This window comes from Sphingomonas hominis (genome assembly GCF_013328205.1).
Classification (GTDB): domain Bacteria; phylum Pseudomonadota; class Alphaproteobacteria; order Sphingomonadales; family Sphingomonadaceae; genus Sphingomonas; species Sphingomonas hominis.
Map to the genome: position 1 here is coordinate 1 of NZ_JABULH010000009.1, position 54,698 is coordinate 54,698.

Genomic DNA, 54,698 nt, shown 5'->3' on the forward strand with positions numbered 1-54,698 from the left:
ATACCCGTCACACCGCTCGACAAACGGGGTCCCTTTTGGACGCCGATAGGGGGTCCTTTTTGGACGCCGATTGACAGACGCGTGGATCCCGACGACGCTCCCCGGCGTCGAGGGGGCGCGTGATTGGGCGCGCGACACGCTAGGCATGGGCCAGGGAACAAGCCACGTTTACGAGCTGCCGCGGGGAGAGCGGGCAACGCTGCCGATCTCCGGACGGTTGAGCTCGAACATGGGGGGGCGCATCGACCCGGTAACCGGGCAGCCGGGGCATCATCACCGCGGCGTCGATATCGCGGCAGCGCTGGGCACTGAAATCCGTGCGCCAGCGTCCGGCCGAGTGGTGAAGAATGACTTTCAAGGAGGCGGTGCTGGGAACTACCTAGTTCTGCAGCATGGCGACGGGTCGCAAAGCAAATACTTCCACATGCAGGACCGGTCGGCATTTCCGGTAGGTAGTAACGTTGAGGCGGGCTCAGTTCTTGGTCGGGTGGGAAGCACGGGCAAGTCGACCGGCCCGCACCTTCATTACGAGCTTTGGAAGGATGGCAGGCCGGTCGACCCCAAGCGGTTCCAGCTTAGGAATGCCCAGGAATAAGGAATAGGCCGATAAACATGACGATCAGCACGGCAGCAACGATCCAACGTGCGTGCGGCGACACTTCGTTTTCCACATCAGCGGTGCTGGATGGGTAAACCTCGTCCAGTAGCTCTCTGCCACGAGGGGTAGAGGGGTCGAAAAGATTGTCTGGATTCACCGAGAAGGACGAGGCGGGGAATGCTGGCCCTTGAGCGCGGCCGGCATCCCAGTCCATCTGACCAGTATCATGGTTCAACATGGCCGCTTCTCCTGCACCAATCGGCTTAACCAGGCGCGATTTACGCTTGCAAAGCGTAGCAGACCGTATTGAACTAAGCGAGCGGTTTTCCGTATTTGTTCTTTCCGACGTTGCAGGACGCGCGATGACGGCGAAGGAGGCAGTAGAGGATCCTCGCATCGCTGCTCGGTACGAGGAGCTGTTGGCAGCGCATCTCGGTTTCTACGAGGCGCTGCGACTGCGCGAGCGGCGACCCAGGAGCGCTGCGCAGCGCCAATTTCAGGACGTGGCTTGGGGACGGGCCGAGCCGGCAAGCGAACACGAGAAGGCCTATGTCTGGCACCTTCGACGGCACCGGATCGCACCGTTTAATTCAGGAGCGCCATCGCAGCACATCGATGACGCGATGACCGAATTTGAGCCTGGATCTCGACCTGTCAGTAGCGAGGTTGGAGTGAAGTGGGACAATGCGTGGCGTGAAATACGCGGCGGTCGAGAGTTCTGGTAAACGATCTGGCAAGCGCAAACGCGCAAGATCGATAACATAGATTATGTTAAATTCGCGTGTTGTGCGGTGTGAGAGGGAGGATCCGGCGAGGAAATCCGCTGGTCGTCGGCTGAACCTCAGCCGCGTTGACGGACGCACAGACCAGTTCCTGCACGAGATTTAAGAGACGCGACAGCGCAGCACTTATGAGCGCCTCCTCGTCGCGGCACACCCGTCGGCTGCGTAAGGCGGGAACCACGTTGAAACGGAACGGTTTCCTTTTGTTGCGCTTCTCCTCTATCCCGCAGGTGCGACAATGCGGCCTGATCAAGAGAATGTCAGAGAACATGAACCGGCACAATCCGGCACTCGCCGGGCGAGTGTTCCGGGAACTCTTCTCGAAAGCTATGGCCTCTGCTCGCGCGGAGAATGCCGGCAGGGAGCGAAGCAGGCGATTTGATTGAGACCTGAGCGCGGAACGAAGCTCGGGGCTACAAGCGGGGCCACAGAGCAGATCGAATGGAAGAGGATCGTCGTGGATAAAGAGGCAGCGGAGCGAACGGCGGCCGTTCTTGCTCGGAGAGCGCTGAGCTTGTTGGACGGCGTTGACGCCGGCGGCAGCCTCTTTGCTTGTCGTCTCTCCGAGGCGCTGGATGTCGCCGTACCGAATGCGACCGACATGGCACCGCGGTCCTCAATGATGGAGCTGGTCTCTCCCGGCCCGCACGCGGCTACGCCGCTCGCCACCTTTGGCTTGGCTGATGGCCAAGTCGTTGCGATCAATCCCGCTACCGTGTCGCACCTGTGCAGCGACGATTTCGCGACGACAATTCGCTTCCTTGATGGCTCGCAGGTGCAGCTCAAGGTTCCGTACGAAAAGGTCGTGATGGGGCTCGGTCTGCCCTCCAAAAGTCAGCCGCCAGCAAATGGCTTCATGCCAGTCAATGGCGCTCGCCATGTTCTTCGAAACCTGCTCACCATCGTCTCAGCGACGACCAATCAGGTGTTGGACGGCGACGAGCCTCTTCTTGAGAAGGGCCGAGAGCTGTCAGCCCGGGTGGCGATGCTCAGCAGGATCAGCGACTTGATCGTGCAACCCGAGGCCCACGTCACCGATCTTCAGACACTGGTCGAGCTGGCGCTTGCCGAAGGGGGTCGTAGTCGCGTTCGCATCGTCGGCTCACCTGTTCCGGTAGGACCGAGCACGGCGGCGGCCCTTGCGCTCGCTGTTCACGAGCTGGAGGTGCATTCGCTGCGCTACGGCGCCTTAAGTGAAAAAGACGGATACGTGTCATTACGTTGGGAGGTCAACGTCACGGACCAGCCGCACATCTGGCTTCAATGGGCAGAACGTGACGGTCCGCAAGTAAGGACGCCGCTTTGCACATGGAGTGAACGCTTGCTCGAGGTCGCCACCCCAAAGCGGCTAGGCGGTGTTGGAGGCGTCGATGACCTCCCAACCGGGCTGATCTGGTCGCTTCATGCACCCGTCGCTGCGCTTCAGGCCTGAACTGCTTTAGTGACGGTCGCCCGGTTCGCTGAGGTTCTGTTCGACAAGCGCCTCGACCGCAGCACTGCTGATCCGCTCGGCCGTACGCAACGCTGCTTTTGGCGTCATCACGACGTCGACGGCATCCGGGCCTTTAACTGCGACCAGGCCGTGGTTCGCCTCCGCTTCCGAAGGGGCGTCGTGTACCTCTTTCATAGTTCTGCTCCTCTCAAGTGGGAACGCAAGAGCTCTTGCCAAGGTTTCCACGATCACGTTGGCGACGATTGCTCAGGTGGGCGCGCGGTTCCTAACTCATTCCGACGCCGGTGCCTTCCCCAGGCGATCATCCGCGATCGACAAAGGGTATAGTCCATACTCCCGCCTCGTGTTCCGACGGAACTTCAATCGCCTTCAAGGTTAATGAACAAGCCGCTCTTCGTTCGAGCCGGCCGCAGGATGAGGATGAGGCTCCATGGAAAAAGACAATCTGCAGAAGCTCGTAGTTCAGGGACTGGCTGCGATGAAGGCCGGCAGTGATGTGGCTGCAAAGGCAACCGACGAGGTCAATAATGATGCCCGCCACCCGGCCCTGAAAGCGGCGCTCGAGGAAGGAAACCGGGCATCCCGGCAGTGGGCCGATAAGATCGAGCGTGCTGTCCAGCAGACGGGGTCGGGTGAGCAGCAGGACAACCCCGTGCTCGAAGCCCATTACGAAGTAAGTCGCAGGATCCGCCAACAGGCTGCGGACGACACCTCACGGGACCTCGGCATTATTGCAAGCGGACAGTTGGCGCTGCACTACTGGGTCGCATCCTTCGGCACGATGGCGAGCTATTGCGGACACCTTGGGATGGAGGACGTGGCGCGTGACATGAAGGCGTGCGCGGACGAGGCAAAAGAGGCGGACGCCAAGCACACCGAACTCGCCGAACAGCTGCTAAGCGGGAACTGAGCGACAAGCGTTTCGAACGGCCTCAGAACTCGTCCGGGATCGAACGGTTTCAGCAAGGCGAAGGAGCAGTGGGTGATTGTGCCCCTGCCCTTTCGCCTGGAACGCAATGATCATGGATACGGCTGGTAAGCGCCTCGAAGCCAGGACTGCGCGCTAGGTTGTACCACACGAACTGCACAGGCCGAGGGCGCGCCGCCAGTCGGCCGGCTCGTGTGGCATGTCGGTATCAGGACGGCCGAGTCCCGGTCGGAACAAGAAGTGAGCGGCGCCGCTGAGTTCGCCACAATCGCTGATTTGCACAATGGGAAGCGGGCCCAGACTTGGCACACTCGCCCGAAGACGAGAGGATCAACAATGACGGTAAAACAACGAACGCTGGGCGGTGAGTTGCGCGTGTCGGGGCTGGGACTGGGATGCATGGGTATGTCCGAGTTCTACGGACAGGCCGACGACGCCGAGGCGGTAGCAACGATTCACCGGGCAATCGAACTCGGCGTGACCTTTCTCGACACGGCCGATATGTATGGCGTCGGCCGTAACGAGGAGCTGGTCGGGCGCGCGATCCGCGATCGTCGTGACAAGGTCGTGCTTGCGACCAAGTTCGGCAATGTCCGGGACGAGGACGGGAGCTTCAGGGGCGTGTGCGGGCGACCCGATTATGTCCGAGCGGCCTGCGAAGCGAGCCTGCGCCGGCTAGGAATAGAGGTGATCGATCTCTTTTATCAGCACCGTGTGGACCCCGACACGCCGATAGAGGACACGGTGGGTGCGATGGCCGATCTGGTCCGCGAGGGCAAGGTGCGCCACCTCGGCCTTTCGGAAGCGGCGCCCGCAACAATCAGGCGCGCGCACGCCGTTCATCCGATCGCGGCGCTCCAGACCGAATATTCGCTTTGGAGCCGTGACCCGGAGGGCGAGATCCTGGAAACCATTCGGGAGCTGGGGATCGGCTTCGTGCCGTACAGCCCGCTTGGCCGAGGCTTCCTGACGGGCGCAATCCGGCGGGTGGAGGACCTCGCACCCGATGATTATCGCCGGCACAGTCCGCGATTCCAGGGCGACAATCTCCAGCGTAACCTGGAGCTTGTCGCCGCGGTCGAGGCGCTTGCGCGGGAAAAGGGCTGTACGCCGTCCCAGCTCGCGCTCGCCTGGGTGCTGGCACAAGGCGAGGACATTGTTCCGATCCCGGGCACCAAGCGCCGCCGCTATCTGGAGGAGAATGTCGCCGCGCTCGACGTCATGCTGAGCCGGGAAGAACTGGAACGTCTTGATTACGCGGCGCCAAGGGGGGCTGCCGCGGGCGAGCGTTACGCGGCACCTCAGATGCAGGCGCTAAACAGGTGAGCGCGCCCGAGGAGCACGGGCTCGCCGGCCAAGTCGCGATCGTCACGGGCGGCGGTCGCGGGCTGGGCCGCGCCATGACGCTGGGGCTAGCGCAGGCCGGCGTGCGGGTGATCGCCACCGCTGCACGCGAGCTTGCCGAAGTCGAGGCGGTCGCAAAGGAGGCAGAGCGTGAATGCGGCGACGATCGGGTGCGGCCGCTGCTCGCCGACGTGACCCGGGCGGCGGATTGTGCCGCGGCGGTGCGCGAAGCGGTCGCGCGGTTCGGCCGGCTCGACATCCTCGTCAACAACGCCGGGCGCGGCATGAAGTATGTAAGCGATACCTTCCTGACCGAACCGACCCGATTCTGGGAGGTCGCCCCCGACACCTGGCGCCTGGTGATCGACACCAACGTCAACGGACCGTTCCTGATGGCGCGCGCGGCTGTCCCGGCGATGCTGGAGAGAGGCAGCGGGAGGATCGTCAACGTCTCGATGAACCGCGAGACGATGCGGCGCAGAGGCTTCTCGCCCTATGGCCCGTCCAAAGCGGCGCTGGATTCAGAAACCGCGATCTGGGCGCAGGACCTTGCTGATAGCGGCATCACGGTGAACGCGCTGCTGCCAGGGGGCGCAACGCTGACCGGCATGATCCCCGAAGGGCTGCCGGACAGTGCCCGCGCCGGGCTGCTGTCGCCCGAGATCGTGGTCCCGCCGCTGCTCTGGCTCTGCTCCGACGCTGCCGCGACGGTGACGGGCAAACGGCTGGATGCCTGGCGGTGGACGGGGGCGCAGTCGGCGGGCGAGCCGGGGCATGACGCGATCGAGGATGCCGCCTGGCAGGACAGCCACGGGGCAGAACTCGCCTGACCAGCCGAGACCGCGTCCTTTCACGATCGCAGCGTCGTCCAGACGCGTAGTGCCCAGCGTGGCAGCGCCGAACGATCCGCAATCGTCCGATCGCCCCACCTTCCCCAAGCGACGCCCAGACGCGAACCAGCGCGTTCAGCTGCTGCTCCCGGACAGTGATGGCGTTGAGCTCGACCGCGAAGAGGTTTCTGTGGGCATCAAGCTCGTCGAGGTACGAGGCATAACTCCGCGGTAACGATCGCGAGCGAGATTCGACGGTCGCTGCAGGATCGACCGTCGAACCGAAACGTGGACGATCTGTTCCCGTAGCACCTGCTCGCTTGTAACCAGGGCGCAACGATCAGAGGTGAATGCTAACGAAAATACATGATCCAGGGAAAATCGCCTGTTTGGCAGCGATTAACGGGCAAACTCGCGAGACGACTCCATCGCGCCATCATTAACTCGTGGCGCCACGGGGGCTCATCGCGGGTCTGAAACGGAAGGGACACAAACGGGATCTGGTGGATCCTAAGAAAGTCATCCGACGGCGCAGCGAGCGGCCGCACGCTCCGCGCGCCACCTTCGCAGCAGTTCGATCTGCTTTGAGTGTTCATCATCAACGCGCGACGGCTCATACCGAGGGGACGAATCGACCGACAGGATCCGGGATGCTGTCCCCTTGGCTGGCACGACGTTCGCTTGATCCAGGAGTGCGCGCAGCATCTGCCGCCCTCTCACCACGCGGCTCTTGATCGTACCGACAGGAACCTGTTCGATCGTGGCTGTCTCTTCGTAGCTCAAACCCTCGATCCCGACAAATTGGATGCACCGCTGCTGCTCGGGTGTCAGGCGCGGCCACAGGCGGCGAACATCGCCCAATGTCACGACCGATTCTTGATTTGACGCCACCGGAACATCAATGAGTTCGGCGGTCTCGCCTGCCTGTCCCGCACCTTTACGACGAACCTGCGACAAAAAGGAGTTGCGAAGGATACGGAAGGTCCAAGCTTTCAAATTCGTGCCGGCCTCGAAGGACGCACGGCTGCGCCAGGCTTTCAGCACGGTATCCTGAACGAGATCCTGTGCAGCATCGGGATTTCTTGTTAGCGATCGCGCATAGCTCGCCAGCCTGGGCATCAAGTCGCTCAGTGCAGCACCGAAGTCAGACAACTCCTCAGCCGGTACATGCGCTTCGTGATCCGGTTGTTCCGACACGCAAAAGCCCTCGCTCGATCGAACCAGGGTGCGGTTTATACACCGCCTGGTTTACTTGTTCGGAAACGCCCCCTCTCGTGGGTTGTTCCACTTCTCAGCGAGGAGCCGGATACCCGAACAAGCGCGCGAAAGGGTAAGGGTGGAGAGTCGGGTGTGGGAAGGTCGGGCAGCAGGAAGTCAGCGCCTCTGCCTGCTCGAAAACCAAGCCCAGCCTGCAGGCAGCACCGCAGACGCCATCAACATCGCGCCGACAACATCATGGTCGCGCTGAAGGATCGCGCCCGCGACAAGCAGTCCGGTGGACAGAATGTTGGGATCGGCGCGCCGGGGCGATGCCGGAGTTGGGAAAACCGCGCCTCCCTGCAATTCGATCGGCAGCGCACCCGACCGCGCAACCCGCTCGGCGAAGGCCACCAGCTCGGGCGAGGCGGCGGCCAGACGGCCCAGGCTCGTCGCCAGCCGGCGTCCGCCACGCTTTAGGCCGGCTGGGCCGATCCGCTCCCGCAGCAGTTCGCGCGCGATCGGTGCCGCGCGCGCGGCAATGTCAAAGCCGGGATCAAGCCGTCGCACGAATCCTTCGGCGATCAACAGGGTGCGCAGCAGCAGGGCGAGGTCGGGTGGCAGCGCCAGGCGGTAGGTGCGCAGCAGCGCGAACACGCGGCCGAAGATGTCGGCGAGCTCGATCTGCTGGAGTACCGCCCCGCGGAACTGGTCGATCAGCGCGTCGAGGTCGCGGGTCAGTGCCGGGCGATCGACGTCGGTCTCGCCCGACCATTGCAACAGTACGTCCGTCACCGATCGTGTGTCCTCACCCGCGATGGCAAGGACGAGCGTGACAACCTCGTTCCGCCGGGCGGGACTGAGCACGCCGACCGCCCCGAAGTCGATGAACGCCAACGACCCGTCGGCCAGAACAAACACGTTGCCGGGATGGGGGTCCGCGTGGAACCGGCCGTTGAAGATGATCATCCGCAGCACCGCATCGGCATATCTGCCGGCGACGTCGGCAGCGCCCTGACCCGCCCCGTCCTCACCCGCTCGGTCGAGGATCGCGCGGACCGGCACGCCGTCGAGCCGTTCCTGCACGTTGATCCGGCGACCAACCTGATCCCAGTAGAAGCCGGGCGTGCGAACGCCGAGCGGCTGCAGGAACACGCCGATGCTCTCGCAGGCTGCCGCTTCGGCGCTGAGGTCCATTTCCTGCGACAGGCTCTCAGCGAAGAACCGGAGCAGTTCGTCAGGCTTGAGGCGACGGATCTCCGGTGAGTGTCTCGCGGCGAGCCGCGCAATGCGGCGAAGCAGCCTCAGGTCGGCATCGACGCGTTCCGCGATCCCCGGTCGGCGTACCTTTACCACGACCTCGGTTCCGTCGCGCAGGATGGCGCCATGAACCTGCGCGATCGAGGCCGCGGCGATCGGTTCGCGGTCGAAGCTCGCGAACACGTCCGCGATCGGGGAGCCAAGCGCGGTCAGGATCGTCGGCTCCAGCGCCTCGAACGGCAGCGGGGTCACCCGGTCCTGCAGCGTCGACAACGCGCGCACCCATTCCGGCCCGAGCAGGTCTTCACGGGTCGCGAGCACCTGCCCCAGCTTGACCGCGACGGGTCCAAGGTCTCGCAGCAGCGCGACGACCCGCTCGGGGGTACCGACGTCCACCGGCTGCTCCGAACGACCGGGCAGCAGGCCCAGGCGCGAGGCGAGCCCGTTGAAGCCATGGCGCCCCATGATCTGGAGGAGCTCGGCCAGGCGCGCGCGCTCACCGATCTGAGGTTCGTCGTCGGTGGTGGGCATCAGGCGCTGCAACCATCCGCCTCGCGCGGACGGCAGCCATCGAGGAACAGGTCGATACCGCGAGAGATACGATCACGTGCGGCATCGTCGTACGCGGGAGGAGACAGCCCGAGCGCTGCGCGGCGCATGGGTGCGACCACTACGAGGGTGACGAACTGCTCGGCGGCAAACACCGGGTCTGCCAGCGATAGCTCACCCTTTGCATCGGCATGGGCGAGGATCGAGGCCACCCACTGCACGGCCCGCTGGTAGCCGAAGTCGTGGATGTTTGCCGCAAGCGCTGGAAAGCGCACGGCCTGCGCGATGACGACGCGTTCCATGGAGGTGATCCGCGGCGTCAGCAGCCACTCAAGCAGACGATCGGCGATTACGCGAAGCCGCGATCGGATGTCGGGTTCGTCGCTGCCGGAAGGTTCGAGCGCGCGCAGCTGCGTATCGATCTCGTCGAGGATCACCGCCTCGAACACGCGGGCCTTGCTGCCGAAGCGCGCGTACAGGGTTCGCTTGGAGATACGCGCCTGTTCGGCGATCATGTCGGCACTGGCGCCGTCAAACCCGTGTGCGAAGAACATCTCGCGGGCGCTCTTGAGGATATGCGAGGTCAGGCGAAGCGCATCCTCGGTCGTGGGTCTGCCCATCTTCCTGGGCCGACCTTTCTTTTCGTTGTCGCTCAATCTCGTTCTCCTGGATCGACGGTAGCCTGATCCGGACAGGTTGACGAGAAATCACGCCGAGAGGGTCGCTTGCTCGCCTGCCAGCTCGATCTCAGCCCAAGGCTGTGCTTTTGTATCGCCGTCGCTCAATCCTGTGACGTTGGCTTGTAGACGGGAAGAGACGCAGCACCCACGCCCAGTCCCTCCTGATCGATGCGAACGGCCGTATCCCTGACAGCACCGACCTTGTTCCTTGCTGAACGAATGGTCTCACGCAGTTGAGCCTGTTTGGCAGTCGTGCCGCGGATCGCGGGTCGAACCGCCTCAACGCGCGCCACAAATCGCTCGGCTCCGTCTCGAGCGTTCACCAACGTGCGGTTCGCTCTCGCGAGAACGGTCGCGCTGCGTTCGTCCACTGCCGCTCTCAGCTGTTGGGCGCTGTCGCGGGATCGCTGCAAGGCGTCGCCCACGGCAATCACGCGGCCGCGCGCACCGGTGAGAGCATCGGACGCTGCTCCGGCTTTGTCTGCCCAACCGGCGGAACTTTCCGCAAGCGCCGCCAGTCGATCGCTGGCCCGCTGCTGCTGAGCGGCGTCGAGGTTGCGAGAAACAGAATCCACGGTGCGGCTGATCTTTTCGACCAGTGCGACGGGGTCCCCTCCGCCGCCAAGGAGCCCGCCTTCCTTGGCGGGAATGACGGGAAGCTCGGTGTCGCTCGCCGCAACGATCGGGGGCGCACCAGATGTAGCGCCGTCGAGGCTGATGTTCGCGGTGCCGGCCAGTGCCGATCTTGCGATCGACGCTTTTACGCCTGCGACGATGGGGATCCGCGGGTCAAGGCTGACGGTGACGAGAACCGCTGACGGGTCATCCTTATCGAACCGTATCGATGTGACATGACCGGCCGGTACGCCCGAGAAGGTCACCGGCGACCCCTTCTCCAGGCCGGCAACGCTCCCGGTGAAGCGGATCATATAGGGATTGCCGTCTCCATCGCGTGCATCAAACAGCCACAGGGTGAAGATCAGGAGCGTGCCAAGCAGAAAGCCGGTCACTACGAGCACCAGGAATTTGTTCGACCGCGTTTCCATGCGAGACCATAACCATTAAGAAGCAGGACCATATATGTAAACCGTACCGTTTCCCAGGTGGCTGGAGCAAAGGCGGCCTTTTAAGCTGGCAAGGCCTGATCAGGACGAGGATGGAATCGTGGCTGGAGACTGGAGCCTGCAACCAGGCGACATACCGTGGGGCAACAGGCTTGGCCTGGAGCTGGTTTCGATCGGCGATGGCCTCAGCTCGCTACGTGTCGGTTGGCGTGAGGAGCTGGCGGACGACGACGAGACTTTAGCAACGGGCGTGTTGACGAGCCTTATCGATCAGGCCTGCGGCGTTGCTGTAATGTCCCGACTGGGAAGGCGATTGGCAATCTCGACTCTCAACCTGAAGGTGGACCATGTGCGGTCCCCCGAGGCGAGATGCTCCGCGACAGCGTGGGCGCATTGTTACGACGCCACCGAGCACCGTGCGTTCGTACGGACCGAAGTCTGGGATACCGATCCTTCTCACCTGATCGCGACTGCCCAAGGCGTCTTTTCGATCAATCGGGCTGTCGGGTCATGAGCGGCTTCGCGCAGCTGCTAGGCTCCACGATTTCGGAGAGCGGTGACGCCTTTGTTTTGACGCCAGTGGAATACATGATCGGCAACCCCCTCCTTCCCGCCTTGCATGGCGGAGCTGTGGCATCCTTTCTCGAAGTGGCAGCGAAGCGTGCCCTTGCACGCCAACTTCCGCATGGGCACGTCCCGAAGCTCATCAGCGTGAACCTCCAGTTCCTTGCCTCTGCTCGGCCCGATGCCCTTGTCACGACGCCTAAGGTCAGGCGTGTCGGGCGTCGGATCGCAGTCGTTCACGCCGAAGCATTCCGCCGCGGAGATCCCGCGGCTGTATGCTTCGCGCAGCTTGAGTTTGCTGTGCACGAGCCCATCAGAGTGGGTGGCAATGCCGACCGACACACACTATGATACGGCTTAGTTTACATACGATAGGGTTGCTGGGTGGCTGACGAGCAGGCTGAAGATCGAGGCGGCGACGCGCCGCATGACCACTCGGACGCAAATTCCCAGCAAAAAGCCGGGTCAGAGGACGGTTCCGAGGAGAAGAATGGCGAAAAGAAGCCCTCGCTTCTCGAGCGCTTTCCGATCATCCGCTACGTCCTCATCGCCGCGCTCGTTGCGGGCATCCTCGCGGCGGTCGTCTGGTACCTGAACTACCGCGCGAGCGGCCAATACCTGCAGTCGACCAACAACGCCTATGTGCGCGCGGACTTCGTGACCGTTTCACCGAAGGTGGGCGGCTATGTCGAGCGAGTGCTCGTCGCCGACAACCAGCCTGTCGGCCGCGGCCAGCTGCTTGCCGTCCTCGATCCTCGTGACTACCGCGCCAATGTCGAACAGGCGCAAGCTCAGATCGCCGCCGCCGGCGCCAACATTACGACTGCGCGCCGGACGCTTGACGAACAACAGGCCACTGTCGCTCAGGCCGCCGCCCAGGTTGCGAGCGCCGAGGCTGCCGCCGCAGCGGCAGAGAACGAGGTAAGACGCTACGAACCCCTTACTCGGACAGGAGCGGAATCGCGTGAGCGTCTGGCAAACCTTGTCCTTCAGCGTGATCGAACCGCCGCAGAGCTGCGCGCGCAGCGAGCCGCCTACCTCGCCGCCCGTCGTAGTGTCGCGACGCAAGCGGCTCGCATCGGCCAGGCGGAGGCGCAGCGTGGCACCGCGCAGGCGCAGCTTGCGCGCGCCTCGACGGACCTCGGTGCGGTCGAGATCCGCAGCAGCATCGACGGCATTGTCGCCGACAAGGCGGTCCGGGCCGGGCAATATGTCCAGCCGGCGACCCGGCTGATGTCGGTGGTGCCAGTCGATCAACTCTACATCGAAGCCAATTTCAAGGAGACCCAGGTCGCACTGATGCGCGTCGGGCAACCCGTGACCATCAAGGTGGATGCACTGGACGGCGCCGAACTGCGCGGCCGGGTTGCGAGCTTCTCGCCAGGCACGGGCGCGCAGTTCTCGCTCATCCCGCCCGAGAATGCGACCGGGAACTTTACCAAGATCGTTCAGCGAGTGCCCGTGCGGATCAGCATTGAAGCCGGGCCGGAGGCGCGCCGGGTGCTGCGTCCCGGCCTGTCGGTCGAGGTCACGGTCGACACGATCAGCGCAAAGGGAAGTCGTGACCGGATCGAGCAGGAAACCGAGCGGCTGAAGCGCGACGAGACGCAGGGCTCGCGCTGATGGCGTCCGAACGCGCCGGCCTGCGCGACTGGCTCGCCGTTGCGGCGGGCACGATCGGGTCGTTCATGGCGCTGCTCGACATCTCGATCGTCAATGCGGCCTTGCCCACCATTCAGGGCGAGATCGGCGCGAGCGGCACCGAGGGCACCTGGGTCGCGACCTCCTATCTCGTGGCAGAGATCGTCATGATACCGCTCAGCCCCTTTCTCGTGCGCCTGTTCGGCCTGCGCAACTTCCTTCTGGGGGCAGCGGTCAGCTTCACTGGCTTTTCCATCGTGTGCGGGATCTCGACGACGCTGCCGATGATGATCGCTGGCCGCGTGGGCCAAGGCTTCACCGGCGGTGCACTGATCCCGACCGCCATGACCATCATCGCGACACGGCTGCCGCCGTCGCAGCAGCCGATCGGCACCGCCGCGTTCGGCGGCACCGCAATCCTTGGTCCGGTGCTCGGGCCGATCATCGGCGGTTGGCTCACCGACAATTACAGCTGGCATTACGCCTTCTTTCTAAATGTGCCGGTCTGTGCAGGGCTTGTCCTCCTCCTGCTGTTCGGGCTCAAGCACGAGCATCTGCGGCTCGACCAGCTACGCCATGCCGACTGGTTCGGGATCGCGGGACTCGCGATCGGCCTGGGTGCGCTCACCGTCATGCTCGAGGAGGGGCAGCGCGAGATGTGGTTCGAGTCCGCCATGATCGTGAAACTCGCGATCGCCACGGTCTTCGGCTTCGCGCTCATCACGATCGGACAGGTCCGCTCCGCGCATCCCGTGCTCAAGTTGTCGCTGATCTTCAGCCGCTCCTTCGGTAGCGTATTCGTCCTCAGCCTCATCATCGGCGTCGTGCTCTACGGCGTGACCTTTCTCATCCCCCAGTTCCTCTCGTCGATGGCGGATTATAGCGCGCTGCAATCGGGCAAGGTGGTCTTCGTCTCCGGTATCCCCGCCCTGATGCTGATGCCGTTCCTGCCGCTAGCGTTCAAATATCTTGACGTTCGCCTGGCGGTTTTCGTCGGCATGACGCTGATCGGCGTCAGCTGCGCCATGGACTGGCACCTCACCGCGCAGTCGGCTGGGGGCGACCTGACGGGTTCACAGCTCGTCCGGGGCTTCGGGCAGATCTTCGCCATGATGTTCCTCAACCAGGCAGCGATCAGCGCTGTAGCACCCGAGGATGCTGGTGATGCGTCCGCGCTGTTCAATGCGGGGCGCAATCTCGGCGGATCGATCGGCCTTGCCATGATGGCGACCCTCCAGGACCGGCAGACCTTTCTCCACTTCAATCGGCTGGGCGAAACGGTGTCGGCCAATGCAGCGACCACGCAGGAATGGTTCGCGAAGGCTATGGCCATGCCGTCCGGCGAAGCCGGCGCCTATCGGCAGCTTGCGGGTCAACTCCTGGAGCAGTCCACCGTTATGGCCTATAATGACCTGTTCTTCGCGCTCGGCGTTGCGATCGCGGTCACGACGCCGCTGGCACTGTTCCTCCGCCCGATCTCCTCCGACACGCAGATGGCGATGCACTGATGAAGCGACTCAGCTGGGCCATTCTGCCCGCCCTCCTGACCGGATGCGTCGTCGGGCCCAACTATGGAGGGCCGCCGGGCGTCGCGAGTGGGGAGCGCTCCGGATCGACATTTCGCCGCGCAGATCAGGCAGTCACGTCACCGCAGCTCCCTATCGCACGCTGGTGGGAAGGCATGGGCGACCCGCAGCTCACGACCCTGGTCAACCGCGCGCTTGCCTCCAATCCGGACGTGGCGATCGCCGAGGCGCGCATCCGCAAGGCGCGCGCCAGCTTGCGCGAACAGCGCGCGAACCAGCTTCCCACCGTGTCGGCGTCAGGCACTGCGATCGTCGCCGATCTTCCCGCAGGCTCGCTCGCGCTGCCGACGCAAGGCGAGCAATCCGATCGTATCAGGGCCGAGTTCTATAATGCCGGCCTGGACGCATCGTGGGAGATCGATCTGTTCGGCGCGCGACGCCGCGCTGCCGAAGGTGCCGAGGCCCAGGCTCAGGCGGCCGAAGCCAATAAAGCTGATGCGCAGGTTCGTCTGTCGGCGGAGGTTGCCCAGAATTATGTGACTCTGCGCGAACTTCAGCAGCGCCTGATCCTGGCTCGCCGCTCCGCGCAGCTTCAACAGCGATCACTCGCCCTGCTTCAACAGCGCGAACAACGCGGTGCATCGTCGCGCGACGAGGTGGTTCGGCTGAAGACCGAGCTGACCCGCACGGAGGCCGGGCTGTTGCCGCTCGAGGGACAGATCGCGACCACGCTCGACCAGCTTGCCCTGCTCACCGGCGACGAGCCCGGAACACACGATGCCTTGCTGTCCACTCCTGCCCCGATCCCGATGATCCCAGGAACTGTCGCGATCGGCGACCCGGCCGCGATGCTGCGACGCCGGCCTGACATTCGCGCAGCCGAGCGGCAGCTGGCGGCATCGAACGCGCAGATCGGGGTCAACGTCGCCCGGCAGTTCCCATCGGTCAGCATTATGGGGATCATCGGGCTCGGTGGTCCCAATATCGCCGATGTGGTTGATCCTGACAGCGTCGCGGGCCTGCTCCTGCCGCGGATCAGCTGGAGCTTTCTCGACTTCGGCCGTAATCGTGCCCGGGTCGAGCAGGCGCGGGCTGACCGAGACGAGGCGGAAGCACAATACCGCAAGGCGGTTCTCGGCGCGCTGTCTGATGCTGAAACCAGCCTGACCCGCTTCGGCAATCAGCGCCGTAACCTGTTTTCGTCTGTCGCGAGCCGTAACGGTGCCAGACAGTCAGCGACCTATGCCGGGCAGCGATATGCACAGGGAGCGATACCGCTGACCACGTCCATCGATGCCGAACGCGCGGCGCTGGCTGCCGACCAGTCAGTGCTGGAAGCGACCGGCGAACTTGATCGTGCCTTTATCGCCCTCCAAAAGGCGATGGGACTTGGATGGAGCCAGCAGTGACAGTCTTGCAGCGATGCGAGGGGAGGGCACCGACCGCGTGACGGCTCCGCTTCTGCCGCCTCCTGCCCAGTATCTGCGTGATGACGCGATCAGGGGAGGAATGGATCTGATGTTCTTTGCCCACAGATCCCATCTGGCGCATGCCGACGCCGAGCTGGCAACGCGTACCCTCGGACGGGCGCATCACCGCGCCCTGTACTTCCTCGGCAGGTACCCGGAAATCTCAGTCAGCGAACTACTGGACGTTCTCTGCGTCACAAAGCAATCGCTCGGCAGGGTAATGCGGGATTTGATAGACCGCGGGCTAGTCTGCGGACGTGTCGGGGAGCGCGATCGACGGCAGAAGCTGCTGTCGCTCACCGACGAGGGACGTGCGCTCGAGCACGCGCTGTTCGAGGAGCTCAGGCGTAACATGGCGAACGCGTATCAGGCGGCAGGAGAGACAGCCGTCACGGGCTACTGGATCGTAATGCAGCATCTCATGCGCGGTGAAGCACGGGACCAGTTCCGCAGGCTGCACTCCCGTCAATAATCGCCATAAACAGGTACCGGACCAGGTCTAAAGGGGGCTTCATCGACCTGGCCCGGTGGGTATCACCTATCCTGCAAGCCCGGAGGGAGTAAGCGACTTGCCGGTGGTGAGCTCGTTTTCCAGCACCGGGACCGCGGTGCCGGCGACCTGCTGCAGCGCCGGGTCGGTCCCGTCCTGCGCGTAACCCTTGTGCACGGCCCAGGCGGCCTGCTGAACCTGCGCGGACTGCGTCAGATACAGATTGTCAAAGGCGCTCTTGGGCGCCTTCTGGAGCAGCTTGAGGAGGGCAGCGCGGTCGGCGGACAGGCTCGAGGACGGCGCCTTGATCGTGCGCTGATCATTCTTCAGCGCCGCCAGCAGCGCCTTGTGGCTGCTCTGCGTTTCCGCCAGCACGCGCTTTGCATAGGCCTTGACGTCGTCTCTCTGCGCACGCGTCGCGGCAAGCTGCGCGGCCTTGATCTGGTAAAGGTTCGCATCGGCCGCAGCGAGCACGTAATTGGGTCCGCTCTGGCTCGCGATCGGCGAGACGCCGACGTCAGCGCTGGTCATTGTTCCCGAAGTGGCGGGCGAAACGGCCTGCGCCAGCACTGGTACCGGCGCCAGGGTGAGCAGCGCAGCGACAATCGCAATCTTCATCGAGGTTCTCCGTTGGTGTTGTCAGGCATTGACCGAAATCAACGGGTCGAACGATAAGGAAACGGAACGGTTCCCTTTCTTGCGACGCACCTCGGCGCTCTGCTGGAGAGGTGGCCGCTCGGACGTCTGGAGGTACGCGGCGATGATGAACATGGCGGCTCTTGAAGCCGTTCCAATGCCGGTTAAGTCGAAATCTGAAGCGGCAGACCGAATTGCGAGGTTTTCCTTGCGCAAAAGCGACGTCTCCCGCGCCTCGATCGTGTTCGCTCTGCTCTGCGTTGCCATCCTCACTGGCTGCGACCGAACTCCTCGCGAGGCGCCTCCGCGAGCGAAGGACACGATCAGCGTACCGCCGCAGACCTCCACCATCGACGTGCCGATCGTCGCGGACCTGGGCAAGCTGGCGGCAACTCTCGAAAAGGCGGTTCCGCGTCGCCTTTGGTCAATCGACAAGCCGGAGCAGACCTGCGTCCCGCCGAAGAAGGTCAAGATCCTCTTTGCGAGAATTAAGACGCCCGCGATCCGGTGCCGCATCACGGGCACCGTAGTCCGAGGGCCGTTGGTGCTGGAGGGCTCGGGCAAAACGATCACCGTCACCATGCCGCTTCACGCCGCGATCAGCGCCCGGGACGTGGGAGGCGTGCTCAGCCGGGAAACAGCCGAGGCGGACGCCCGCGTTCGGGCAGTAGCCAGGCTCGACATCGCCGGCGACTGGTCGCCGCGCGCAACGGTATCGATCGCCTACGACTGGACCGACGAGCCGCACGTCGACTTCCTGGGCCAGCGTATCGAGTTCACCAGCAAGGCCGACGCCAAGCTCGCCGGCGTCGTCGCGCGCCTGGAGCACACTCTGCCGCAGGAGCTCGGCAGATTGCAGCTGCGCGAGCAGATCGCGCAGGTGTGGGGCGCGGCGTTCACCTCCGTCCAGCTGAACCGGGCGAACCCGCCGGTGTGGATGCGGATCACTCCCCGACAGTTGAGCTACGGAGGCTACACTATTTCGCGCAATCGGGTGAACCTGGCGCTGGGGCTGACGGCGGGGACGGAGACCTTTGTCGGCGATCGGCCGCCTGATCCGCAGCGCCAGCCGCTCCCCGCCATGACGCGCATGCAGCCTGGACCCGGCCGCATCCTGTTCGCCATACCCGTCATCGCCGACTATCGTCAGCTGGAGCCGGTGCTCGCAAAGGCATTGGTGAAGCGTTCCCGCCGCCCCTTCGAGGTGCCCGGTGTCGGTGCGGTGCGCGCGCAGTTTTACCAGGTGACCATCTACGGCACGACGGGCGGCAAGATCGCGGTCGGGCTCCGCTTCAGTGCGGCAGCCGAAGGCGGGGAGCCTTCGCGGGGCACGATCTGGCTTACCGCCACGCCGCGCAACGCCGTCAATGATCGCCGTGTCGCGTTTGACGATCTCACCGTCGCAGGTGTGACCGACTCGGTCCGAACAAGCCTGCTTCTGAAGCTCGTCAACGCCCCCGGCATCTCCAGCACCGTGTCCGCCGCGCTGACGCAGAACTTCGAAAAGGATTTCGACGAGCTGCTCGCCAAGATCACCCGTGCGATCGACGAGAAGCGGATCGGCGACCTGATCGTGCGCGCCCACATCACGGACGTGCGCACGGGCCAGCTGAAGGCGGCGGGGCAAGGCGTGTACCTTCCCGTATGGGGGCGCGGCACGGCCACGATCCGCCTTGCTCCACGATAGAGGACGCCCGACCTCACGACGGCAACCGGCACGGACCGGCGCATTGCCCTTGCATCGGCCTGGCGGCATGTCTCCATCCCATGAGAACTCGTATAAAGATTTGCTGCATCGCCTCGCCGGATGAAGCGCGGATCGCGATCGCCGCGGGGGCGGATGCGCTGGGGCTGGTAGCACGCATGCCCTCTGGTCCCGGTCCGATCTCCGACAGGGCGATCGCAGAGGTGACGGCGCTCGTGCCACCGCCGGTGGCCACCTTCCTGCTGACATCCGAGACGACCGCCGACGCCATCTCCGCCCATGTCCGCGCGACCGCTCCGTCGGCGGTCCAGATCGTGTCGCACATCGATCCCGCGGAGTCGGGCAAGCTGGCAGCGCTGGAGCCGCACGTCCGCCGGATACAGGTCATCCACGTCGAAGGGCCGGAAGCGCTACAGCTGATCCCGGCCTATGAGCCTTGCGTTCATGCCTTCCTGCTCGACTCCGGCAGGCCCAACGCCCCGGTCGCTGAGCTGGGCGGAACCGGCCGCGCGCATGACTGGGCGGTCAGCGCCGCTTTCGTCCGTGCGACCGAGAAGCCGGTGTTTCTTGCCGGGGGCCTGACCGCCGCTAACGTGGCGGAAGCGATCGGGCAGGTTCGCCCCTATGGTGTCGACCTGTGCTCCGGCGTCCGGACGGGTGGTCAGCTCGACCCGCAGAAGCTGTTCGCCTTCGTCACCGCGGTCCAGCAGATCGACCGGGAAATGGCGCGGGCGATGTGACGGCACTGGCACCGGCGTGAACGCCTTCCTCCGCCGGAGTCCTGTGCAGTTAAGGTTAGCCCCCCGTCACAGACTTGCCGCCTCCAGTTCGCGAAGCAGGCGATGCGGATCGAACGGCTTGGGCATGAACGCGGTTCGGACCGGCAGATCCTCGCTGTCCAGGGGCACGTTGCCCGACACCACGAACAGGACGGTTGGCGGATAGCGCCCGCGCACGTGATGAGCGAGTGCAAGGCCGTCCATCGACCCAGGCATGTTGACGTCCGTCAGAACAGCGCCGATCTCCCTGTGACGATCGAGCAATTCGATGGCGCTCTCGGCATTCGTGGCCTCGAACACTTTCCAACCTGCATGTTCGAAGAAGTCGACCAGATCGAACCTGAGGATGGCTTCGTCTTCCACGATCAGGATCGTCTTGTTCGCAATCGGCTTACGCTGGCCCACTAATTGTTTCCATCATTGATCGAGACGTCTTCAAGGCGTGCATGGAGGGTGAACGTGAACCCTTCCGCATCGAATGCAGCTTCCGTCTTGCCGCTGGTGTACGCGCTCAACGATCGCTCGATGAGAACTGAGCATCGCCATCGCGCGCCGTGTAGGTCGCGCACGCATCAGAGGAAGCGCGAGCGCGGCCAGCGCCATCCAGCCTGCCAGCACGCCCAATCCGCCCGGCGACGCGCCCCACCGCTCGATAAGGCCCGCCAATGACGCCGCGCCGTAACCCAGCAGCAGGATTAGCACGGCCGCGACAGAGAGCGAGGCCATGCGGCTCGGAGGGTAAGGTGCGGCAATCGCCATCGAAATACGATAGCGTGAACCGGTTGCCTTGAAATCAAAGTTCGGCAGTAATTTCCGCAGGCTCGGGTGTCACAACCGGACGGTTGTGACGCCGTCCCGCTGCCCCAGCCTTTCCAAGGTTTGCAGGTGTCAGAACCCCGTGTCAGATCACCGATCAGGATTATGGCGGCAGTTGGCTACCTACTGTTGTCGGCTGACGCACTTGAAGGCGGTGCTGATCTAGCGCGATGGATCGCCGTCACCCGCTTGACGTGAGCGATGCTGCACCCAGCGAGCTCAGCCGTCTTCGCAATGCTCATACCAGCCTCGCGCAAGCCTACGATGCGGCGGTGATGGGCTAGGTCAGGTTTGCGACCGGTGTACCGCCCTGCCTTCTTCGCGATCTCAATGCCCTCGCGCTGCCGCTCGCGCCGGGTTTCGTAGTCGTCGCGCGCTGTTTGGAGTGCCACGCGCAGCAGCATGTCCTGCACCGCCTCCAGCACGATGCGCGCCACGCCCGCGCTGTCCGCCACCAGATCGGACAGATCGACGATCCCGGGCACTGACAGCCGCGCCCCCCTGCCCCTTATCGCCTCCACGAGCAGTTCGGCTTCCGGCAGCGGCAGGCGGCTGATTCGGTCGATTTTCTCAGCGACCACCACTTCGCCCGGCTGCAGGTCCGCCACCATGCGCAACAGCTCCGGCCGGTCAGGTCGCGCGCCAGACGCCTTCTCCCGGTAGACCGCCGCGACGTAGAAGCCGGCAGCCCGCGCGCCAGCAACGATGCTCTCCTGCCGCGTCAGATCCTGCTCGTCCGTGCTCACCCGCAGGTACACCCGCGCCGCCCGTACCTCGCTGCCTTTCACGTGGTCGTTACTCCTGCCCGGCTTAGTTAGGTACGCCCTTGTGAGCCAGTTATGCAGCGGTCGGCTCAGAAGGGCAACTACCGGTCCTACGTAGCCTAGCTAAGCGGACCGGGTCTAAGTAGCTGCTCCATCACCGATGAACGCGATTTCGGTGATCGGCCGTGCATCGGCCCCTTCCTGCACGCTGGCGTCCGACTTTGCTCTTCGGTATAAGGCCGTTAGACAGGTCAGGGTAGCGGGTTTGGTGCAGATGGAAGCACAGAGGGTCAAGATCGTGGACGGTGGTAAGCTCGTAATCCCGGCGGCAATGCGCCGTGAGCTCGGGATCACCACGGGTGATACCGTTCTCGTCGATGTGGACGATGGCGAGTTGCGGGTACGTTCCGTACCTAAAGCACTTGAGCGTGCTCGCGCGATCCTGCGCAAGTATGTGCCCGAAGGCGTCGGCTTGGCTGACGAGCTGATCGCGGAGCGTCGGCGTGAGGCGGAGCGTGAGTAGCAAAGTCGTACTCGACGCCTCCGCCCTGCTCTGCCTTCTGAACGATGAACCCGGGGCGGATCGGGTAGTCGATGTCCTGACCCGCAGCATCACCGGAACAGCCAGCCTCGCAGAGGTCGTTTCCAAGCTACGGGACCGAGGATTGCCGCTCGACGAGGTGCGTGAGGCGCTCGGCGGGCTGCATCTCGATGTCCGGTCGCTCACTCCTGCCCAGGCACTTATAGTAGGCGATCTCCGGCCAGCGACGAAGGCTCTCGGTCTGTCCCTCGGCGATCGGGCATGCCTTGCCTTGGCGATCGACCTGCAAGCCGAGATGCTCACAACGGACGCGCCACTTGCGAGCGCCGATGTAGGCATCACGATCACCAACGTTCGGCCACACGCAGAGTAGTCGCACATTCGTGCTTTTGGGTACGGTTAGCCGGAACAGAGAGACCGCAGCACCAGACGTCCACTGTTTTAGTTGAACGTCCATCATTTCAGGACGCTCCCACGGAGCGAAAGTCGTCCACCAATTCAGGGAAACCTACAGGCAAAAACGGAAAGAAGTTTCCGAAAACCGGCAACCCGTTTCCGAGGCTCGCACCGACTTTGCAAGACCCGACCGACCCCAAACCGCTGGCACCGTCGCACTCGCTCGTCGTCACGGGACCAACAGATCTTGTCGTTCGCCCGGCGCCGATGCTGCCCGGGATCGTCGATCATGAGACCGAGCGCGCCGACGCCTATGCCCGCGCTGCGCGTGCCGGCAACACCCAGCGCGCCTACATGGCCGATTGGGCGATCTTTACCGCCTGGTGCGAGGCGCGCGGCGAGTGCGCGCTCCCGGCGAACACTGAATGTGTGAGGCGCTTCGTCGCCTACGAAGCCGACCGGGGCATAAAGCCGTCTACCGTCGAACGCCGCCTTGCGGCGATTGGGCACTTTCACCGAGCGGAAAGTTTTGTCGCCCCGCCGGCTCGCCCTGATGCGGGCCGCTTGCGCGAGACGATGGCCGGCATCCGCGCGGAGAAGGGAAAGAAGGTCTCCCGAAAACGCGCAGCCGGCGCCCAGATCCTGAGCGCCATGCTTGATGCCTATCCTGGCGATGGGCTGCGTCCAGTCCGCGATCGCGCAGTGTTAGCGCTAGGTATGGCCGCCGCGATGCGTCGCTCCGAACTGGTCGCGCTCTCTACCGATGATATCACGATTGTGCCTGAGGGAATGAAGGTCTTCATCGCGCGATCGAAGACTGATCAAAAGCGGGAGGGCGTCGAGGTGCCCGTTCTCGAGCGGAACGGGCTTCGGCCGAAGAGTCACTTGCTCACCTGGATGGCGGCGGCTGGCCACGACAAGGGATGGCTTTTCCGCCGTCTAACGCGTCAGGACACGCTTACCGATGAGCCGACGAGCGATCGAGCCGTGGCGCGTCTTGTTCAAACGGCCGCCCGGAAGGCTGGCCTCGACGAGCGACAGTTTGGTGGACACTCTCTTCGAGCGGGGTTCCTCACGGAGAGCGCATCACGAGGCGCTACCGTCTTCAAGATGCAGGAGGTTAGTCGGCACAAAACGGTCCAGATCTTGTCCGAATATGTACGGGATGCCGAGTTATTCAAAGGTCATGCGGGGAGCGGCTTCCTTTAACTAAATACCCACCCACTTGATTGCGTTCGCAGAAAGATTGGCTCTGAGCGCGAGGCAGCCTCAGTCCCGATCGGGAAAGAATAGTCGCGAGTTCTCGCTGTTATACGTCGCACAACGCTCGGCGAGGTAGCGTCCCACGTCAAAGAGTTCGGCCGCCCAATGCTGAAGCAGGACGCTTTGCCCGACCCGGGACGGCGCGACCCTATGTAGCATGGGCAGCACGATCGCCGCAGGACGGTCGGCATCGTCTGCGCGCGGTGGAACAGCCGGCGGGAGATAAAGGTAGTTAGGGTCTAGCGAACGAAGCTGTGCAATCGCGGCTTCAAGCGCCGGATCATGCATGAGGAAGAGAATACGGCTATGCTCACGGAAGAAGAACATGTTCGCTTCATTCAGCGCCTTTGGCGTGACCCATGCTTGCACCGTCAGCTTAGGGCCGGGCGCGTTGATGTCCTTCGGATAGTAGTTCTGTAGACGACACCACAGCGCTAAACGTCTGGCTGCTCCAGAGTTACGAACGATATAGCACCCATCCCAGGTCTGAAAGTCCAGCTTCACGCGCCCAGATTCGTCGATCGCGCCAGACTCCCTTTTGATGGCTCCGCAGAGACGAGCGTACTGTCTCCGGTTCAAAGGTCCGAAGCTTTCCGGTCCCGTCCTGCTTTTGTCGAGCAAGTCCATGGTTTCGGGGAGCCGACCCAAATCAAACACGATCTTACCTTTAGACTGTGCTACGCCACGAATGAGCCGCACCGGCACCTCGGCCTCATAGGCTTCACCGCCTTCGACGAGGGTAGACAAGACGATCACCGCAGGGTGGTCACGAGCATCAGGGCCTGGCACCACGAGGTCTTGAAGTAGCGCGAGCCGCGCCGAGGGGATGTGCTTATCCGGGTGGATCGCCGGGTAATAGTTCGGCTTCAAGGCTAGGCAGCCGGCGATCGCATCTGCCCACTCGCGATCCTCAGTAGCCTCCGGGTTGCCCCTTTTTCCCCACCACATCGCCATTCTCCAGCTCGTGCCCTCACCCGTCCTTCAACGTGTTCGCCCGCAAGATGCCTCCCAATTACAAAGAGGTCACCTCTTCATATTTTCCGGCCCGCCGAAGCTGACGAACAATGCCGTTGAAGGCGGCGGTAACGCCTTGCGACCGCCCGATCTCGTTCGTTTGCTGCGCAGCGTCCCAGAACAACTCGAGCGGCCAACGTTCCGGACAATGCGGGAGCAAGCAGCGCAGCGCGAGACGAACTTCGATGCCGTCCACACGCCTTTCAGAACAATGCGTAAGGCTCGACCGGAGTATCTGTAGCGACAGTGCGATGATAACGCGCTGATGCCGTGGGACCGAGCTCACCTTAATGGAAATCGTGCGACTTGAAGCGCACGACGTCTTCAGGATCCATGCCCTCCGCATGGGGCGGCCAGTAGCAGTTGCGCGGCTCCGGGCTCCAATCTTTGTCGCCGCGGTCGGGCGAGCCGGGGTGCTGTGCGGCATCGCCGCGGCCGGTGCGATGCGGGAATGACATGTCGCCAACGCGGTGCAGAAGGTCGCCGTGGTCAACGATGCGGTCGCAGATGACGTGGATCACCTCGCCCTCCTTCTGCACCCGCCCCTTCAGACCGACCATCGAAGCCGACATCACAGTGCGGCGCTGGGCCTCGAAGCGGTCGGGCCAGAGGATGCCGTTGGCGATGCCGGTCTCGTCCTCGATCGTGATGAACAGCACACCCTTGGCGGATCCGGGCTTCTGACGGACCAGGATGATGCCGGCGACCTCGACGTGGCGGCCGTCGCGGACGCTGGCGAGATCCGCGCAGCGCGTCACGCCGCGGCGCGTCAACTCGTCGCGGACGAACGAAAGCGGATGTGCGCGGAGCGACAGCTGCAGGTTGCGATAATCCTCGATCACCTCACGCCCGTCGGTGAGCGAACGGAGCTGCACCTCGGGCTCGATCCCCTCCGCACTCTGCGTCTCGGCCGCGCGGTCGGCTGCGGCGAACAGCGGTAGCGGTGCCTCGCCGAGCCCCCTCACCTTCCAGAGCCCCTGCCGGCGATCGGCGCCGAAGCTGTGGAAGGCGTCGCCGTCCGCCAGCTTCTCGATCGCGGCGCGCTGCGCGCCGGAGCGGCGCCACACGTCCTCGACGCTCTCGTAGGCCGTCGTGCTGCGCGCGGAGACGATCTTTGCGCCGTCCGCGTTCGACAGCCCGCGGATCTGCCTGAGACCGAGCCGCACCGCCAGGTAGCGCCCGCGCGTCGGCTCGAGCGTGCAGTCCCAACGGCTGGCGTTAACGCAAGGAGGCCGCACCTCGACGCCATGCTCGCGCGCGTCGCGGACGATCTGCGCCGGAGCGTAGAAGCCCATCGGCTGCGCGTTCATCAGCGCGGCGCAGAACACGTCGGGATGGTGATGCTTCATCCAGCTGCTCGCGTAGGAGATCTTTGCGAAGCTGGCGGCGTGGCTCTCTGGGAAGCCGTAGGAGCCGAAGCCCTCGAGCTGGCGGAAGGTGCGCTCGGCGAACTCACGCGGGTAGCCGCGCGCAACCATGCCCTCGACCAGCTTCTCGCTGAAGTGGCTGACCCCTCCGGTGAATTTGAAGGTGGCCATGGCGCGGCGCAGCTGGTCCGCCTCGGCCGGCGTAAATCCGGCGCCGACGATCGCCACCTTCATGGCCTGCTCCTGAAACAGCGGCACGCCGAGCGTCTTCTCGAGCACGGCGCGCAGCTCCGGCCGCGGGTACTCCGGCCGCTCCAGCCCCTCACGCCGGCGCAGATACGGGTGGACCATGTCGCCCTGGATTGGGCCCGGGCGCACGATCGCGACCTGGATGACGAGGTCGTAGAAGCGCCGCGGCTTCATGCGCGGCAGCATGCTCATCTGCGCGCGGCTCTCGATCTGGAAGGTGCCGAGCGTGTCCGCCTTCTGGATCATGGCATAGACGTCGGGATCGTCGTCCTGCAGGTCGGCCAGCCCGACGCGGATGCCCTTGTCCTGCTCGAGCAGGTTGAAGGCGCGGTTCATGCAGCCAAGCATCCCCAAGCCGAGGACGTCGACCTTCATGAATTTGAGCGAGTCGATGTCGTCCTTGTCCCACTCGATGATCTGGCGATCTTCCATCGCCGCGGGCTCGATCGGCACCAGGTCGTCGAGGCGGTCGTGCGTCAGCACGAAGCCGCCCGGATGCTGCGACATGTGGCGCGGCACGCCGATCAGTTTGCGCGCGAGGTCGAGCGTCAACCGCAGCCGGCGATCGGCGATGTCGAGGTTCAGCTCTTCAACTTGCTTCTCGCCAACACCCTCGGCCGACCAGCCCCACACAAGGCCGGCGAGCGAGGAGGTCAGATCCTCAGGAAGCCCGAGCGCCTTGCCAACGTCGCGCACCGCGCCCCGCGCGCGGTATCGCGTCACGACCGCAGTCAGCGCGGCGCGGTCACGCCCGTAGGTCTCGTAGATCCACTGGATGATCTCCTCGCGGCGCTCATGCTCGAAGTCGACGTCGATATCGGGCGGCTCGCGCCGTTCGCCCGACACGAAGCGCTCGAAGAGCAGCTCGTGCTTGATCGGGTCGATCGACGTGACGCCGAGGACGAAGCACACGCAGCTGTTGGCGGCCGAGCCGCGTCCCTGGCAGAGGATCCCGCGCCGGCGTGCCTCGCGCACGATCGCGTAGACGGTGAGGAAGTAGGGAGCATAGCCGAGCTCGCCGATCAGCCGCATCTCGTGCGCGATCTGGGTGGTGTAGGCTTCGGGCACGTTGCCGCCGAACATGCGCTCGACCGCCTCGGTCGCCAGCTTCTGCAAGGCCTCCTGCGCGGTCAGCCCCTCGATCAGACGCTCATGCGGGTATTGGTACGCCAGCTCGCCCAGGTCGAAGGTGCAGAGCTTGGCGATGTCGACGCTCGCCTGCAGCGCGTCGGGATAGGCGCGGAAGCGCCGGACCATCTCGTCCGGCGATTTCAGCGCGCGGTCGGCGTTCACCTCGCGGCGGTAGCCGAGCTCATCGACGGTGCATTTCTCGCGCACCGCCGTGACGACGTCCTGCAGGAGCCGTGCCTCGGGCGCGTGGTAGAGCACGTCGCCAGTGACGACCGCGCGCACGCCGGCGCCGCCCGCCTGCCGTGCCAGCGCGTCGATGCGGACCGCGTCGCCCGGCCGGCGCCGCTGGTAGAGCGCCATGTAGCCGCGGCGCCCGTAGACCGCCTTCAGGTCCTTCAGCGCCGCCAGGTTCTCCTCGTCTGCCTCGTGCGGCAGCAGGATGGCGATGACGCCCTCGGACCATGGCTCGAGGTCGTGCCAGTGGAGCAGACACCCGCCCTTCCCTGCGCGCTTCTTGCCGACGGTCAGCAGCCGCGTGATCCGCGACCAGGCGGGACGATCTATCGGGTAGAGCAGCAGGCGACGGCCGCACGAGAGATCCACGCGCGTGCCCGCGATCGAGCGCACGCCCGTCGCCTTCTGCGCCTCCCATGCGCGCACGACGCCCCCGACCGTGCCGATGTCGCTGACGCCGATCGCAGGATAGCCGAGCAGCGCCGCGGCCGCGAACAGCTCCTCGGGAGACGACGCGCCGCGCAGCAGCGAGAAGTGGGTGAGCACCTGCAGCTCGACATAGTGGGTCACCCGAAGACCCCGTGCATCCACCAGCTAAGGTCGCCGGTATCCTCCTCGAAGCCGTCGCCGCGGCGGAACACCCAATAGCGGCCGCCCGCATCGTCCTCGACGCGGTAATAGTCGCGCACCGCCCACACCTCGGCGTCGCGGCGCCACCACTCGCCATGGACCCGCTCGGGACCATCGCCGGCGACGATCTTGTAGGTCTTGCCGCGCCACTCGAAGCGGCGAGGCGGCTGGTCGGGCATTAGCGCCATCACGCGCGCAAGCGGCTCGGGTCGCGCGAAAAGGCGGATCGGTCGCGGCCACTTTGGCCAGGGGCCAGGCGTTTCGTTTGGGTCGGAGCGGGCGACGGCTCGCTCCGGCACATGGCTCTCGACTGGCGCCACGCGGAAGACGGCGCGCGGACCGATCCTGCCGGCGATGACGTCGACTAGGCGCGCGGAGTCCCGCACCAGCGTCTCGCCGGCGAGCACGGCGCCGAGGTCGACCGCATCAAGCAGCTCGGTATGCGGGGCGACGAGCCAGAACTGCTCGAGCCCCATGCCCGGGTCGATCCGCTCGATCTTGAGCTTCAGCAGCCGCAGCAAGTGCGGCACCTCGCGCGTCGGCCGCGACGTGCCGACGGCGACCACCTGCTCGGTGCCGTCGACGCGCAGGCCGGTGAGCCGCAGCGCGCGCGCGCCGAGCCCGCGCTCCTGCAGCACGCCGGCGAGATCGCGCAGGAGGTCGCCCATGACCTGCTCGATCGCCTCGGCCGTGCCGATCGGCTCTAGCAGCCGGCGCTCGACGAGCGGCACGTCGGCGTCCTCGCGCGGGGTGATCGGCTCCGCGACCGCGCCCAGCGCCTGGTCGAGCCGCGTGATCGCCGGCAGGCCAAGCCGGCGCGCGAGCGGCCCGCGCGCGACCGGCAGGAGATCCGCGACTGTCTCGAAGCCGAAGCGCCGCGCGGCGCTGAGTGCGCTCGGAGCAAGCCGTAGTGCCACGATCGGCAGCGGCGCGAGTGCACTGGCAGTCGCGCCCGGCTCGGCGCGGATGAGGTCGCCGCGGCCGTAGCGCGCGAGCGCGTGCGCCGCGCCGGGCGTGTCGGCGACCGCAACGCGTGCCGTGAAGCCTGCCCGCCTGCAGAAGGCGATCAGACGCCGGCAGAAGCGCTCTTCACCGCCATGCAGGTGCTCACAGCCCGCGAGGTCGATCCAGAGACCATCGCTTGGGCTGACCGCCGCGATCGGCGACCAACGGCGCACTGCCAGCAGGGCAAGGCGGTCGAGCAGCGCTGCGTCGGCCTGCGGCTCGGCCGGGCGGAAATCGAGATCCGAGACGAGCGCGCGCGCGTGGGTCGCCGCCATGCCCGGATGCACGCCGAGCGCACGCGCGCCGTCACAGGCGGCGACCACCTCTTCGCGCCGGCCGACCTTGTCGATCAGCGCCAGCGGCGCGTGCTCGAGCGGCTTGGTGGCGGGCACGCTGATGCGCGGCGCGGGCGTCGCCGCCTTGTAGGGGTGACTGGCAGCTTCGGAGCGCCGGCCGAGCTCGCGCATAGGCGGCTGCGCGTGGGTCGGCAGTGCGGCGATCTGCGCCTCGACGTCGCCGCGCGACGGCATGCCTTCCCGCGCCCACCGCGCACCTGATCGCCATCCTCCGCCCCGCGGCACCGAACAGGCGCCGGGGTCGTCGTCTACCGGCAGCTCGAGGACAGGCCTTTCAGGCTGCCGCGAAGCGGACCGTTCCAGCCGCCTCAGCCGCTCCACGGCCAAGCTCGGCAGGAACAGCGAGACGACCCGTCTCATCGCTGCCCTCCACAATCAGGGAGAAGCCCTCACCTCCACGCTGGCGGACGCACTCGACCGACCATCTCGCTCTTCCCACACCCGCGACACCCAACCGCTCGGACGGCGCGGCACCGATCCGCCAGCGCGTCCACGCGGCGGACGGCTCGGCAAACACGTCCTGGTTGAGGCCGCGCGCGCGGCGCAGCAGCAGCACCGGCATGTCGGCGTCGGCCGCGACGAGCTGCAGCCGGCGCGTGGCTACCATCGAGACCTTGCTCGCCTCTGCCACGATCGCAGCCGGCGTGCCGTCCCGCACCGCATCCTCGACTACGGCCAAGAGCGCGGCATCGTCGCGCGGCTGCGCGTAGATCACGTTGGCGGAGGGAAGCCCGGCCTGCTCGAGGGCGGGAGCGTAGAGGTCAGCCCTGCAGCTGGCCCATAGCACTGGACCGCCGGCCCCCGCCGCCTCGCGTGCGGCGATGCCGGCGAGGAAGAGCGTTGTAGCGGCATCGTCGACCAGCGCGGCGCTCCGCGCAGTCGCCTCGTGCAGCGCGCCGGCTCGCAAGCCCCCTGCCCCGAGCCGGCTGTCGAGCGCGTCCACGCCGAACGGCATGACGCGATAGTCAGCAGCAGGCGTAGCGATCGTCCGCAGATGCGCTATGCTGGTCGGCAGGGAATCAAGGGCGGCGGACATAAGGGACTAGACTCTACTCGTTCCCTCTATGTTCCGTTAAGGGGTTCCATCCGTCAACCCGATTTCCAGCTGTCCCCGCGTCAGCTCGTCGCAGATACCCCGACCATCCTGCTTTCGATCGCGACCGGACCGGCACCGGGCTGCTTCGCTCGCCGGAGTTGCGCCTGGGCGGCTTCCACCAGCTCTTGCGGCGGACGGCTGCGGCTCGCTGCAACGCCGGCAGAGAGCGAGATGCGGCCAAGCGGCTCATCGCTCTCGCGCACCTTCATCTCGCGTGCTCCGATCGCCTCGCATGCCTCGGTGACCATCTCGCCAGCGGCACGCAGGTCCATTCCCTCGATGAGCAGCGCGAAGGTGCCGCCTTCCCAGCGACTGACGAGGTGGCTGCGGCAATGATCGGCGAGCGCGCGCGCCACGACCTTCAAGAGGCGGTCACCGACTGCTGCCGAGTGGCTCTCGTTGATGCCGCGAAGGCCATCGACGTCGACGAGTGCGACGCAGACTGGATTCCGTAAGTCGCCCGCGAGGCGGTCCTCGAAGCCCTTCCTGTTTGTCAGGCCCGTCAGCGGGTCGTGCTGCCCTGCTGCCTGCAGAGCCGCCAGCTCGGCGCGGATCTGGCGCGCGCGGGCCGCAGCCTGCGCGAAACTTGCTTCTGCGCTCTCTGCTCGGCGGAGCATGGTCGCGAGCAGCGGGCCGACCGTCGCTCCTGGTTCATCCAGCAGCGCCGCGGACGCGGTGACCAGCTCGCGGCTGAGATCGGTCGTGATCGTCATCGCGTCTCCGACGACGTCCATGACCCGCAGAGTGATGTGATCGAGCTCGGGCGCTACGTTCGCGGGCGCGGCAGGCCGTAGCTGAAGCACCTGCTCTTCGGTCAGGCGGACACCGCCGTCGATCGCGCCGTCGACGCGTTCGCGCAGCTGCGTGTCCTCGCCGCTCAGGTACTCGTGGGCGAAGGCATAGTGGTCTGGGGTGTGAGCGAGACGGTGACGATCAAGGAAGACGAGGACCTCGGCTCCGCCTTGCGGCCGCTTACGTCGATCTACCATCCTCAGCCTCCGTCGTGGCGCCTGGTTCCTCCCCTGCCTGTGCGGATAAGCTAGCGATTACAGATCGATGTTACGATCCTTCATCGCCTCCGCAGCCAGGTCGCCGATCGGACCGACGCCTCCGACCGTCTCGAAAACGACGGTGACGTCGTGATCGTCGAGCTTCGACAGCATCAGCTTGACGGCGCTGGTGCCCGCCTCATCCAGCACAGTCGTTGTGTCGTCGCTCGCCATCGGTAAGGTCCCCACGCTTTCAAAGGGAGTATGACTAGCATGAACGTTGGTGAGCTGGCCAAGGGCGTCGCGGCTGCAACGGGTACGAGCGAGGCGGACGCGAAGAAGACGATCACCGCGGTGTTCGACCAGATCGCGGCTGCGGCTGCGAAGGGAGAAGAGGTCTCGATCAATGGCTTCGGCAAGTTCACCGTCAAGGACCGGCCGGAGCGCGAGGGCCGCAACCCGTCGACCGGCGAGAGCATGACGATCGCTGCGTCGAAGAAGGTCGCCTTCACGGCCGCCAAGGGCCTGAAGGACAAGCTGTAAGGCATGCGCGCCGGCGGGTTAGCTCGTCGGTGCCAATAGGAGGCGCGGATGTGCAATCGGTATCGGCTCACGGCCAAGCAGGCCGAGGTGATGGCGACGTTCGGCATCCGGCCGCCCTATGAACCGGACGAGACCTTCCCCGCTGGCGACATCTTCCCGACGGGCAAGAAGACGCCCTTCTATGGCGCTGTGATCGTGAAGGATGGCGACGATCGCCGGGTCGAGCGCATGGAGTGGGGCGTGCCGACGCAGGTGCCCAGCAAGCGCGATCCATCGGTCAAGCTGACCAAATACGTGACCAACGTACGCAATCTCAGCTCCAGCTTCTGGCGATCGATGCTGACTACGCCGGCGCGACGCTGCCTGGTGCCAGTGACATCGTTCTCCGAGTACGGGCTCGCTCCCGGGGAGGATGGTAAGAAGCCGTTGCACTGGTTTGACATACCGAGCCGGCCCATCTTCGCATTCGCGGGCATTTGGCGCCCGACCGAGCGCGGCAACGCCTATGGGTTCCTGACAACGGAGCCTAACGCGATCGTGGCTCCTATCCACCCCAAAGCGATGCCCGTGGTAATACACGACGACGATTATGATCGTTGGCTTTCTGCGCCATGGGACGATGTTGCCGATGTTGTGGCGCCGTATCCATCACAGCTTATGACTGTGTCCACATAAAATCCAAGTCTGACATGCTGCTTTAGCTGCCTGATCGCCCATACTTTCGATTACCGTGACCATCATAGAGGGGCTCATCAGGACGTTTCAGAGTTGTAACTATGTTTGTACTAGATATGACGTTTATTGATCCTCCTAAGCTAAGACTCGATTTCGTGCGGGACGTCGTCACCGAACACGTGGGCTACGAAAAGGGATCCAACGAGCGAGAGTTGGGACCGGGCGCTACGGGTATCATCTCTACGATTGGCCCCTTTCTCGTCGACCGGTTCGCAGCGGGCTTGCGGTGCATCGTCACCGGAACAGACCGGAATTTCGTGGAGCAAAAGATCTCCGTTGGCCGCGTTCTCGCGCAACCTTGGAAACGAGACAGAGTGGCGACTGCACTCCAATTGCGAGAGCAAGGGCTCCCGCCTCGCATAGCTGTCACACGAGTACGGCTAGCGGGGCACGACGACTTTTTCCTGGTGGTGGACGGTTGTCACAGAACCTACGCTGCGCGCCGGTGGGGCGACGACCTGATCGAGGCACAAATTCAGGGAACCTCCTTTTGCGATGCAAGGGCATACGGCCTCAAGGGAACCAAGCTTGTCAGGGGCTGGGGCTCGACCGGTATCCACGTCAGTCCGGAGAAGCCGCTTGGGCCGGAGGTCGATGCAGAGGCATCAAGAGTGCCCTATGATATTGCAATAATCCTTAATGCCTTAGGTGCTCATGGGGAGGCAGACTCTCCGACGTTCTCGTTTGGCTGAAGGTTGGATTGATGCCACTGTCCGCTAAAGCCTCTCGCGCGATTGCTCCACGAGGTCGTTACGGGGGTTGAACAAATCGGGACCGCGACCCATCTTTCCCTATAACGACAGCGCTTTGGTGGGGGCACCAGTCCGGCGCAGCAACGGGAGGCTACCATCAGCAGGGCGGACGATTTCAAGACACTGTTTTCGAACATTGCGATCGACAACGAGGCCACAATTTCATCCCGCTACGGCGAAGTTACGAGGGCATGCAACCTTCAATTTCGCGATACAGACAGCCGAACGGATAACAGCCTTCAGGTAGGCTCCTATGGTCGCTGGACCGCCATCCGCGGTATCTCCGACCTGGATATGCTCTACATCATGCCTAGCGGCAAATGGGAACGCTATAAGGACAAGCCATATCAGCTACTACGCGACACAGCTGACGCAATTCAGGCTAGGTATGCCAGCACGACTGTCTACGTGGATACCCTCGTTGTTGTTTGTCAGTATCAGAACTTCAAGATCGAGGTTCAGCCTGTCTTCGAAGATGAGGAGGGATTCTGGTATCCTCACACGAAGGGGCAGGGCTGCTACCGTCTGACTAGGCCACGTCCAGAACTGGCGACTACCCAGCAGGTCAACACCGACAAGAATGGCAACCTTCGTCGTTTAGCCAAAATGACGCGGGCCTGGAAAAATAAGCATGGCGTTGCTATGGGCGGCTTACTCATTGATACTCTAGCGCACAACTTTTTGGTTTCCCGGACTGAATACGACAAGACATCGTTGAACTCCTGCGCTCAGATGATGCGGGACTTTCTATCATTCCTGTTGGAAGAGCCAAAAAAAGATCGCTACGCCGCCCTTGGTAGCGGTCAGCACGTCAAGGTTCGCAAAGCATTTCAGAGCAAGGCGAAGAAGGGATTGGCACTCGCGGATAAGGCCCTTGAGGCCGGCGAGGACAGTAAGGCGAACACCCGGTGGCGAAAGTTATTTGGTCGCGCATATCCCCTGTCCGCCACCACAGAGGTCCGAAAGGCCCAGCTTACTGAGGCGGGCTACACGGCTGACAATACCGAGGAGTTTATCGAGGACCAGTTCCCCGTCGATATCCGGTACTCTCTACGTTTGGAGTGCGAGATAAAACAGAGTGGCTTCCGTACAGTCTTTCTGCGTGCGATGCGTGGCTTCAACGCAAGACGACCAAACGTTTATAAGTCTAAGTCACTTCGCTTCTACATCGACGAGGAAGACATTAAGGGCGTCTATCACGTTTATTGGAAGGTGCTGAACCGAGGTCCAGAAGCGATCCGCAGGAACATCATTCGTGGTCAGATTGTCCCTGATAGCGGCAACAAGACTAAGCGGGAGACATCGGACTTCCGCGGTGAGCATGTCGTTGATTGCTACGCAGTCCAAGACGGGGTTGTCGTTGCTAAGGATCGCATCCACGTTCCCATCGTAGACGAGAGTGAAAAGTGATGGACAGAGATGCGCTTTTGCTGACCATCGCCGAAAAGGGATACGACGTTGCGTTCGGTGCTCGCAAGACATTCGCGACCTATGATTGGATCACCAAGCTACCGGGCTGGGTTGGCTTGGCCTCAAGCGCTATCGGTATAGCTGCGCTGATCTATGAGCCCTTATCAACGAAGTGGCCGTCCGGCGCTCTTCTGGTCATCGGTATAGCGACCCTTTACCTGTCATTTTACCGCGCTGAAGAGTACTACGCATCCGCAAACAAGTTGCTTTCGCTGCTAGACCGGCTGAAGGATCTGTATCGCCTTGTAAAGGGTGGCTCCGATCCAGTCGCAGCGAAAGCCGAATTTGACGCCATCAATACCGAGTACCGCGCCATTTCAATCGGAAAGCAGGTATTCCTAAGTGGATGGTACGCTCATTACAAGCTGTTTGCCGAGACGCAGGTCGGCTGGATGGATGAGCAGCTTCACTTTACGTGGAAAGATAAGTGGCCTCTTTCGGCAAGGTTATTTCTTGCAACGGTCGCCTTAGCTACTCTTATTGGGCTAACGTATTGGGGGTACAGTGCCCATTTCTGTGTTTGATCAATGCAACCTTCTCTGTTTTGGAGCAGTGTATGACACCGCAGGAACGAATTGAACTTGACGGCGCCTTCAAAAAGGTTGCCCGTAGCCAAGAAGCTATCGGCCGCTTGGCCGAAGAGGGAACTCAGAAGACATTCGCAAACGTCGGCCAGAGTACTTGGGATGGGTACTTTCCTCGTCTCAAGGCGGCACGCGCTGCGGCAGATGCGGCTCAGACCGAGCTCGAGGAGGTTTACCGCCGGCTAGTGCCCGGGCAGCCGCTTGATTAGGCCGGCTGCGTTTAGCCGTCCTCCGAGTCACGGTTATGCACTAACCGGAGCGTCGGCTTAAACCGCGCGATCTCCACTAGTTTTCGCATCTGCTCGGGATCCTCAAGGAGGTCCGCGATCGCCTGATTGACCAGGCCCTGGGCGTAGAGAAGCAGGCGTGCCTCGTCGTCGCCTTCCATCTGGAGCGCGATGCACTCCTGCTTCACACCCTCACGCCGGATAAACGTCGCGCCCTCGCCCATGCAGGCTTCTCCCGTTTGCGCTGCATCATGATCGCAGGCGATGTCGCTGTCCACCGGCCGTGATCCGCTCGTGGAGCCAAAGCGCTGCTGCGGACGATGTTTGTGCCTCGACCATGGCACGCGGAGGCGCTCACAAAGCTGCTATGGCAACACGCACGCGATCAGGATCAGCGTGCCGCAGGCGAAGAAGACGATCGCCGGCTCTTTCCAGAAGGCGCCCAACCACCATCCAACTGGTCCACCTACGACCAGGAAAATGGCTCCAGCGAGGAACCTGTCCATGTCTCGGGCTCTTCCGCGGACAACGACCGTCTACAATTCCATCCGTTCAGGTCAGGCGATAAGAGACACCAACATCCCAACGATACCGATCCCGCCGCTGATCATCGCTGGTTCCTGGCGATACATTCCAGCGGACCAACCCCCTAGACTGAAGGCGAGCACTACCAGGGACACGAAAAATATGTTGTCCATCACTTGGCCTCCGCGGGACGAGGTCGATGCAGCTATCGCGGCCTTATAGCATCGAGTGTCGGCCCCATACTGTTTGCCTTGCATACTAATGGCGTTTTTCGCGGCGGCTTGGATTGGCGGCCTCGAGGGAAGCCGGCGCATCGTCCGTCTACTGTCTCGGACCTGATCGTCCGTTAGACCGTTGCCGCTGGAAGCACCGTCGATGATCGGTATAACCGAGCTTCGACGCTGCCGCGGTAGCTCTGCTTAACTGGATTGGACGAGGATCGAATGAGCGATCAGAACAACGTCGTCGAGCTCGCGACCGAGCTGACGATCGCCTGGCTGTCCAACCCGAACACGCGGGCCGACCAGAGCCAGGTGCCTGCGTTCCTCCAGTCGATGCATGAGGCGGTGATCGCGCTCGAGAGCCCGGCCAGCGAGCCGACGGAGCCGGCCGAGGTGTTCACGCCCGCGGTTTCCGTCAGGAAGTCTCTTGCCCGACCCGACGCCATCATCAGCCTGATCGATGGCAAGCCTTATAAGTCGCTGCGCCGGCACCTGTCCGGTCATGGCCTGACCCCGGACCAGTACCGTCAGCGATACGGCCTGAAGGCCGATTACCCGATGGTCGCGCCCGAATACAGCGAGGCGCGCCGCTCGATGGCGAAGAAGATCGGTCTCGGCCGGAAGCCGAAGGACGCGCCGGATGCACCGGCGCCTGCAGAGGCGGAGCAGCCCGCGCCTAAGCGTGGTCGCCGCAAAGCCGCTGCCAGCGAAAAGGCGGACTGAGCCCCACCGCACCGCCTGGCGGCCAAACCGTCGCTACTGCATCTGCAGGACGACTGCCCGCCTGACAGGGACGTTGGCCGCCTCTGGTGGCCATGCGCCGCGGGTCTCGGGGGAAACATTCTTCCGGAATCCGGAAAGAAGTTTCCATCCGAGCAGACCTGAGATCGGCCGGTAGCTGGTCGGATGCACCCCGTCCCGTGTGGGGAGCTGGGCGAGCGGGATGACCTTGTCCCCGAAACGAAGCGCCACTTTCGTCACGATCAGGGCTGCAGTGCGGTTATAGGGTGCGAGCCACGTCACGCGGGGCGCCCGGGTTCTCGCGCGCAAGGCGATCAACCGGCGTTCCAGGCGTGGATCTCCGACATCGTTCGAGCCCAACGCAATCAAGGCGACGGCGGGGGTAATGCGGCCCTGCCACTCCTCCAGCACACCGCTGGAGCGCGCGCCGACGTGCGCGTGGATCTCGCATCGGATACCTTCGCGCGCGAGCGCCCCCGCGGTGCCAACGCCGGTGCTGTCGCCAAGGATGAGGCAGAAGGGGATCACGTCCGCCCTGCCGCGATCTTTGGAGATGGCGTCCCCGGGCGCGGGCTTCCTGCCATCTCGTCGTAAGCGAGCAGCCCGATGATCGCGACGGCCACGCCGGCGATGCCGAAGAGGCCACGTGCAAGGCCGATTGCGCGCGCCGCCTTTCCACGCCGGAGTGTCCGCCAGCCCCGATCGATCGACGTCCGCCACGACAACCAACCGTCCGCGATGTCGCAGGCCCCGAACATGGCGATCGGGATGGCGATCGCCGGGATGATGTGTCGCGTCTCAACCGGGTTGAAGGCGATCAAGGCCAACGTGAGCAGGAGGACAACGAACGCGGCAACGTAGATCACGGTGTAGACAGGCCGTAGGCGAAAGATGCGCGAGCTAGGCTGAGCCAGGTAGCGCACGATCGGCCGTCTGCAGGTATCGCAGGCTAGGACCGCCTGCCCGAGCGGCCAGCGTCGCATCGCCGCATCGCAGTACGGGCAGGTCGGTCGGGGCAGGCTGATCATGTTCATGGCAGCTGCGCCAACTGCACAGCGTTCGGAAGGGCGGCGCGGATCTCGGTCGCGATGTCGGGCGGGCACACCCAGTTCGCGAACATCGGGTTCCACACCGCCCTGCCCTTGCAAAGCGCGGTTAGCGCCTCTCGGCCGATGTGATCGTCCTTGGCCGCCCGGAACGCGATGCGACCATCTGGCAGCGTGCGTTCCATGATGCCGGCGCAGACCTCGATCTGCGCTCCTGCCTTTCGAGGTTTTGGCGAGGGGGGCACCGCATCGGCGATCACCGGCGCGGGTGGCGGTGTCGCCGATTGGCTGGTCGCGATCACTGGCTCTGGCGCGGGCTCCTCAGGCGCGTCGACGATCGGCTCTGGCTCTGCGTCGTCAGCTTGGCTGGTGTCCGGCTCGGCCGTCGTTCCGTCAGGTCCAGGATGGATCCCGAGCCGCACGTAGATGTCTTCCTCCTCGACATGGTCCGCGATCAGCTGGTCGGCGATTGCCAGCATCTGCAGGCCGCTTACGCCTGTCGAGAAAAGACGCGACAAGGGGCTCGTTCCCCCGAACGGCATCCATCCCGCGACGAGGTTGTCGCATTTGTAGATCGGTTCGTCATTGCCGACCTTGGAGCGGTCGATGTCGTTCGTAGCTGGCACGGATACGAACACGCCGATGCGCTCGAACGCCTTGGTGTGCCCCTTGCGCTTCAGCCACGCGGCGAGGACGTCTCGCTGGCGCCGCACCTGAGCGACGGGATTGGGGATGTTCTGAGGCCGGTGCTGCCCGCGATACCAGACCATCCACTCGCCATGTGCGTTCTTCGAGATGTTGCCCGCGTAATTCTTGGACTCGAAGATCGCGGCGGTTCGCGAGAAGCGAGACAGGAGGATGTGATCGAACTGAGCGAACCCCCCCTGGCCGTCAGGCAGGCGCAGATTGTGGATCAGGACATGTCGGTCGTTCTCCGGCCCGAACTCGCGATCGAGCATGAACGCGGTCTCCTTCTCCCCCCAGAGACCGCGCACATGCTTCTTGAGGGCTGACCGGACGCGGTCCGGTAGTCCCTCGTAATCAGGATCGCGCATCACTTCGTCCGCCAGCGCGAGCTCAGCGGATCGTGTCGATCGCTTTCGGATCATTGCTTTTGCGTTCCCGTCTGAGCCTGCGTTGGTAGCGGCTGGACTGTCTGCGCCGGGATCGGCGCGGCCGCGGGAGGAACCAGCGCCGGCGGTTTCGCCGGGACCAGCTTCGCTTCGAGCCGTGGCTTGGCATCGGTCATCAGCTTGCGGAAGGCGTCGACCATCGCGAGGCTGGTGATCTTGCCGATGTCGGTCGAAGCGTAGGTGCCGCCCAGAGCGCCGACACCGAGGCCCAGCAGCAGCCCTCCGCCGACGACACCGACGTCCTTCTTGCGTGCCGAGCCGCTGGCGACCGCCTCCTGGATGCCGGTGTTGACGTCGACGAGCGTGAGCAGGACCTGGCTCTCCATCGTCTTGGACTTGAGGCCGACGGCGCCCCCGAACAGGCCACCGACACCGCCGCCACTCTCGCGCGCCTTGCTGTCAGTATAGACCACGTTGACCTGCAGCAGGTAATCCGCCTTGGTGACAGGCCGCGCGGCAGCGGCCCCGCCGGCGATCGCGCGCTCGCGCTCGAGCGCGCTGAAGGCCTCCCCTCGATCCGCCACGCGGAAGCAGCCTGAGCGGGCGATCATGAGTTTGACGAGCGGCAGCGGGTCGACCCGGGCCGTGGATCCGCCATTCTGCATCTCGGCCATACGCATCAGCGCCTGCAGCTGCGGTGAGAGGTTATCGGCCGGGCTCGCGGCCTTTTCCTCAACCAAGGCCGCGACGCCCAGAGGAACCTCGCATCGCGGCAGCTCGGTCTTCTCGTCGACGCCGGTGCCGCCTTGCCCCAGCTTCTGCGCCAACAGGGTGGAAGGAGTGACGGCCGCGATCGCGGCCGTCACGATGGCGAGGGCGGCGCGCTTAGGCACCGGCCTTCGCCGCCTTCGCATGCTTGGTCGGGTCGCAGATGCCGGCCCGTTCCTCGTTGGCGCTCACCTTCTTGGCGGCTTCATCGCAGTCCGCGCAATCGGCGCAGTCAGCGCAGTCCTTGCAGTTGCCCTTGTGATTGGCGTGGGCGCGGTAGTGCGCCGTCTTTTCCGCTGCGCGTCGTTCGGCGTCGTTGCCGGCGCTCTCGCCGGCGAAGCTCGCCATTGCGAGCAGCACCGGGCTGGCCGGCGCCGCGCTGGCGACTGCAGGTGTGGCGAACGCTAGGCCCGCCAGAACGATCGATGCGATATGTCGTGTCTTCACGGTCGTAACCCCTTCGTTGGTTGTCAGAAGAAGCCGTTGCGACGTCCGTCGCGCCGGTCATCGTGGCGGGTGCCACTATCGCCGAGGGCCGAGCGTCGGACCTCCAGCTCCACGCCGTCCCCCTTGCGGGTGATCCGGACGTCTTGTGGGGCGAGGCCTTGCCGCTTCGCCCAGCGGTCCGCGTCGGCTGCCGACCCGAACTCGCCCATTCCCTCGAAACTCCAGTTGCTCATCGGCTCCTCCTCGCATGGGTGGCCAGCGACCACGCGCGAGCGCGCTGGCGACATGGCTGGAACGGCGCGCGTGAACGGTGCTGCTCCGACGGCCGCTGCTGCTCCGCGAGCGTGGTCTTGGGTCGCTTCGTCATGCGAGCGGCGCCGGCCGAAGGTTGATGCGTCGCACGACGAGGTTGCTGTCGTGGCCGAGCCGAAGGTCGAGGACATGGCCGACCTTGCGGGTGAAACGCATCACGCCGTCGACCTCGTCGTGCAGCGTGCCTTTCCCGAAGAGCGTTTGGGCGTCGCTCCACTCGCGTCCGTGTACGAGCCGCATGTGGAAGCGGCCGACGGGCGCAGGCACCGTCACCCGTTCATGCGCGCGCACATAGACCGACAGGGCGTTCCGGCCCGTCTTCGCATCGATCATCTGAACGATCGCGTTCTCGAGGCCGCCTTGAACGGTCAGCTTCGCGACGACGCGCTTCATGTCGATATTGGCCGGCACACTGACCGTGCCCGACGCGGGGAAGCTGCGCCCCTGCGCCAAGATGATCGCGCTATATCGCTCGGCGATCCAGTCACGCGCGCCGAAGCCGGTTGCGATGATGGCGGTCGTGAGGCTGAGTGCGATCAAGCCGCTGGGGAACCTCGCTCTTCTCGATGGTCGCCAACGACCGCGCTGATAGTCGTGCCCGCGGTTCTTCCGCTCGAACCATGACTGTCGCTTGCCGTTGCCGGAGATCCACAGCGCGCTACCGAGTGGCACCGACCGCCAGCCCCGATCGATCGGGACCGCCTTTTGGTAGCCCCTGCCCTCCAGTTCACGCCTCGCCTTGCGCTCGTTCCAGGTCGTTCGCTCGGATGGAAGGCCCTGACGCTGCCGATAGCGCTCGCGCATATAATCGCGGTCATCGATCCCCATCGAAGCGCCCCCCGGTCGTGGAGATGCTCGGACCGTTGTCGCCGAGGTGTCCGCGCCACCTTTCGATCGCGTGATAGGCCAGGAGGCCCAGGGCCGCGGCGCCGGCGCACACGAGGACGTTGTGCGCAAGCTGACGCACCATCTCAGCGAGCGTCAGCGTGTCCGCGGCCGACACGCGGGATGCAGCGTTCGCCTCATAGGCTGCGGCGCGCGCATCCATGTCTCGGGCGCCTGCCTCGTGGCGACTAATCCACTCGTCGAGCGCAGTTCGTAGCTGAGGGATGATGCCGGAGGGATCGTAGGCTCGGCCGTCCGCGACGCGCAGCGCCACGGCGATAGGACGCAACTCCTCGCTGGAACGACGCAGGGCATCGGCGTGATCGCGCGAAAGGCGTGCGCTCTCGAGATCGCCGCGGTGAAGGAGGGCTAAATCATCCACGGATCGCCTCCGCAGACACGTAGTTCTCCGCAAAGTGGGCATACGGGGTAGTAAGCCGTTCGTGCCACTGCTTCAGCTTGTGGTCACCAAAGGCGACAGCGACGATCAAGCCGGCGAGGATTAGCAAGCCGATCATGCCATGAAGAGCGCGGGGCTCAGGCTGCGGGTTTACATCGATCACTGTGGGTGACGGATCATCGAGCTGCTGAAAGCTGCCGACGACATGTTCGAGCGCCTGCTCGTCGACCTCGACTTTCATCGGGTCGTCCCCTCGATTACAAGCTGAGCGGCTCCCAAGGCCATCTCGACGTCGATCCGTCCGAGCATGGCATGGTCGCGCAGCGATGCGACGATGGCCTGCAGCTCGTGGTCGGCGCGATCGGGATCGCGGTGGATGAAGAGGATGGTCGAGGCAGGACCGGCCAGCCATCGAACGATCGAAGTCTTGGGCATACGCGGATCGTGGTTGGCGATCTGGTGCAGTGGCGTTCTCACGCCGGCGAGCACCGTCTCGGCCCAACGCACGCCTTGGCTACAGATCGTATCGTGCCCGGCGAACTCGGCGAGCGCGTCGGGTGGAAGGTTGCGTACGAGGTCGCGGACGCCCGAGAGCATGGCGCCTGGCTGCTGGCCGACGTGCTCGATGGCGCGTGCGAGCACGTATCGTCCCGCGTAAAGCCAGCTTGCATCGCGGTCACGTGGGTCGATCGGTATGAACGCCGCGACCGCGGACGAACGGGCGTAGTCGCTCGGGTGATCGGCGAAAAAGTCCCAATTGCCCCGCGCTGGATCGATCATGAGGTCGCGGGTCTGGTCCGCCAGGGCGGTGAAGGCTTCGCCGGCACCGATCACGACGATCCGGTCGCCGTTGCCCATTCGCACCGCCCGCAGCGTTTCGGCTGGCAGTGTGTCGGGCGAGGCGATGGTAAGCCGTGCTCGAGCCGGCTCGGGTTCACGCTGGAAGCGAAACGGGTAGCTAATCCCCATGGCGGGACGTCCTTTCGTGCTTCGGGGTGGTGAAGGTGCCGCCTTCGGTCTGGAGCGAAGCGCCGACGATCGCGCAGCCGACAGCCCAGGCGAGAGTGAACAAGCCCGTCAGGGCCGACAGGAGGCCCAACAGGCGCCTTCGGCGCTGACGGAGGCGTGATGGACCGGAAAACCGCGAGCCGCGCTCCTGCGCCGCCTGCAGCAGGGTCGCAGACGGCCATGTTACTGCGTCGATCGCGTCCACTGGCGCCGTGGCGAGCCGCTCCGTGCGCCCGGTCGGCTCCGCGCGCATGTAGTCGCGATCACCGGGTCCCATCTGCCTACTCCGTCACCGTGACGGGGGTGCCGGTCGCGGCCGGTTGCAGCTCTTTGAGTCCTGCGATCCCGAGCGTTACGGCGCCAGACAAGCCCAGCATTAGCAAGAGTGCATGGATGATCCTGCAGGCCCAACTCAGCATCGTGCGGAGCCGGTGGGGCGTTGCCGACGATGATTGGAGATCGTCGCGGATGAGCCGTTCGGACATCATGCCGCCACGCCCACCGCTCGACGGGGCGCGCGCAGCGCCCGTGTCAGCGGCGCAAGCACGGCGTAGGTCAGCGCAAAAACGCTAGCCATCGCCAGGGTCTCAGCGCCCCATTCCAGCGCGTGGTCGTGCTTGGCGAGGCGGCTGCACTCGGCAAGCGTGTGCGTGTTGAGGTCGCACGGGTGCCAATGCTTGATAGCGAGCACCTGCTCGAGGGTAGGTCGTGCGGTGGGCATGGTCATAGCTCCAGTCCGATGTCTTTTTCGGGGAAAGGCAGCTCGATCGCGGGCGGCTCGACGCCGATGCGGAGCGACGCGGCCGACAGAGTGGGATCGTTCTTGAAGTCAGGAGCGGTGGTGGTGCTGCTCATCGCCGGCGAGGCGACCGAGCCCTCTTTCTCGCCGCCCAATTTTTCGGGGCCGCGATCGAGTTCGGGCGGCAGCGAGGGATTGAACGATCTCGACGAATCCATGCCGGTCTGGCTCCCCGTCGCACTCGGCGACGCGCCATTATCCGAGATGGAGCCTCGCCCTGGATCGATCGACAACTCGCCGGTGGTCTCGAGTGCGGAGGTCTTGTTACCCTCATTGCGCTCGATCGCCTGGGTCAGCTTCTCGCGATTGTCGGTGAACAGCCGGATGTCGTCACGGACGCGCGTGACGGTCACGTTGAAGAGCCGCTGATTGGAGAGGTTGGACTCCTTGTGGCTCATCACCGCGATCGCGTTGTCGGCGGTGATGCCTTGAGCGGCGTGCATGTTGAGCGCGTAGGCGAGGCTGATGCGCTCCATCATCGGGTCGCCGGCTTTCAGTTCATGGATATGGCCGTCGCTTGCCTCCACCTTGATCCCTGACGGATTGACCGACACCACGCGCGCGATGTCGTTGTTGTTGAGACCGCGATCCTTGTCGTTCTGCGTCCAGCGGATCTTATCGCCTTCGTGGAGCTTGATCTCCTCACGCTGGGCGAGTTGCATCGCGTCGGTCTTATCGAGCGGCGAAATCTTCTGCGGGTCGAAGGTTTTGACCTTGTTGCCGATCTGGACCTGGACATGCCCTTTGTCAGTGACCCCGATCACGTCGAACGTGCCTCGCGGCAGGCCGAGCTCCCGGATTGCGAAGCGTAGATCGATGACGAGCCGTGCATCGAACTTCGCCTGGTAGGCTTGGGGATAGCGGAGTTCCTCGCGGGTCAGGTTGACCTTGTCGAGGACATCGATCTTCACCCCCTCGCCCTTCAGCGTGCCTTCGGCAGCGAGACCTTCCTGGATGCGGACGTTGAGCTCAGCACGTGCCACTCGACCCGATGAGAACATCGCGGTCGAGGCGCGCTGCTCGGGCGTGAGGCTTAGCCAGTGTTCCGACGCCGCCTTCACATGCGCAGGGTTGGCGGTCACCTTGTTGCCGAGCATCGCCATGGCTTCGCGGACCGCGCCTCGGTTGGTGAGCGCCGCGACGGTACGCAGCTGCTCGGTGCGCTGACGCAGATTCTCGTCCATGCGTGCCATCGTGATCCCGCCGGCCTGTGCGAGCGCGAAGGCCTTGCCGGCGTCGACTGCCGTGATCTGCTGGCGGTCGCCGATCATCAGGAAGCGATCGACCCCAAGCGCGTTTGCTATGCCGACCAGGTGCTTCATCTGGTCCGAGCCGACCATGGAAGCCTCGTCGAGGATGATGGTCGTGCCGGCCAGTTCGTTGCGGGCGCCGTCGTAGCCAGCACCTTTTCCTGCCAGCGCATGACGCGCGTAGCTGTGAACGAAGGAAGAGACGGTGCGGCTCTCGATCCCAGCCTCCGCACCAAGGCGGTCCGAGGTGGCCTTCATCAGCGCCAGGCCGACAACCTTGCCCCCTTCCTGCTCGACGTTGCGGGAGACGCTTGCGAGCATCGTCGACTTGCCGGCGCCCGAGACGCCCTGGACGGCGACGATGCGGTCGGAGGAGGTGAGCGCCATGGTCGCGGCCGCCATCTGGCCAGCGTTGAGCTCCTTGTCGCCAGACGCAGCGTGCAGCCTCGCGATCACAGTCTCCGGCGAGACGATGACGCGCCCCTGCCCGCGCCCCCGCTCGATCTCGGCGAGGATCCCGCGTTCGGTCGCAAGTGCCTCCGGCGTCGTGACGTGAGTAACGACGCCGTCGATCCGGTCCTGCTTGCCTGGGATCAGCTGACCGGCCCGGATGAGCTCCGAGACGCGGCGGTCGACATGTTCGGGCGTCACGCCCTTCAGGTCGCGATCGAGCGCAGTCTTCACGACGTCGGGTATCGAGAACGCGGCTTCACGCTGCGCGTGGATACGGATGGCGGAGGCGACGGCGTGCTGGGCACGGAGGTCGACCGGAGAGATCCGCAGACGCTCGAGCCCGCTTGCGATCAGCGGGTCGTTTGGCCGGAAAGCGTCACCGAGGGTCTCACGAATGCCCACCAGGGTCTCGCGAATACGCTCCATGGTGCCGGGCTTGCTGTCGAGCGCGGCACCGCTCGCGCGTGCCTTCGCGGCTTCCACAAGCGCTTTGCCGTCAAAGCCAAGCTCTGCTGCACGGGCTCGCCACGCCTCCCGGAGGGCATCGCGATCCTCGACGTTGAGCTTAGCGTCGCGGGTGTTGGTGGTGATCCGATCGAGAGCCTTGGGATTGGTGATACCGAGCTCGGCCGCCTTAGCTCGGATATCGGTACTGCGCTGGCTGAAGGTTTCGATGACCTTCTTCGGCACGCCGCTGATCTCGAACATGCCGTGCTTGCCGGAGACCGTCGTCTCGAAGCCGATCTTCGCCAGCTCGGCGCGGTAGTTGGCATGGTAGGCCGAACCGATCGTCGTGTTGTTCTTCCAGAGCTGGCCGTTGTGCAGTGCCTGCCAGACGCCGTTGGCCATCTTGGTCATGTTCGCGACGAGGACGTGGATGTGCCCCTGTGGGTCTAGTGCCCGACTCGTGTCATGCTGGAACATGGCATAGACGAGGTTGCCTGTGCGGACGGCGTCGCCTGCCTTCGATCGATCGTACGTGCGCCCTTCAGCGAAGGTCTTTTCGACCCACGCCATCGTGGTCTTAACGGCATTCATGTGGGCGGCGAGGATGCGGGTGTCGCCGGTGACATAAGCGAGGATGCTGGCCGACTTAGGCATCGAAAAGGTGAGGTCGACACCGTGCTGTCGGTTCTGGACCTGGCCGACCTTCTCACCCGACGGCAGCTCGCCGTTGAGGATCTTCTCGAAGGCCTCTTTCGTGACCTCGCCCTTGAGCCCGATTTCGGCCGCCCCGACACCGCCCCAGAGCGTCGCCTCTGAGGAGTGCTCGGCGGTATAATAATCGTCCTTGGCGAAGTAGCTCGCCGCGCCCGATGCCGACTTGATGGAAGCGACCGAGAGCATCGCTTACATCTCCATGTCGTCGTCAATTGCGGGCGAATGATCGTGACCGTGATGACGTTGATGATGGTCGCCGTTGCGATCGGTGGCGAAGCCGTCGCGCAATTCGCGCATCGACTGGTCCTCGTGGCGGTCGCCGTCGAGGCGATCGAGGATCGGGTTTCCGGTGGAGCGACCGACATCGCCATGCGCCGCCTGCTGGTCAGGATCGAGGGTGCGTCCCACGCCGGGATCGGCAAGGCGGAGCCCCGCCCGAGCTGCCTGAACCTTCGGAAGCGATGCCTCCTTCTCATCGTTGGACGGCGCGGGTGCGGTGGCTTGCGGTGACCCGCCGACAGCCCGGCCCGGGATCTGGTCCAGAGCGACCTGGGTCGCACCGACGACGTCCATCGCCGCAGCCGCTTTTTCCGCCTCGCTCTGGCCCTTGCGAGGCTCCGGTGTCGTCTGCTCCGGCTCGTTCTCGCCGCGCTCTTCCACGCCTCCTACCGGCCGCGTGGGCGTATGCTCGCGGCCACCCTCACCTCCTTCATCCGCGCCATTGTTCTGGGCTGCACGTTTCCGCCGCTCTTCCGGCGAAACGTAGGGAGTGGGCTTGAAGTCTTTACGAGGCACCGAGCCGGGTGCGACCTCGGGGTAGGACTTGTAGGTCAGCTTTATCCGAGCGGCGGGGAAGCCTTCCGGAAATTTGACGAAGCCATTGAGCGACGGCAGGTCGGTAATGTCGTCGGGCAGCACCAGCGGTTCGACCGCCGTGCGAGGCGTCAGGGTCGAGGCGTCGCGGGTGTTGTTGTAGCCGTAGCTGTACGCCTCATCGACTTGCCGGACCTCGCGATTACCGATGAACTCCGAGCACTTCTCCGCGGTCGTACGGTCTGCCGTGGCGAGGATAAGCTTGGTGCGCGCGAGGCCCGTCAGGGCGGTCGCGTTTTGGAGTCCATAGGTGGCGACGAGCTTGTCGAACGAGTGGATGCCGAGAACGAATGCCCCGCCGAAATTGCGGGCGGACTGCAGGCCGTGCTCGATGCCGGGAAGGGCGTGGAGCGCGTGGACCTCGTCAAAGAGATACCAGGTGCGTAGATCGCGAGTTTTCGGCAGGCGCATCAGGTTGTTGACGGCCAGGTCGATCCACAGCGTGAACAGGCCGCGGGTCATCTCCAGGTCGTTGTACGAGCCGGTGATGAACATGATCGAGCCGTCGCGATTGTCGGTCGCGATCCAGTCGCGGATCGAGAACGCCGGAGGTCCGCCTTCGACCGGGTCCGGCATGAAGCGCAGGGCCTGTCCATTGACGTTCAGAACCGATCGGATCGACTCCGCCATGCGGGCGGCCTTTTCGGTCGTCAGCGGCGCGGCGACAGTGTCCTCCAGCTGTGCATGGATCTTCTTGAGATCGGCCGTCATCAGGTGGTGGGCAATGGCGGCATTGTTGCCCTCTCCCGCCTCCTGAAGCTTCAGGCACATTTCGATGAAAAGCATGCGTGCGGCGTTCTGCCAGAACGGCTCTTTGTCGTCGGGATGGGACGGAATGAGAGCCGCGGCTGCCGAGACGAAATCGGCATAGTTCCGGCACTCGTCGAACAGTGTCCACGGCGCGCAGCGCTCGTCCATCGGGTTGAGAATGACGTCGGTTTCGGGGTCGAAGAACGTCTCAACGAACACGCCGGTGAGGTCGAAAATGACCGCGCGATGGCCGCGTGCTCGGATCTGCGAAACGTGGCTGCGAAGCTGTGTCGTCTTGCCGGTGCCGGTCGTGCCGATCAGCATCGTGTGGCTCTGCTCGAGGCGCCACGGATAGGGGATGCCGGCGATGGAATATGGGACGTGAATGCCTTCGTCGACGCGATCGATGATCGGGGCCTTGGCGACGAGTTTCGGATCGTAGGGCGGGTCGTGTTCGGCGCATTCCTTGCGGAACTGCGTGAGATTGTGCCGGCGGACATTGTCGAGCAGCAGATCGCGGGCGACGAGCATCGATCCGCGGTTGTGTCGCTCGGTCAAAACGTCGCGTCCGCGCTTGTTCGCCCAGGTAATGAACCAGCTGATCAACGGGGCTGCGACCGCGGTCGCCATCACCAGCGTGATCAGGAAGATTTTGACCGTCTGATGCCAGGCGTGAACGACATGCGGCTCGTAGGGGACGTAGCCGATCGGGACCTTGGTCACGGAGCCGTTCGGAAGGGTCAGGTTGATGAGGTGGAAGCGGTCGCCACCCACCCATGTCCAGACCGCCGAGTAGAGCTTCATCAGGTCGAGTTGGAACTCGTGCTCGGCGAGGCCGAGCCAGACCATGATGTTGAACAGCACGATGAAGCTGCCGAGCCAGATCCAGACCGGCACAAGGGTGGCCGCCCAAGCCATCTTGTACTGGCTCGAAAGCAGCTGCGAACCGCGCGTGAAATTGCTTGAGTTGCGGGTGATCCGGCCGCGCGCGGAGGCGTGCTCGACGACTGCGGCCTGGCCGTTGAAACGGATGTCACCGTTGCGCATGGTGGGCCTCCACGCGCTCCTGGGCGATGTCGATAATCTTCTCGGCGTAGTCCGGGTGTTCCCGGGTCACGATGAGGTCCATCGAGGCCGAAAGCTGCTCCAGGATGAGGAGCACTCGGCTGACGTTGAATGAGTGGCTGGCCGCTGCGAGCGGCACCCCGAAAATCAGCGCCAGGCGGATGATCTCGGACCGGGATATTCCTCGGTCAGAGGCCGCACGCTCGATGGCCGCTCGCTGGTCGTCGGACAGACGCAGCGTGATAGGTGGGTTCGACATAGCACCATCCAAACTTTGGATGGTGGGGGTTTCGGAAACCGCAGCTTAGCTGCCTTCGCTCGCCGACGGAAGATGGTTTCTGTGTTACCAGCAACTACAGCGATTTCCGCGGGAAATCGGCGGTTTACCTGGTTTCGAGAAGGCGTATTACATACGACTACGGTATCACCACAGAATACACGAGGCTTTTCAGGCACTTACACCTGCGGTCGCCGCATAGGGTGTGCTAATCCTAGGGACTGTCGTGGGGTTGAGGGCATCATCGCTCTTCGTCTCCATGTTCGATCGGAGTCCTGAGGGGCAATCGCCGGAGGCGGACTGATCCAAGGCGTGTCTCCGGCGAACATGCGAAGCGATCCCGACCCACGACGCACCCGCCGCAGGCGAGGTCCGTCGCAGCCTATCCGATGATCCGGCATAGCTCGGATCATCGGTGCCGATCCTGACGGCCAAAGCCCGTCTGAATAGCTCTCGCTTGCGGTCGGTCGTGCGGCCTGTCATCGTGGGTGTCGGAGGCTGTCAACCGATCAGAAAAAGGGACGGCAATGGCACGTACAATCGAGCAGGAACGCGAGCAGCTGGCGGCAGAAGGACGGAAGCTGGAAGAGCGGCGTCGTCAGCTTGCCGAGAGGGAGCGCTCTGAGCTTCTGAAGGAGGTCGAGAAATCGGGGTTGCTCAAGGGCGACGCCGAGCAGATTCGGTCTATCCTCGGGGCGGTAAAGTCGATGGGTGTCGCTGAGGTCGCGAAGCGGCTTGCAGCGTAGCAGGACCGATGCGCTGGCAGGCTGAAGCCTGTCGGGCAAAAGAAGAGGGGAGAGGCCGCAAGGCCCTCCCCTTTTTCGTGATCGAGAACTGAAGCCCCGCAGGCAAAAAAAGGGAGAGCGGGTACGTCCCGCCCTCCCCCTGCGATGATCTAGGTGGAGGCTATCCCCAGACCACGCGCAGCTCGTGATTGTCGGTCGCTTCCATCGGGCGTGCTGGCGACGCAAAGCGAGATCGATCGGGTGGCGTCGTCGCGGTCGAAGCGCACGTTGAGACCACGAAACTGTGCCTCCTCGACAACCGCGATCACGCCCTCGTCGTAGTCGAAGAGCGCGCAAATGCTGGCCAGCGACCAGGGGCAAACGCGAGCCTCGAAGCTGCATGCGACTAGCGGGTCTTCATCGTCGTGATCGAGGAGTTCGCCGCGTTCGCGAGCGAAGGCCCGAAAGGCGGCGAGCTGGCGTGCGGTGACCGTCGCGGGCTTCGCGTCGCGCTGGGCGCCGGCGCTGAGGAAGAAGGTGATCGACATGGCTTTGCCTCCCGAGTGGAATCACCGGCGCAAAGCCTCCTTCCCTCGACCCGTTAGGGTCGCCCGGACGTCGCCGGGATCGTCGGTCCAAAGGACCGGGATTGATCGTCACGATGGCGCAGCAAGGTCGTGCGTCGAGTGGCGCTGGTAGCGGCGCGCGAGGCGTAGCGAACCGGCGACCCGACGGGGTCGCCGTGACGCGAGCGAGCAGTGCCGGCGCGGGCTCCGCTGAGCGATCGGCACGGCGCGATGCGCAGCGGTAGCGTTGGCGATGCGACGGCATCGCCACGCCCGCCAGCGAGCCGTGCCGGGAGGCGGAGCAGGCGTGCGTGTCCACGGCCGACCCGAAGCCCCTTTCAGCGCGGATGCGGTCGCCAATGTGGCAGCGGCAGATCCCGGGTGCCCCTTGCCAGCTGGCCGGGCCGTCATCCCCCGGTCGGCCGTGGACGACAGCCCGCTAGCGTGCAGGTCTTAACGGAATGCGCTTGAAGTCGGCTCCCGCACCGGTCGAGGCGTAGCGAGCGTGACGCGCGACGGCGCGGCCGCGATGCGAGCGAGCCGGTGCGGGTCTGCCGCGAGGGGTCGGATCGCCGGCGCGCGAGGCGTAGCGAACTGGCGACCCGACGGGGTCGCCGTGACGCGAGCGAGCAGTGCCGGTGCGGCGTCCGCTGGGGCGATCGGCACGGCGCGATGCGCAGCGGCAGCGTTGGCGATGCGACGGCATCGCCACGCCCGCCAGCGAGCCGTGCCGGGAGACCGGGCGGAAGCTAGCTCCGAGCCGCACCGGCCGAGGCGTAGCGAGCGTGACGAGCGACGGCGCGGCCGCGATGCGAGCGAGCCGGTGCGGCCATCCGTGGTGAAGTCTCGACCGCTAGGTCAGTCCCCGCGGCGCGAGGGGGCTCGATGCCCCTGAGCGCCGCCCAGGGCGACGTAAAAAAGGGGAGAGGCTCCGGTTGCCCGGAGCCCCTCCAACGGGTGCGTCAGGCGCGACGGCTGCGCGCTGCGGGAGCCATCGGGGCCTGCTCGGCGAGACGGAAGACGTGGAGCGGCACGCCGGCGGTCCGCATCTTCCGGGCGAAGTCGGACTGGACGCCCGAGCCTTCGCAGACGATCGCTTCAACCGGGCGCTGGTTGGCGATGCGGTCGTTGCGGAGGAAAGCCGCCTTCGGACCGTACCGCGTCTCCAGCATCATGCGCACCAGCTTGACCTGCCGCGACGACGCCCACGCGGCTGCGACGGCGTCCGCACCCTTGTTCATGCCGGTGGTCATCAGGACCATCGCCGGGATCCGACGCTTGATCTGGTCGAGGCGGTCGAAGAGCTGCTCGTGGTCGTGCCAGACCTGTCCACCCGAGAAGGCGACAATCGGGCCGGTCGGGGCGTGCTCTTCCCGGCGTTTGGCGGCGCGGGCGGCGAGGTAATCCTTCCCGTCGATGACCGACGCGGTGAGCTTGGAGGAGACCCGGCTGCCGCGGATCGTGTTGAAGGGGCGACCCGTCTCCACGCGGAACACCTCCCCGGCGTGGTCTCGCATGCACCGCATCGCTTCGGCGCAACCCTCCAGCGTCTGGCAGAGGAGCTGCGTGTCCTCGAGTTCGACGGCGTAGATCTCGCTGGGGTCGTACGCTTCCACCATGTCCTTCAGCTTGCGGGCGGCGTCGTCCTCGCGTCCCTCGATGCGCTTGGTCACCATGTGGAAGGAGTTGACGATGCCCCATGCGATGTCGGCGGCAAACTCTTCCATGCGGGTGTCGCGCGTGACGTCGAACACCGTCCGCAGCATGAGGTCGACGGCTGCGGCGGCCATCTCCGGGTCGGGCATGTCCAGCTTCTCGGGGGCGTTGAAGACGGTCAGCTTGGCCATCTCGCTGCTCTCCACGAAGGCGCCGTCGTAGGTCTGCTGCGTCTCAGCGTCGATGTTCAAGACGCTGTCGTTCATCCGGACCTCGTTCATCGCGCGGGCGGCGTCGGAGAAGCTGCGGAAAGTGTTGGTCATGATAGCCTCCATGAGTTGAAAATCTCACCTTCTTCTCGGTGAGGAATCTCACTCGGCATGCGGCGGTCAGGGCCGTCAGGGACGTTAACCGGGAAGCCGCGCCCATCGGGCGTGGACCCCGGTTAACGCTCGCGAGTGGGGGAGCCGATTTTCTCGGCCCCCAGAATGGAGCGAAGCGGAGTGGCGGGGGTCGTGAAAATTGGGGGCACCGCTCGTCCTTGACGGTTCGCCAACCCCGCATGCCAAACTTCCACATCACAGAGAGAGAAAATATTGGTTTGGGGCGGGTGCGCCGGGGTGATCCGAGCACGAGCGGCGGTGCTGTGGCCGCCAGGCCGCAGCACCGCTAGGCAGCTCTGCTGCCGTCGCTCGCGCGCAGGACGCCCCGGCGTCGGCAAAGGGATCGATACCCGGAGGGCGGAGACCCCTTCAGGGGGCTCCGTAAGGCCCGTCAGGGCCGATGAGAGCCCGGTCCCGCCCACAAGGCGGGACGCCCCGCCAACCCCTTCCCTGCCGCTCTATTGGGCATCCTGCCCGTCGTCGCGCTCCCACGCGCCCTCACCCCATGTTTCGTCGTAGCCCGGATCATCCGGATCGAGCCCCATGTTGGGATCGTCACCCGAGCTGGCTGGGTCACCGGGCTCGCTCTCGCGATGGTCGTCGGCTTGCGAGGAGCCACGGAAGCACGCCGGGTCGCAGAGCAGCATGGGGATGCCGCGGCAGACCAGCTGGACGCCGTCGATAGAGAGCGGCTTGGTGGCGAGCCGTGCGCAGGGCTGGTTGCTCCGATCGCGGAAGCCGCAGGGTGCAGCAAGCGGCTCCTGTCGAGGTGCCTCGGGGCCGTCGTCAGGTTGGTTCTCGGCCAAAGCAACGGAGCCACTGTCGGGCTGAGGATCGAACATGTCGTGCTGCGCGCGCATCGCGGGTTTCCTCCGGAATCTTGGGACAGGTGCGAAGGGGGGGCTCGCCGGTTGAGGCGTGAGCACGCGAAAAGGGCGGCGCCGCGAGGCGCCGCCCGAACCCGGCGGGTCAGTAGAACTCGGCGCGGTCGGCGATGATCTCGCAGCCGTAGCGGTCGTTGCCCTCGGCGTCCTGCCAGCGGGTGTAGTGGAGGCGACCCTCGATCGCGATCAGGTCGCCCTTCTTGCGGTTGCCGGCGACAGCCTTGGCGAGGCCGTTGAAGCAGGTGACCTTGTGGTATTCGGTCTCCTTGACGGTGAAGCCGTCCTCGCCCTTGTAGGTGTGGCCATCCTTGTTCAGCTTGGGGCGGTCGGTCGCGACGAAGATCGTGGCGACGTTGGTGGTGGGGTTCACCGCGCGCAGTTCTGGGGTGCGGGTCAGGCGGCCGATCAGGTTCACGTTGTTCATGGCGATAGCTCCCTCGGGTGATGTCGGGCGGATCGTCCGCCGGTGTCACCGATGAGCGAGCTGGCGCGGTGCTGCGCACCGGAGGGGCGGCCGGGATCGTCGCGCAGGCGACGAGCGCGGTCGACCTGGAGGGAAACCTCTTTTGCAGGGGTGGTGCGGGCAGCCGCGCTTCAGCGCGGCAACACGGCCCTGCCAAAGGGGTTGCGCGGTGCCGGGCCGGCTCGCAGGTGACACGACCCGGCGGATGAGACGCCTGGTAGCAGCCAAGATGTCGGAGCGGACGCCATGAACAGGCTCCGTGGACCGGCAGGATTGGCCGCCTGATCCGCCTGCCCGGACGAATCGGCAC

60 protein-coding genes are annotated in these 54,698 nt (G+C 64.6%); 23 read left to right on the forward strand and 37 right to left on the reverse strand.

What is annotated here, in order from left to right:
• Positions 1-229: 229 nt before the first annotated feature.
• A complete protein-coding gene (locus HRV97_RS15240; RefSeq protein ID WP_246248793.1) occupies positions 230-595 on the forward strand; it encodes a M23 family metallopeptidase in 366 nt (121 codons plus the stop codon).
• Here HRV97_RS15240 and HRV97_RS15245 read toward each other — a convergent pair.
• Complete coding sequence (locus tag HRV97_RS15245) at positions 576-836, reverse strand: hypothetical protein (protein ID WP_126015183.1); 261 nt, start codon at positions 834-836, stop codon at positions 576-578. The genes HRV97_RS15240 and HRV97_RS15245 overlap by 20 nt on opposite strands.
• Between HRV97_RS15245 and HRV97_RS15250 the strand changes: the two genes are divergently transcribed.
• Positions 835-1,323, forward strand: a complete 489-nt coding sequence (locus HRV97_RS15250) for a hypothetical protein (protein WP_241215551.1) — start codon at positions 835-837, stop codon at positions 1,321-1,323. The genes HRV97_RS15245 and HRV97_RS15250 overlap by 2 nt on opposite strands.
• Before the next feature lie 514 nt (positions 1,324-1,837).
• Complete coding sequence (locus HRV97_RS17810; RefSeq protein WP_125945982.1) at positions 1,838-2,812, forward strand: HWE histidine kinase domain-containing protein; 975 nt, start codon at positions 1,838-1,840, stop codon at positions 2,810-2,812.
• A 6-nt stretch (positions 2,813-2,818) separates the two neighbouring features.
• Here HRV97_RS17810 and HRV97_RS15260 read toward each other — a convergent pair whose 3' ends face one another.
• The gene (locus HRV97_RS15260; protein ID WP_114688876.1) at positions 2,819-3,007 is read right to left on the reverse strand and encodes a hypothetical protein; all 189 of its coding nucleotides are present in this window, start codon (positions 3,005-3,007) and stop codon (positions 2,819-2,821) included.
• Positions 3,008-3,263: 256 nt separating this feature from the next.
• Here HRV97_RS15260 and HRV97_RS15265 point away from each other — a divergent pair, with 256 nt between their 5' ends.
• The 3 genes from HRV97_RS15265 to HRV97_RS15275 all read left to right on the forward strand — a co-directional run bounded on the left by HRV97_RS15265 (position 3,264) and on the right by HRV97_RS15275 (position 5,935).
• Complete coding sequence (locus HRV97_RS15265; protein ID WP_114688875.1) at positions 3,264-3,743, forward strand: DUF892 family protein; 480 nt, start codon at positions 3,264-3,266, stop codon at positions 3,741-3,743.
• 354 nt (positions 3,744-4,097) lie between these two features.
• Positions 4,098-5,087, forward strand: a complete 990-nt coding sequence (locus HRV97_RS15270) for an aldo/keto reductase (RefSeq protein WP_114688874.1) — start codon at positions 4,098-4,100, stop codon at positions 5,085-5,087.
• A complete protein-coding gene (locus tag HRV97_RS15275) occupies positions 5,084-5,935 on the forward strand; it encodes an SDR family NAD(P)-dependent oxidoreductase (RefSeq protein WP_225883564.1) in 852 nt (283 codons plus the stop codon). Before HRV97_RS15270 ends, HRV97_RS15275 begins: the two co-directional genes overlap by 4 nt.
• Positions 5,936-6,454: 519 nt before the next feature.
• Here the strand turns inward: HRV97_RS15275 and HRV97_RS15280 are convergent.
• The 4 genes from HRV97_RS15280 to HRV97_RS15295 all read right to left on the reverse strand — a co-directional run bounded on the left by HRV97_RS15280 (position 6,455) and on the right by HRV97_RS15295 (position 10,631).
• Positions 6,455-7,132, reverse strand: coding sequence for a sigma-70 family RNA polymerase sigma factor (locus tag HRV97_RS15280; RefSeq protein ID WP_225883563.1), 678 nt, complete (start codon positions 7,130-7,132; stop codon positions 6,455-6,457).
• Positions 7,133-7,309: 177 nt separating this feature from the next.
• On the reverse strand, positions 7,310-8,923 hold the full coding sequence (locus tag HRV97_RS15285) for an ABC1 kinase family protein (RefSeq protein ID WP_116462998.1): 1,614 nt from the start codon (positions 8,921-8,923) through the stop codon (positions 7,310-7,312).
• Positions 8,923-9,597, reverse strand: a complete 675-nt coding sequence (locus tag HRV97_RS15290; RefSeq protein WP_225883562.1) for a TetR/AcrR family transcriptional regulator — start codon at positions 9,595-9,597, stop codon at positions 8,923-8,925. Before HRV97_RS15290 ends, HRV97_RS15285 begins: the two co-directional genes overlap by 1 nt.
• 125 nt (positions 9,598-9,722) lie before the next feature.
• The gene (locus tag HRV97_RS15295; protein WP_225883561.1) at positions 9,723-10,631 is read right to left on the reverse strand and encodes an MlaD family protein; all 909 of its coding nucleotides are present in this window, start codon (positions 10,629-10,631) and stop codon (positions 9,723-9,725) included.
• A 154-nt stretch (positions 10,632-10,785) separates the two neighbouring features.
• On the opposite strand from HRV97_RS15295, the gene HRV97_RS17815 reads away from it, so the two are divergent.
• The 6 genes from HRV97_RS17815 (at position 10,786) to HRV97_RS15325 (ending at position 16,357) form a co-directional block, all read left to right on the forward strand.
• Positions 10,786-11,199 carry a PaaI family thioesterase gene (locus HRV97_RS17815; RefSeq protein ID WP_165800952.1) on the forward strand — a complete coding sequence of 138 codons (414 nt, stop codon included), beginning with the start codon at positions 10,786-10,788 and terminating at the stop codon, positions 11,197-11,199.
• A 74-nt stretch (positions 11,200-11,273) separates the two neighbouring features.
• The gene (locus HRV97_RS17875) at positions 11,274-11,600 is read left to right on the forward strand and encodes a PaaI family thioesterase (RefSeq protein WP_202096533.1); all 327 of its coding nucleotides are present in this window, start codon (positions 11,274-11,276) and stop codon (positions 11,598-11,600) included.
• 33 nt (positions 11,601-11,633) lie between these two features.
• Positions 11,634-12,872: an HlyD family secretion protein gene (locus tag HRV97_RS15310; protein WP_114688869.1), complete on the forward strand. Its 1,239-nt coding sequence runs from the start codon at positions 11,634-11,636 to the stop codon at positions 12,870-12,872.
• Positions 12,872-14,398 carry a DHA2 family efflux MFS transporter permease subunit gene (locus HRV97_RS15315; protein WP_114688868.1) on the forward strand — a complete coding sequence of 509 codons (1,527 nt, stop codon included), beginning with the start codon at positions 12,872-12,874 and terminating at the stop codon, positions 14,396-14,398. Before HRV97_RS15310 ends, HRV97_RS15315 begins: the two co-directional genes overlap by 1 nt.
• Positions 14,398-15,825 carry an efflux transporter outer membrane subunit gene (locus HRV97_RS15320; RefSeq protein WP_083949046.1) on the forward strand — a complete coding sequence of 476 codons (1,428 nt, stop codon included), beginning with the start codon at positions 14,398-14,400 and terminating at the stop codon, positions 15,823-15,825. Before HRV97_RS15315 ends, HRV97_RS15320 begins: the two co-directional genes overlap by 1 nt.
• A complete protein-coding gene (locus tag HRV97_RS15325; RefSeq protein WP_374297650.1) occupies positions 15,806-16,357 on the forward strand; it encodes a MarR family winged helix-turn-helix transcriptional regulator in 552 nt (183 codons plus the stop codon). Before HRV97_RS15320 ends, HRV97_RS15325 begins: the two co-directional genes overlap by 20 nt.
• A gap of 66 nt (positions 16,358-16,423) precedes the next feature.
• Here HRV97_RS15325 and HRV97_RS15330 read toward each other — a convergent pair whose 3' ends face one another.
• Both HRV97_RS15330 and HRV97_RS17710 read right to left on the reverse strand, forming a co-directional pair.
• A complete protein-coding gene (locus tag HRV97_RS15330) occupies positions 16,424-16,993 on the reverse strand; it encodes a DUF4142 domain-containing protein (RefSeq protein WP_066516399.1) in 570 nt (189 codons plus the stop codon).
• Between the two features lie 21 nt (positions 16,994-17,014).
• Positions 17,015-17,146, reverse strand: a complete 132-nt coding sequence (locus HRV97_RS17710; RefSeq protein WP_255210224.1) for a hypothetical protein — start codon at positions 17,144-17,146, stop codon at positions 17,015-17,017.
• On the opposite strand from HRV97_RS17710, the gene HRV97_RS15335 reads away from it, so the two are divergent.
• Entirely contained in the window at positions 17,136-18,698 is a 1,563-nt protein-coding gene (locus tag HRV97_RS15335) for a DUF4403 family protein (protein WP_231923442.1), read from the forward strand. The genes HRV97_RS17710 and HRV97_RS15335 overlap by 11 nt on opposite strands.
• Before the next feature lie 80 nt (positions 18,699-18,778).
• Complete coding sequence (locus HRV97_RS15340; RefSeq protein ID WP_083949045.1) at positions 18,779-19,456, forward strand: phosphoribosylanthranilate isomerase; 678 nt, start codon at positions 18,779-18,781, stop codon at positions 19,454-19,456.
• A 66-nt stretch (positions 19,457-19,522) separates the two neighbouring features.
• Here the strand turns inward: HRV97_RS15340 and HRV97_RS15345 are convergent, their stop codons facing one another.
• Together HRV97_RS15345 and HRV97_RS15350 are read right to left on the reverse strand one after the other, a co-directional pair.
• On the reverse strand, positions 19,523-19,900 hold the full coding sequence (locus HRV97_RS15345) for a response regulator (RefSeq protein WP_066516394.1): 378 nt from the start codon (positions 19,898-19,900) through the stop codon (positions 19,523-19,525).
• Between the two features lie 530 nt (positions 19,901-20,430).
• Positions 20,431-21,099, reverse strand: a complete 669-nt coding sequence (locus HRV97_RS15350; protein WP_066516455.1) for a recombinase family protein — start codon at positions 21,097-21,099, stop codon at positions 20,431-20,433.
• A 136-nt stretch (positions 21,100-21,235) separates the two neighbouring features.
• Here HRV97_RS15350 and HRV97_RS15355 point away from each other — a divergent pair, with 136 nt between their 5' ends.
• From HRV97_RS15355 to HRV97_RS15365, 3 genes are all read left to right on the forward strand, one after another.
• The gene (locus tag HRV97_RS15355; RefSeq protein WP_223176898.1) at positions 21,236-21,598 is read left to right on the forward strand and encodes an AbrB/MazE/SpoVT family DNA-binding domain-containing protein; all 363 of its coding nucleotides are present in this window, start codon (positions 21,236-21,238) and stop codon (positions 21,596-21,598) included.
• On the forward strand, positions 21,591-21,989 hold the full coding sequence (locus HRV97_RS17880; protein WP_174195108.1) for a type II toxin-antitoxin system VapC family toxin: 399 nt from the start codon (positions 21,591-21,593) through the stop codon (positions 21,987-21,989). The genes HRV97_RS15355 and HRV97_RS17880 overlap by 8 nt, the downstream gene beginning before the upstream one ends.
• Positions 21,990-22,189: 200 nt before the next feature.
• Positions 22,190-23,221, forward strand: a complete 1,032-nt coding sequence (locus HRV97_RS15365) for a site-specific integrase (protein WP_246248787.1) — start codon at positions 22,190-22,192, stop codon at positions 23,219-23,221.
• 60 nt (positions 23,222-23,281) lie between these two features.
• Here HRV97_RS15365 and HRV97_RS15370 read toward each other — a convergent pair whose 3' ends face one another.
• The 7 genes from HRV97_RS15370 to HRV97_RS15400 form a co-directional block, all read right to left on the reverse strand.
• Positions 23,282-24,229, reverse strand: a complete 948-nt coding sequence (locus tag HRV97_RS15370) for a hypothetical protein (protein ID WP_174195110.1) — start codon at positions 24,227-24,229, stop codon at positions 23,282-23,284.
• 58 nt (positions 24,230-24,287) lie between these two features.
• A complete protein-coding gene (locus HRV97_RS17505; RefSeq protein WP_246248788.1) occupies positions 24,288-24,485 on the reverse strand; it encodes a hypothetical protein in 198 nt (65 codons plus the stop codon).
• Positions 24,486-24,576: 91 nt separating this feature from the next.
• Positions 24,577-27,840, reverse strand: coding sequence for an error-prone DNA polymerase (locus tag HRV97_RS15380; protein WP_174195112.1), 3,264 nt, complete (start codon positions 27,838-27,840; stop codon positions 24,577-24,579).
• The gene (locus HRV97_RS15385) at positions 27,837-29,435 is read right to left on the reverse strand and encodes a Y-family DNA polymerase (protein ID WP_246248789.1); all 1,599 of its coding nucleotides are present in this window, start codon (positions 29,433-29,435) and stop codon (positions 27,837-27,839) included. Before HRV97_RS15385 ends, HRV97_RS15380 begins: the two co-directional genes overlap by 4 nt.
• Positions 29,436-29,535: 100 nt before the next feature.
• Positions 29,536-30,297 (reverse strand): ImuA family protein, encoded by a 762-nt coding sequence (locus HRV97_RS15390; protein ID WP_174195113.1) that lies wholly within the window; start codon positions 30,295-30,297, stop codon positions 29,536-29,538.
• Between the two features lie 80 nt (positions 30,298-30,377).
• On the reverse strand, positions 30,378-31,346 hold the full coding sequence (locus tag HRV97_RS15395; RefSeq protein WP_174195114.1) for a GGDEF domain-containing protein: 969 nt from the start codon (positions 31,344-31,346) through the stop codon (positions 30,378-30,380).
• Positions 31,347-31,403: 57 nt separating this feature from the next.
• Positions 31,404-31,580 carry a hypothetical protein gene (locus HRV97_RS15400; protein ID WP_174195115.1) on the reverse strand — a complete coding sequence of 59 codons (177 nt, stop codon included), beginning with the start codon at positions 31,578-31,580 and terminating at the stop codon, positions 31,404-31,406.
• A 39-nt stretch (positions 31,581-31,619) separates the two neighbouring features.
• Between HRV97_RS15400 and HRV97_RS15405 the strand changes: the two genes are divergently transcribed.
• The 4 genes from HRV97_RS15405 (at position 31,620) to HRV97_RS15420 (ending at position 35,370) form a co-directional block, all read left to right on the forward strand.
• A complete protein-coding gene (locus HRV97_RS15405) occupies positions 31,620-31,889 on the forward strand; it encodes an HU family DNA-binding protein (RefSeq protein WP_174195116.1) in 270 nt (89 codons plus the stop codon).
• A 48-nt stretch (positions 31,890-31,937) separates the two neighbouring features.
• The gene (locus tag HRV97_RS15410) at positions 31,938-32,564 is read left to right on the forward strand and encodes an SOS response-associated peptidase (RefSeq protein ID WP_174195117.1); all 627 of its coding nucleotides are present in this window, start codon (positions 31,938-31,940) and stop codon (positions 32,562-32,564) included.
• Between the two features lie 908 nt (positions 32,565-33,472).
• Complete coding sequence (locus HRV97_RS17820; protein WP_174195140.1) at positions 33,473-34,786, forward strand: nucleotide-binding domain-containing protein; 1,314 nt, start codon at positions 33,473-33,475, stop codon at positions 34,784-34,786.
• A complete protein-coding gene (locus HRV97_RS15420) occupies positions 34,786-35,370 on the forward strand; it encodes an SLATT domain-containing protein (RefSeq protein ID WP_174195118.1) in 585 nt (194 codons plus the stop codon). The genes HRV97_RS17820 and HRV97_RS15420 overlap by 1 nt, the downstream gene beginning before the upstream one ends.
• Before the next feature lie 280 nt (positions 35,371-35,650).
• Here HRV97_RS15420 and HRV97_RS15425 read toward each other — a convergent pair whose 3' ends face one another.
• Together HRV97_RS15425 and HRV97_RS15430 are read right to left on the reverse strand one after the other, a co-directional pair.
• Complete coding sequence (locus HRV97_RS15425) at positions 35,651-35,935, reverse strand: hypothetical protein (RefSeq protein WP_174195119.1); 285 nt, start codon at positions 35,933-35,935, stop codon at positions 35,651-35,653.
• A gap of 87 nt (positions 35,936-36,022) precedes the next feature.
• Positions 36,023-36,163, reverse strand: coding sequence for a hypothetical protein (locus HRV97_RS15430; RefSeq protein ID WP_174195120.1), 141 nt, complete (start codon positions 36,161-36,163; stop codon positions 36,023-36,025).
• Between the two features lie 462 nt (positions 36,164-36,625).
• Between HRV97_RS15430 and HRV97_RS15435 the strand changes: the two genes are divergently transcribed.
• A complete protein-coding gene (locus HRV97_RS15435) occupies positions 36,626-37,126 on the forward strand; it encodes a Ros/MucR family transcriptional regulator (RefSeq protein ID WP_174195121.1) in 501 nt (166 codons plus the stop codon).
• Between the two features lie 33 nt (positions 37,127-37,159).
• Here the strand turns inward: HRV97_RS15435 and HRV97_RS15440 are convergent, their stop codons facing one another.
• From HRV97_RS15440 to HRV97_RS15505, 14 genes are all read right to left on the reverse strand, one after another.
• On the reverse strand, positions 37,160-37,672 hold the full coding sequence (locus HRV97_RS15440; RefSeq protein ID WP_174195122.1) for an SGNH/GDSL hydrolase family protein: 513 nt from the start codon (positions 37,670-37,672) through the stop codon (positions 37,160-37,162).
• Positions 37,669-38,178: a hypothetical protein gene (locus HRV97_RS15445; RefSeq protein WP_174195123.1), complete on the reverse strand. Its 510-nt coding sequence runs from the start codon at positions 38,176-38,178 to the stop codon at positions 37,669-37,671. Before HRV97_RS15445 ends, HRV97_RS15440 begins: the two co-directional genes overlap by 4 nt.
• On the reverse strand, positions 38,175-39,245 hold the full coding sequence (locus HRV97_RS15450; RefSeq protein ID WP_246248790.1) for a nuclease-related domain-containing protein: 1,071 nt from the start codon (positions 39,243-39,245) through the stop codon (positions 38,175-38,177). The genes HRV97_RS15445 and HRV97_RS15450 overlap by 4 nt, the downstream gene beginning before the upstream one ends.
• A gap of 50 nt (positions 39,246-39,295) precedes the next feature.
• On the reverse strand, positions 39,296-40,156 hold the full coding sequence (locus tag HRV97_RS15455) for a CsgG/HfaB family protein (protein WP_343044531.1): 861 nt from the start codon (positions 40,154-40,156) through the stop codon (positions 39,296-39,298).
• Positions 40,149-40,478 (reverse strand): hypothetical protein, encoded by a 330-nt coding sequence (locus HRV97_RS15460; RefSeq protein ID WP_174195126.1) that lies wholly within the window; start codon positions 40,476-40,478, stop codon positions 40,149-40,151. The genes HRV97_RS15455 and HRV97_RS15460 overlap by 8 nt, the downstream gene beginning before the upstream one ends.
• Positions 40,479-40,501: 23 nt before the next feature.
• Positions 40,502-40,711, reverse strand: a complete 210-nt coding sequence (locus HRV97_RS15465) for a hypothetical protein (protein WP_174195127.1) — start codon at positions 40,709-40,711, stop codon at positions 40,502-40,504.
• A gap of 130 nt (positions 40,712-40,841) precedes the next feature.
• Positions 40,842-41,594, reverse strand: a complete 753-nt coding sequence (locus HRV97_RS15470) for a hypothetical protein (RefSeq protein WP_246248791.1) — start codon at positions 41,592-41,594, stop codon at positions 40,842-40,844.
• 10 nt (positions 41,595-41,604) lie between these two features.
• The gene (locus tag HRV97_RS15475) at positions 41,605-42,057 is read right to left on the reverse strand and encodes a hypothetical protein (protein ID WP_035386221.1); all 453 of its coding nucleotides are present in this window, start codon (positions 42,055-42,057) and stop codon (positions 41,605-41,607) included.
• Positions 42,050-42,316 carry a hypothetical protein gene (locus tag HRV97_RS15480; protein WP_174195129.1) on the reverse strand — a complete coding sequence of 89 codons (267 nt, stop codon included), beginning with the start codon at positions 42,314-42,316 and terminating at the stop codon, positions 42,050-42,052. The genes HRV97_RS15475 and HRV97_RS15480 overlap by 8 nt, the downstream gene beginning before the upstream one ends.
• Positions 42,313-43,044: a type IV secretion system DNA-binding domain-containing protein gene (locus HRV97_RS15485; RefSeq protein WP_223176901.1), complete on the reverse strand. Its 732-nt coding sequence runs from the start codon at positions 43,042-43,044 to the stop codon at positions 42,313-42,315. Before HRV97_RS15485 ends, HRV97_RS15480 begins: the two co-directional genes overlap by 4 nt.
• A gap of 523 nt (positions 43,045-43,567) precedes the next feature.
• Positions 43,568-43,810 carry a hypothetical protein gene (locus HRV97_RS15490; protein ID WP_174195131.1) on the reverse strand — a complete coding sequence of 81 codons (243 nt, stop codon included), beginning with the start codon at positions 43,808-43,810 and terminating at the stop codon, positions 43,568-43,570.
• On the reverse strand, positions 43,807-46,932 hold the full coding sequence (mobF, locus tag HRV97_RS15495) for a MobF family relaxase (RefSeq protein ID WP_174195132.1): 3,126 nt from the start codon (positions 46,930-46,932) through the stop codon (positions 43,807-43,809). The genes HRV97_RS15490 and mobF overlap by 4 nt, the downstream gene beginning before the upstream one ends.
• Positions 46,933-46,935: 3 nt before the next feature.
• The gene (locus HRV97_RS15500; protein WP_174195133.1) at positions 46,936-49,416 is read right to left on the reverse strand and encodes a type IV secretion system DNA-binding domain-containing protein; all 2,481 of its coding nucleotides are present in this window, start codon (positions 49,414-49,416) and stop codon (positions 46,936-46,938) included.
• Positions 49,403-49,693, reverse strand: a complete 291-nt coding sequence (locus tag HRV97_RS15505; protein ID WP_174195134.1) for a ribbon-helix-helix domain-containing protein — start codon at positions 49,691-49,693, stop codon at positions 49,403-49,405. Before HRV97_RS15505 ends, HRV97_RS15500 begins: the two co-directional genes overlap by 14 nt.
• Before the next feature lie 545 nt (positions 49,694-50,238).
• Here HRV97_RS15505 and HRV97_RS15510 point away from each other — a divergent pair.
• On the forward strand, positions 50,239-50,457 hold the full coding sequence (locus HRV97_RS15510) for a hypothetical protein (RefSeq protein ID WP_016509334.1): 219 nt from the start codon (positions 50,239-50,241) through the stop codon (positions 50,455-50,457).
• A gap of 149 nt (positions 50,458-50,606) precedes the next feature.
• Here HRV97_RS15510 and HRV97_RS15515 read toward each other — a convergent pair whose 3' ends face one another.
• The 4 genes from HRV97_RS15515 to HRV97_RS15530 form a co-directional block, all read right to left on the reverse strand.
• Complete coding sequence (locus HRV97_RS15515) at positions 50,607-50,984, reverse strand: hypothetical protein (RefSeq protein ID WP_116463085.1); 378 nt, start codon at positions 50,982-50,984, stop codon at positions 50,607-50,609.
• A 980-nt stretch (positions 50,985-51,964) separates the two neighbouring features.
• Complete coding sequence (locus HRV97_RS15520) at positions 51,965-52,981, reverse strand: SLOG family protein (protein ID WP_056434716.1); 1,017 nt, start codon at positions 52,979-52,981, stop codon at positions 51,965-51,967.
• A 518-nt stretch (positions 52,982-53,499) separates the two neighbouring features.
• The gene (locus HRV97_RS15525; protein ID WP_116463103.1) at positions 53,500-53,901 is read right to left on the reverse strand and encodes a hypothetical protein; all 402 of its coding nucleotides are present in this window, start codon (positions 53,899-53,901) and stop codon (positions 53,500-53,502) included.
• Between the two features lie 109 nt (positions 53,902-54,010).
• Positions 54,011-54,349 (reverse strand): single-stranded DNA-binding protein, encoded by a 339-nt coding sequence (locus HRV97_RS15530; RefSeq protein ID WP_016510750.1) that lies wholly within the window; start codon positions 54,347-54,349, stop codon positions 54,011-54,013.
• Positions 54,350-54,698 lie beyond the last annotated feature (349 nt).

What these genes read in the sequence shown, in the direction of transcription:
- HRV97_RS15240 (WP_246248793.1), top strand. Translation starts at nt 230, where the DNA reads ATGGGGGGGCGCATCGACCCGGTAACCGGGCAGCCGGGGCATCATCAC.
- HRV97_RS15250 (WP_241215551.1), top strand. Translation starts at nt 835, where the DNA reads ATGGCCGCTTCTCCTGCACCAATCGGCTTAACCAGGCGCGATTTACGC.
- HRV97_RS15245 (WP_126015183.1), bottom strand. Translation starts at nt 836, where the DNA reads ATGTTGAACCATGATACTGGTCAGATGGACTGGGATGCCGGCCGCGCT.
- HRV97_RS15260 (WP_114688876.1), bottom strand. Translation starts at nt 3,007, where the DNA reads ATGAAAGAGGTACACGACGCCCCTTCGGAAGCGGAGGCGAACCACGGC.
- HRV97_RS15265 (WP_114688875.1), top strand. Translation starts at nt 3,264, where the DNA reads ATGGAAAAAGACAATCTGCAGAAGCTCGTAGTTCAGGGACTGGCTGCG.
- HRV97_RS15270 (WP_114688874.1), top strand. Translation starts at nt 4,098, where the DNA reads ATGACGGTAAAACAACGAACGCTGGGCGGTGAGTTGCGCGTGTCGGGG.
- HRV97_RS15285 (WP_116462998.1), bottom strand. Translation starts at nt 8,923, where the DNA reads ATGCCCACCACCGACGACGAACCTCAGATCGGTGAGCGCGCGCGCCTG.
- HRV97_RS17875 (WP_202096533.1), top strand. Translation starts at nt 11,274, where the DNA reads ATGATCGGCAACCCCCTCCTTCCCGCCTTGCATGGCGGAGCTGTGGCA.
- HRV97_RS15315 (WP_114688868.1), top strand. Translation starts at nt 12,872, where the DNA reads ATGGCGTCCGAACGCGCCGGCCTGCGCGACTGGCTCGCCGTTGCGGCG.
- HRV97_RS15320 (WP_083949046.1), top strand. Translation starts at nt 14,398, where the DNA reads ATGAAGCGACTCAGCTGGGCCATTCTGCCCGCCCTCCTGACCGGATGC.
- HRV97_RS15330 (WP_066516399.1), bottom strand. Translation starts at nt 16,993, where the DNA reads ATGAAGATTGCGATTGTCGCTGCGCTGCTCACCCTGGCGCCGGTACCA.
- HRV97_RS15335 (WP_231923442.1), top strand. Translation starts at nt 17,136, where the DNA reads ATGATGAACATGGCGGCTCTTGAAGCCGTTCCAATGCCGGTTAAGTCG.
- HRV97_RS17710 (WP_255210224.1), bottom strand. Translation starts at nt 17,146, where the DNA reads ATGTTCATCATCGCCGCGTACCTCCAGACGTCCGAGCGGCCACCTCTC.
- HRV97_RS15340 (WP_083949045.1), top strand. Translation starts at nt 18,779, where the DNA reads ATGAGAACTCGTATAAAGATTTGCTGCATCGCCTCGCCGGATGAAGCG.
- HRV97_RS15355 (WP_223176898.1), top strand. Translation starts at nt 21,236, where the DNA reads ATGAACGCGATTTCGGTGATCGGCCGTGCATCGGCCCCTTCCTGCACG.
- HRV97_RS15370 (WP_174195110.1), bottom strand. Translation starts at nt 24,229, where the DNA reads ATGGCGATGTGGTGGGGAAAAAGGGGCAACCCGGAGGCTACTGAGGAT.
- HRV97_RS15385 (WP_246248789.1), bottom strand. Translation starts at nt 29,435, where the DNA reads ATGCCGTCGCGCGGCGACGTCGAGGCGCAGATCGCCGCACTGCCGACC.
- HRV97_RS15390 (WP_174195113.1), bottom strand. Translation starts at nt 30,297, where the DNA reads ATGTCCGCCGCCCTTGATTCCCTGCCGACCAGCATAGCGCATCTGCGG.
- HRV97_RS15395 (WP_174195114.1), bottom strand. Translation starts at nt 31,346, where the DNA reads ATGGTAGATCGACGTAAGCGGCCGCAAGGCGGAGCCGAGGTCCTCGTC.
- HRV97_RS15400 (WP_174195115.1), bottom strand. Translation starts at nt 31,580, where the DNA reads ATGGCGAGCGACGACACAACGACTGTGCTGGATGAGGCGGGCACCAGC.
- HRV97_RS15405 (WP_174195116.1), top strand. Translation starts at nt 31,620, where the DNA reads ATGAACGTTGGTGAGCTGGCCAAGGGCGTCGCGGCTGCAACGGGTACG.
- HRV97_RS15410 (WP_174195117.1), top strand. Translation starts at nt 31,938, where the DNA reads ATGTGCAATCGGTATCGGCTCACGGCCAAGCAGGCCGAGGTGATGGCG.
- HRV97_RS15420 (WP_174195118.1), top strand. Translation starts at nt 34,786, where the DNA reads ATGGACAGAGATGCGCTTTTGCTGACCATCGCCGAAAAGGGATACGAC.
- HRV97_RS15430 (WP_174195120.1), bottom strand. Translation starts at nt 36,163, where the DNA reads ATGGACAGGTTCCTCGCTGGAGCCATTTTCCTGGTCGTAGGTGGACCA.
- HRV97_RS15435 (WP_174195121.1), top strand. Translation starts at nt 36,626, where the DNA reads ATGAGCGATCAGAACAACGTCGTCGAGCTCGCGACCGAGCTGACGATC.
- HRV97_RS15445 (WP_174195123.1), bottom strand. Translation starts at nt 38,178, where the DNA reads ATGAACATGATCAGCCTGCCCCGACCGACCTGCCCGTACTGCGATGCG.
- HRV97_RS15450 (WP_246248790.1), bottom strand. Translation starts at nt 39,245, where the DNA reads ATGCGCGATCCTGATTACGAGGGACTACCGGACCGCGTCCGGTCAGCC.
- HRV97_RS15465 (WP_174195127.1), bottom strand. Translation starts at nt 40,711, where the DNA reads ATGAGCAACTGGAGTTTCGAGGGAATGGGCGAGTTCGGGTCGGCAGCC.
- HRV97_RS15470 (WP_246248791.1), bottom strand. Translation starts at nt 41,594, where the DNA reads ATGCGCGAGCGCTATCGGCAGCGTCAGGGCCTTCCATCCGAGCGAACG.
- HRV97_RS15480 (WP_174195129.1), bottom strand. Translation starts at nt 42,316, where the DNA reads ATGAAAGTCGAGGTCGACGAGCAGGCGCTCGAACATGTCGTCGGCAGC.
- HRV97_RS15485 (WP_223176901.1), bottom strand. Translation starts at nt 43,044, where the DNA reads ATGGGGATTAGCTACCCGTTTCGCTTCCAGCGTGAACCCGAGCCGGCT.
- HRV97_RS15490 (WP_174195131.1), bottom strand. Translation starts at nt 43,810, where the DNA reads ATGACCATGCCCACCGCACGACCTACCCTCGAGCAGGTGCTCGCTATC.
- mobF (WP_174195132.1), bottom strand. Translation starts at nt 46,932, where the DNA reads ATGCTCTCGGTCGCTTCCATCAAGTCGGCATCGGGCGCGGCGAGCTAC.
- HRV97_RS15500 (WP_174195133.1), bottom strand. Translation starts at nt 49,416, where the DNA reads ATGCGCAACGGTGACATCCGTTTCAACGGCCAGGCCGCAGTCGTCGAG.
- HRV97_RS15505 (WP_174195134.1), bottom strand. Translation starts at nt 49,693, where the DNA reads ATGTCGAACCCACCTATCACGCTGCGTCTGTCCGACGACCAGCGAGCG.
- HRV97_RS15510 (WP_016509334.1), top strand. Translation starts at nt 50,239, where the DNA reads ATGGCACGTACAATCGAGCAGGAACGCGAGCAGCTGGCGGCAGAAGGA.
- HRV97_RS15515 (WP_116463085.1), bottom strand. Translation starts at nt 50,984, where the DNA reads ATGTCGATCACCTTCTTCCTCAGCGCCGGCGCCCAGCGCGACGCGAAG.
- HRV97_RS15520 (WP_056434716.1), bottom strand. Translation starts at nt 52,981, where the DNA reads ATGACCAACACTTTCCGCAGCTTCTCCGACGCCGCCCGCGCGATGAAC.
- HRV97_RS15525 (WP_116463103.1), bottom strand. Translation starts at nt 53,901, where the DNA reads ATGCGCGCGCAGCACGACATGTTCGATCCTCAGCCCGACAGTGGCTCC.
- HRV97_RS15530 (WP_016510750.1), bottom strand. Translation starts at nt 54,349, where the DNA reads ATGAACAACGTGAACCTGATCGGCCGCCTGACCCGCACCCCAGAACTG.